The organism is Sphingobacterium sp. xlx-130 (genome assembly GCF_011007405.1).
Taxonomy (GTDB): Bacteria; Bacteroidota; Bacteroidia; order Sphingobacteriales; family Sphingobacteriaceae; genus Sphingobacterium; species Sphingobacterium luzhongxinii.
In genome coordinates, this window is sequence record NZ_WFKN01000008.1 from 173,015 (window position 1) to 230,685 (window position 57,671).

A 57,671-nucleotide genomic window follows, 5' to 3' on the forward strand; every position below is an offset into this window, starting at 1 on the left:
TTCCGATAACAACTACAGGTGTTTACAGAAGATTTTTTTGGTGTCTCTGTTGCCGTTGAAAAACAACGGAAATGAGCTTGTATTTGGGGGAGAGGGATTTGTGGGACTCAAAGAGGTCAAAGATGTCTTTAATAGTTTGTATTCGCGTAGTCAATTATGGTTCGTTGATAATAGCTCAAAAGAATATTTTGAACTAAAGGATCTTTTAACCTTAATCAAGTATGTGTCTTTTAGAGGGGACGAGGTGGATCGCGAAGTAGAAAAGGAATGGTCTAGAAAGTTGAAGTTTGAAGGGGACTATGATCCGAGTCATATGGTGACCCGATACGAATTTGCAGTGCTGGTGGATAGGTATGCAGATCCTTATGTTAAAGCAGTTAATGCAGAGGGTAAGATATTGCGATAGGTTCGATTGATGCCTATCGCAATATCTTGCTGTCTACTCCGTAATTTCTAAAAGACGATCGCGCAATAATAAACACGCGCCAATTGCTGCAAATTTCTGGTCATTGCTGGACATGACTATTTTGGTGTCTTTATTGACGATAGATAAGGAGTATTTATTGATAGCATTTTTTAAGGGAAGACTTAGGTATTCATCCGAAGCGGCTAGGACACCTCCAATTATAATTAATTCGGGGTTGAATATGTTAATTAAAGCAGCTAGGCCTCGACCTAGCTTTTCGCCAATCTCATTAATGGCTTCGATGCATAAGGTGTCGTCCTTTTTTGCTGCTTGAATAATGTCATGTAGACGAATATCCTCTACCTCATGGAATTTTTTTGTTAGGGTACTGGTTGCGCCCTTTTTTAATTGGGCGATTATGCTGCGACGTAAAGCATGTCCGGATGCTTCAGTCTCTAAGCAGCCCTTTTTGCCACATTTACAGATAATATCGTTGTCAAAGATAGGGATATGTCCGAATTCTCCCGAAAAACCAGATTTTCCATAGTAGAGTTGGTTATTTATGAGAATGCCTAAGCCAATCCCATTGTCCACATTGATAAATAAGGCGTCTTTTTCGTTCGTTAGGATACCGCTGGAGAATTCACCATAAGCAAGTGCCTTGGTGTCGTTTTCTAAAAAGGTGTGAATGCCCAGCTCTTGTTCAAAGAAATTTGATAAAGGATCTTCGTAAAAATTAAAGTAACTGTATGAATAACCTGTTCTGTAGTTGATACGGCCTGATAGATTGACTCCAATTCCTAAAATTTTTTCTTTTTTAATGTTTAGTTTGGCAATAAAGTCTTTTATTTCTTTGCAGATATCCAGTAAAGACTGTTCGTTGTTCTCTAGTGTGTAGGGGATGTCGTGTTTGCTGGCAACGAGCCCTTTTTTCATATTTATCATGGCAATGCTCAGGAAATCATGACCTACCTGCACGCCTATAAAAAAGGCCGAGTTGGCTTCTAGACCGTAATTGTTGGGCTTTCTACCAACGTTTGAGGTTTGCTTACCGTAATCTTTAACAAGTTTTTCATCGATAAGTTCAGTGATACACTCGTTTATTTTTGGGATACTTATATTGAATTCTTTGCTGAGTTCAGCTATTGTAGCGAGGTCATGGGAGGCGAAGTAGGCTAGAATTTTTTTTTTAAGTTTTATATTCTTAAAAGCGACACCACTTATATTGGCATTATGTAAATCTGTTAAAAAGTTTGATCCCATCTTAAAAATGATTACCCAATTAATAGTTGGGATAAATATAATAAAAAAAGTTACGGAATTTAAATGTCAGTTCCAATATAGGGTGTGCTGAACGTATTATTATTAAAATATTTTAATAATAAATTGGTTGTTAGTTTTTTTTTTGATAAAATTGAACTTTCTTAATAATCATTTTAAAACCGCATATCACTATTAAATTGGAAAATAAAAAGGCTTTACATCCAATGTATTGGATACCTACTACTTGGTTTGCTATGGGGCTGCCCTTTGTTGCAGTGTCTGGTGCTAGTTCTATTATGTATAAAAATATGGGCGTATCTGATACACAGATTGCATTTTGGACTTCGCTTATTATGATACCCTGGACATTAAAACCACTTTGGGGGCCGTTTTTGGAACTATATAAGACGAAAAAATTCTTCGTTTATATTACACAGATATTTACTGGTATATTGTTCGGTTTGGTGGGGTTGACGTTGCAATTGGATCATTTTTTTAGTTTTTCGATTGCGATATTGACGATTATAGCTTTGAGTGGGGCTACCCATGATACGGCCGCAGATGGTGTTTATCTCAACGAGTTGTCTGCTAAGGAGCAAGCTAAGTATGTTGGTTGGCAGGGTGCATTTTATAACGTGGCTAAAGTTTTCTCGGGTGGTGCACTGGTTTATTTGGCTGGACAGTTGGAGCGTGAAGTCGGTATTCATAATGCATGGATGATCGTTATGTTTGCTTATGGAGGAATAATGTTGCTATTGGGATTCTATAATATGCGTATGTTGCCGTCCACCGAATCGGCTGTGAAATCGTCTACTTTTAAAGAAGGTATGACCACATTGAAAGATGTCATTATAACTTTTTTTCAGAAGAAGCACATCTGGTTTAGTTTAGCATTCATTGTTTTCTATCGCTTCGCTGAAGGGCAGGCCATTAAAATAATCCCTCTTTTCTTCAAGTCTTCGCGTGCGGATGGGGGATTGGAACTGAGTACATCGCAGATTGGTCTATTGTATGGTGTTTTTGGAGCGGTCGCCTTTGTTTTGGGATCTATTGTCGCAGGTAATTTTATTGCGAAGAGTGGGTTGAATAGAAAATCGCTTTTGATTCTCTGTACTGCATTTAATATTCCTTTTGCTGCTTATGCGTTTTTGGCTGTAGCTCAGCCAGAAAACCTCTATATTATAGGGAGCGCTGTTGTTGTAGAATATTTTGGGTATGGATTTGGTTTTGTTGGACTGATCTTGTTCATTATGCAGAATATTGCGCCAGGAAAATATAAAATGGCACATTATGCTTTTGGGAGCGGCCTGGTGAACCTGGGATTTATGATTCCATCGATGATCAGTGGCTGGTTGAGTGATATGATGGGGTATAGGGAGTTCTTTATTTGGGTAATGATTGCGACGATACCGGCTTTTATAGTGACTTGGCTGGTACCGTTGAAGAAGCCTGAGGAATTGGAAGAAGTGAAAGAGAGTTAAATAGTTTTTTGTGTCAGGAAGATCTCATTGTTATAAAAAGCAATGAGATTTTTTTTGTTTATATAGTATTTTATTTGCTTAAATACTGTTTTGTTTATGTTTATTATTTGAGTTACAAACTTATATATTAAAAAAAATTATAAATAAGTTGATTGTTTGATATTTTATTTCTTATTTTAGCTAAAGAATTATAGAACTAAATAGTATGATGTAAGAACGGTTAACCGAAAACTTGAATTTTTGAACCCTCTTATAAACTTTGGCAAACTCCTATCAATTGAAATGGGGATGATGCTAACGTTTTCCAGTGCTAACTCTTATATAAACTTAAAATAATGGATGTAAATTTACTGTCTAAGACAACACAAATGTGGGGTAGATATGTACTGTTCCTAGTACTGATATTCTCTACCCATTTAGCGTTTTCTCAAACAAGAATCAGTGGAAAGGTGGTGGATGAAAAAGGTAAGCCCATTCCAGGGGTGTCAATTACCTTTGGAAAGGGGGGCGTGAAATCTATCTCTGATGCGGAAGGCGGATTTTCTGTTACTTCTGATGTAATGCCTACTGAGCTAAGCGTTTCTTCTTTAGGTTATATCACGCACAAAACGTTGGTTGAACGAGCGCAAAGTAATATCATGATTACTTTAGAGTCTGAGGATAAGTACTTGGATGAAGTGGTTGTGGTAGCTTATGGGACGCAAAAACGTAAGGATCTAGTTGGTTCCGTTGCACAGATTAAAGGCGACGAATTGCGGAAGACTTCGACCATGAACTTGAATAACACCTTGGCTGGAAGGGTGCCCGGAGTGGTTGCATTGCAACAATCAGGACGTCCTGGAGCTGATGGTGCTGGTTTGAGAATTAGGGGATACCAAAGTTCAGGAGGTTCTTCTCCTGTGGTAATTGTGGATGGTATTCAACGTGAGTCGTTTGGGTATCTTGATGCGGACGAAATCGAAAGTATTTCTTTTCTTAAAGACGCTGTTTCAGCAGCTGCTTATGGTATTCAAGGACAAGCTGGTGTTATCATCGTGAAAACTCGTCAAGGCGTTAAGGGAAAGGCACAGGTAACTTATAATGGCTCGTATGAGGTTGGGCAGAATACGCGGTTTCCAAAGTTCTTGAATGGACCGGATTATATGGAGTGGTATAATACAGCCACAGAGGTGGATAATGATTATCTGAGCAATACTGGGGGAACACCTGTTCCCTTGTTGTATTCTAGAGAACTAATAGATGCTGTCAGAGATGGAAGTAATACAAATCCTCTTTTTGGCAACACAGATTGGTTGGGTATGTTGGTCGGAAGAAATAGTCGATCCCAACATCATTCTGTAACTGCTTCAGGAGGCGGGGAGAATACAAGATATTTTACGTCTTTATCACATTTTGATCAAGATGGTGTAATAAAAAAGACAGATTTTAAGCGTTATAATGTACGCTCCAATCTGGATTTTGAGGCGAATGAGTATCTTTCATTTGGGTTAAATCTTGGACTGAGACAGCAAATTACCAAATTGCCAGGATATGCTCCTGACAATATAGCGTATATGAATCCTTTTTATCAGGCGGTGCGGATGTTGCCAAATCTCCCTACCCATGCGCCAAACGGATTGCCTGTTAGTTATAATTCAAATGCTGGTTGGGTAAATCCTGTTTCCGCAGTTGAGGAGTCTGGTTACCAGAATTATTGGGCTAATATTTTTCAAGGTACTTCGCATGTATTATTTAAAGTTCCAGGGGTGAAAGGACTAGAAGCTAAGGTGGTCGTGGCCTATGATTACAATAATCAGGAAGCTAAGTCATTTACTGGGCCTTATTCTACCATGGGGAGAGCTCGTGAACAGGTAACGGGGGATTTTACTTTAATTGAGACAGCTCCGGGAATGAATAAGACAACATTGAGACAATCGTTTAGTAAAACGACAAGGTTGGCTTTTAATCCAAGTTTGTCCTATAATACGACTATAAATGATGACCACAGTGTAGGGGCGTTGTTACTTTATGAATGGTCTCAGAAGAAAGGTAATGTTTTTTCGGCGGGAGCGTCAAATTTTCCCATTGATTTGATTCATGAAATTAATTTCGGTAGCACGGATGTAAATGACATTATCAATCCAACAGGAAGTGCAAGCGTCGATGATTCTAGAGCAGGGTATGTGGCTCGGGTAAATTATGCCTATAAGGGCAAGTATTTGTTTGAAGGAACATCACGATGGGATGCATCCATTAATTTTGCGGAAAAGGACAGATGGCGGGCATTTCCAGGAGCTGGTGTGGCCTGGGTAGTTAGTGAGGAATCATTTTTTAAGGATAAGTTTACTTTTATTGACTTTTTTAAATTAAAATCCTCATATGGAAAATTAGGTAATGATAGGGAGCGATATGGAAGCTATGCCTATAAATACACCTTTTCTAATGTCAGAGCAGTAAACGTGATTGGTGGCGAGGTTGTTTCAGCAGTATATACCAATGGGTTTCCCAATCCAGATTTACAGTGGGAAGTTACGGAAAAGACAAATGTTGGGTTGGAATCTACCTTCTTGAATGGGAAGTTTGGATTTAATTTTGAATGGTTTTACGAGTATACAAGTGGAATTTTAGGATCGATAGGAAACCTATATCCTCCTACTATAGGGGGATATCACCCTTCCCTATACAATATCGGAGAGTTTGATAATCGCGGTTTTGATGCACAGCTACGCTATAACCAAAAATTTGGCGGTCTTGATGTTCGCTTGGTAGGTAATGTCACTTTTGCTAAAAATAGGTACTTGAAGTTGAACCAAGCTGCGAATACGCCGGAGTGGCAAAATTTGATTGGGAAACCAAGGGGAACCAAAATAGGTTTTGTAACTGATGGTTTTATTGACACATGGGAGGAAGCCGCTAATACTTCTTCGCCATCTGGGGGGATCGTTGCACCTGGTTTTTTCCGGTACAAAGATTTGAATGGTGATGGTAGAATAACCAGAACAGATGATATGACTTATATCGGACGTTCTAATATGCCTGAACTGTTATACGGTTTGAATATTGATTTGGCGTACAAAGGATTTGATTTCTCAGCATTATTGCAAGGAGCTGGGCGTTCAAGTGTCAGCTTAGCAGGTACATACGAAGGCTCGTCAGGTACATCAGGGATTGACGATAATACACCTTTTACCCGTACATTCTATGGCTACGGTAATTCCCCTTATTTTTTAGTTGAAAACGCTTGGCGTCCAGATAATACCGATGCTGAATTCCCGAGAATGACAGCCTATAAAGCACAACTGTCTTCACATAATGCCCATATCAATTCGGGCTGGATTCGGAAAGGGGATTATTTGCGAGTGAAATCATTACAGTTGGGCTATACTTTACCTCAGGATTGGACCAAGCAAGCTAAGATTCAAAAAGTACGTTTAGTCGCTACAGGTTCCAATCTGTTTACGTTCGACTACTTAAAGTATTTGGATCCGGAGATGCCCAACGTAAATAATGGATTTTACCCGCAACAGCGTGTTTTTTCTTTTGGTGTAAATGTGACCTTTTAAAAGACTATTTAGCATGAAAAATATATTTAATAAGAGAATAGTAAATCGTTTTGGACTAGGTGCTGCTTTTATAAGCTTACTTACAGTTCAAAGCTGTAAAATAGATGTCGAACTTCCAGATCTCTTTACGGAAGATGCGATATTATCTGAAGCAAAAACTACAGAAATGTATCTTAATGGGATGTACAATGAGATTAAGTCATTTCAATTTGGCGTATTCCCTAACTTGGGCTATGATAATGCGACTGATGGACTGACGGATATCATGAAGTATACCTCTACAACCGCCGGTAATGGTACAGTCAATGTTTTAGCTTATAACGCCCAAAACTTTTCACCTGCGAGTGTTGGGCTTAATTATTGGGAGAAAGGCTACGAACGTATCAGAAGGTTAAATGAGCTAATTCATCTTGTTAAGACAAAATCGGTGTTAGATGATGCCAAAAAGCTCCAGTTCGAGGCGGAGGCCCGGTTTTTAAGAGGATATGTTTATTTCTGGTTGGCTAAGATCCATGGTAGTATCGTGCTATTAGATGATATTAGTCAGTATACGGAGAGTAAAGATCATCCACGGTCTAGCGAGGAGGCTGTTTATCGGTTTATCTCAAATGACTTTGAGTTTGCTGCAAAGAATTTGGATAAGACTAATTTGTCTGGACGTGCTACGAAAGGGGCTGCTTATCTGATGATGGCAAGAACGAATCTGTATGCGGCATCGATTGCTAAATTCGATAAAAAACAGTTTAATCCAGATGAGTTGACTGGGATACCAGAAGCAAAAGCTAGCGAATTTTATGAAATAGCAGCGACTGCGGCAAATGAGATCTTGAAACTAGGCGATGAAGGGATTTATGCTCTTGAAGATGATTTTAAGGCGATATTTAATAAGAAGAATTATAAGGAGCTGACAAAAGAGGCTGTATTTCGCATTGATTTTGCCGCTCCTCAGGTAACCCATCAATATGATTTAGGCTTTGCGCCTCCAGGTGATTTACCAGGACAAACCTTGGTATATGGTGTGCCTACAGCAGAGTTGGTCAATGAGTTTGAAATGGCAGACGGTTCTAAGTTTTCTTGGGCAAACACCGTGCATGCAGCAAATCCTTATACCAATCGTGAACCACGCTTTTATGCCACTATTCTCTATAACGGCTCCGTCTGGAAAGGTCGTACGTTAACAACTGTTTCTACTAATTCGGTCGAAGGATTTACACCTTATGGGGCGGCAGGTGATCCCAAGAGAACAGTTACCGGTTATTATAGCAAGAAATTTTTGGATGAGACAAATAGGGACTTTTTGGTGAATAAAAGCACACAGAGTTGGATTGAATTGCGTTACGCTGAAGCTTTCTTGATTTATGCGGAGGCGAAAGGTATGTTGAATCAGGTGGGGGATGGTCTTGTTAAATTAAATGTGTTAAGGAACAAAAGAGGGCTTCCGAGCAGGAATGCCGCCAGTTCGCAGGTGTTGTTGGATTTGGTTGAGCATGAGCGGGTTGTGGAGCTGGCTTTCGAAGGACATCGTTTTTGGGATTTGAGAAGGTGGAGAAAAGCTCACTTAGCATTGAATAATGTGAAGTTTACCGGTCATAAGCCTGAGGCAATCACCGGAGGAGGTTATAGGTATACTGTTGAATCTGCCGATAATGCCTTGAGAACGTTTACAGGTTCACTTTATTATTTGCCTATACCCGAGGCAGAAGTTCAGCGGAATGATGAATTGACACAGATTAAAGGTTGGTAAATTACACGAGTTATGAAAAGGCAATTATTTAGATTAAATATATTTTTCTTCCTGATGATAGGACTATGGGCTTGTAAGCAAGAAGATCCATTGATAAGAAACTCAAAGAATAATGTAGCTGATTTTTATGCTACGCTTGATGGCATGGGCAGGAATCGTTTGTTTTCCTCTACAATCAGTAATGATACCATTTATTTAAATATAAACTATTACTACCCGGAAGATAGTGACAATGAGGTCTCCTTATCAAAGATTTTGTTGCGGGCATCAGTTCCTTCAGATTCAAAAATTTCACCATCTTTAGATGGGTTTTGGGATTTGACTCAGCCGAGGCAACTTACCGTAACTTCTGGAACTGGGGAAGTTAATAAATATGTCGTAGTCGCAAAAAAAGAAGGCAATACTACGGTAACTAATGCTGTTTTGACTTTTGAGGATGGCACAGGAACGCAGCAAAATGTGCAAGCTATTATTAATGGTGGTAAAATAAACTTTTCGGTGGTGCCTGGTACTGTTGTCAATAATGCAACAATTACCTATACAATAAATCGGCATTCAACTGGATCTATCTCCAATGGTGGGGGGGTAGATCTTACCACGCCAAAACCTTTTATTGTTTCCTCTGCAGGAAATGCAAAACGAAGTTATACACTTCAAATGGTTGAGGCTAAGCGTCTTCCTAAGGGGATTCGCGAGGGTAGTGCGAGGGTTATGTTTGCAAAGAGGATGAAAGCAGATCTGGGGATTGACGCCGATAATATGACTGGTGGAATGGCTGTTACGGATAAGTATATTGTTCTGAATACAAGAGGACAAAATAGTGTTTACCTGGATGCTATGACTGGACAAAAGTTAGGTGCAGTAGATCTGGGAGCTATTAAAGGGAACCTCAAGAACTTTTATTCTACATCAGATGACGCGGGAAATATCTTTGTATGTAATCTCGTTCCGAATGATGGTAATACGTTTACGGTATGGAAAATGTCATCCATTACAGCTACTCCACAGCCTTATATTCAATGGAACTCAGGTGCTATTCCTTTGGGAAGAAAATTATCAGTTATTGGAAATGTAAATACAAACGCTATCATTACGGTGCCTCTGAATGCAAATGCATCGAGTGGCTTCGCAAGATGGAAAGTTGTTAATGGTGTTCTATCTTCCACAGCTCCTGAGATTGTCAATATTGCTGGGTATTCATGGAGCAATAATAATGCGGATGTTATCCATACATCTCCTACTTCTGTCACAAGTGACTATTTTGCGATAGGATATTCGAATAATAAATTAGTGAAGGTAAGTGGAGCTACGAATTCAATCGTAAGTTCATTGGATGCCTTAGGGAGTAATTTTATAGCAAATGCAGTTGATTACATTGAGTTTAATAACAGTAGGTACGTGGCTTATAATCACGTTAATACTTTTACTTGGGGGGCGGCAGATCAGGTTTTTTTAATAGATACTGATGGCGGATTCTCTGGGGATCCGTCGCTGAGCTCAGGAGCAACTCCGGGATTAATCTGGGCTGCACCAAAAGGAGAATATGGAGCAAACGGAGCACAAGGTCCTGTAAATGCAAATGGTACAGGAGATGTCATTATGCGCCTGTCGGATAATGGGTACTATCTATATATGTATTTTATGTTTACAAATGGTTATGTAGTTGGCGTTCAGTTTGACTGCGTGGATTTGTAAGTGTTAAATGTCGGGTGCAATAAGAGTATTGCACCCCTCTAAATAAATTAATAGCAGATAAAAGTCAAACCGATTTGTCAACTGACAGATCAAGAAATAATTATTTACATATGAAATATCCATGTAGTACAGACTGCACAAACACGAATGAATATAGTTTGGATATTCCATATGACAGATAAAAATCAAATTACATACATATGAAAGTAAAAACGTTGATTTTCTTGTTATTTGGATTGCTCCTGATTGGATGCAAGAAAGGGAGTGATAATGCCCCTCCTAAAAAGGAACCTGAGGTGGAAGAACCAAAGCCTGGAGAGAAAAAAAGGGAAGTATTGGTTTGGGTGGACGCAAGATCGAATGTATTTGGTACTTATGGCAAGTTTAGTGATAAAGAACAGATCAAAGGTATATTGGATAAGCTAAAGGATGCAGGGACAACTGGGTTGGTTATTGATGTGAAACCTAGCTCAGGGTATTTGATGTACGTGAGTCAATATGCGCCTGAGTTTAAGGTATTAGACGGCAAGAAAAAACCTGCGGACTATGTGGAGTTTGTTCTTTCTGAAGCAAAGAAGAGAGGGTTTAAGGCTTATCTTTCTATTGTTACTTTTGTAGAGGCTGACGGGTTCAGGAAATTTGGGTACGGTTTTGATAACCCGAGGTTCCGCGAGAAGTATGAGTCGGTAGTTGTAAAAGATGTTAACGGAACTTTAGGAAAGATTACCGAGACGGGTAAAAATATGTTCGTAAACCCAGCTGCAACTGAAGTACAGGACCGGGTGCTAAATATTATTAAAGAGATTGTCGGGAAGTTTGAATTAGACGGATTGATCTTAGATTACGGCAGGTATACGGATGTTACCGCCGATTTTTCTGAATTAAGTAAAATTCAATTTGTCGATTTTATGAAAAGAAAATATAATCAGGATATACAATCCTCCCTCAAATTCCCATCTGATATTGTTACAAGTTGGAAAACGAGTGGTGAACAACTATTGCCGAATGTTCAGGGGAAATATTATAAGCAATGGTTGGTTTATCGGGCCTCTGTTATTCAGGATTTTGTTAAAAAGGCTAGGGACGCTGTTAAATCTATAAAGCCAAATGTTGATTTTGGTGTATATGTAGGTGCTTGGTACACTACTTATTATCAGGTTGGAGTCAATTGGGCTAGTAAAGATTACGATCCATTTCAGGATTTCGAGGTGCGCTTTGATTGGGCATACCCAGGATATGGTGAAACGGGCTATGCCGAAGAACTAGATCTCCTGATGACGGGTAACTATTTCACGCAGATCATGTTGAAGGACAATTCTGCAACGGCTAGCTTGAAGTATCATTGGTGGAGCATTGAAGGTTCTTTGAATGGGATAGAATACATCACTAAAAATAGGAAGCCGTTGTATGGAAGTATTGATGTGGGGAATGTTGCCTACGCTAATAAATCAGAGATTTCGAAGGCTATAAAGTATATTTTATCGCGGACCTCCGGTGGGGTGATGTTATTTGATGTGGTACATATGTACGCTCCTGAATATAATAAACTGAAAGTTGAACTTTTTGATGCGGTTAAGGAAGGAGTTAAGAATTGATGTATAAACTGATTTTAGTATTTATTTGTGCGATTTGTATTTCTTGTGGTTTCTCTAAAGAAGGCGTTCAGGAGGATAAAGACTTCTCTGCAAGGAATATTTTATGGTTTGATGCTACCGCCAATTTCGATCGTTTCTGTGTTAAAGATTCTATCGTTTATTACCTTAAAAAATCAAAGGATGCTGGGGTAACAGATATCGTTGTCGATGTAAAGCCGATTACCGGTGAGGTCTTGTACCCGAGTAAGATCGCTCCTGTAATGACTTCTTGGGGGGAGAGTAAGGTTCAGAAAGATCTGTCATGGGATATGTTAACGGTATTTATTGAGGAGGGACAGAAATTAGGCTTAAAGGTTCATGCTTCTACCAATGTATTTGTGGCAGGGAATAATTATTTTGATCGCGGGGTGGTGTACAGTGATACCGCAAAAGCTGCTTGGCAGACACTGTCCTATTTGCCGGAAGGATTTAAGTTGATAACGGAACAAAAGACCAAGTATTCAGCCATGATTAACCCGGCTTTACCGGAAGTACAAGCCTATGAACTTTCTATTTTGAAAGAGCTGGTCGGATTGTATCCGAAATTGGATGGTATTATCTTGGATCGTGTCCGATTTGATAACTTGAACGCAGATTTTTCACCGAAAAGCAAAACTTTGTTTGAGAAGTACTTAGGGAATAAAGTGGCAAATTTTCCTGTCGATATCTTTAGTTTTAAAGGTAAGGAACGGATTGATGGTCCTTTGTTTAAAGATTGGTTAGCTTGGCGAGCTACAATCATTCATGATTTTATTTTAGAAGCCCGTAATGAAATCAAGGGAATCAATCCAAACATCGTTTTCGGGGACTATACAGGATCTTGGTATCCGCTTTACTACGATGTTGGGGTTAATTTTGCAAGTAAGGATTATGACCCTAGTCTAGATTTTCCTTGGGCAAACAAAGCTTATAAAAATACTGGTTACGCGGAATATCTAGATTTGTTTACTACCGGTAACTATTATTTTGAAGTAGAGAAGTCTGAATTGTTGCAACAGTCCGATACGACAGAAAAAACCTTGGAGTCTGGTTTGGTTGTTGAGAAAGAGGATTGGTATACGGTAGAAGGATCTGCCGAATTGGTGAATAAGGTGACGATGGGAAAGATACCTGTGTATGCAGGGCTTTACGTGGAGCAATATAAGGAACATCCAGAGCAATTTATAAAGGCTCTTAAGATGTGCCGTTCAAAATCGCAAGGTGTAATGGTGTTTGATATTGTGCATATTATTAATTACGGTTGGTGGAATCAGCTCCAAGAAGGTCTTAAGTAATATGCGTTGTTTGTTTAATGAATGGCGGGACTTTTCCCGCCTTTTTTATGAATTAACAGATGAGTCGCTTGAAACACCAGATTTCTTAAGATTTATATTATGAATAAAAAGCGTAATGTTAACTCTATTTTTAAAATAAATTAAAAATAAATTGATGTTTCAATATTTTTTTTCTTATTTAGTGTCGTAGATACCTAATTATAGATGTTATGATACAAAAATTTTTATGGAGTAGTGTTTTTTTTGCGGTTTTGCTGTTTCAGTTTTCTTGTGATAAGAAAGAAGAACCTGGTTTGTATTCTATTTATCAGTTGGATAAGTACAATCCTAATAAACCTATTATCTCATTAGATAAAGAATGGGTTCGGCAAGAATTAGAAAGCTTTCCTCAGGGTATTGAATTGTATAAGACGGAAAAGAAAGTTGGCTCAAAGTCTACTCGAATGAGTCTCCTTGTGTTTAGACCCAATAAAGGTATAGAATTGAAGCCAGTAGTATCTACAACCGCCAAAACACCAAGTACTTTTTTTGAGGAAGAAACGGGCACAGTATATGCCGCGATGAATGCAGGTTTTTTCTCGGGTAATACTAGTTTGAGTCTCGTCATGCATAATAGTGTAGTTGGTTCTGTTAATGTTAAAAGCTTAACACGACCTTTTAATGAGGTTAATACAACGTATTATCCAACAAGGGCTGCCTTGGGTCTGACAGGTCAACTGGTTCCTTCCGTTTCATGGGTTTACAGTGTTGGAACGGGTAACGGGGTTCTTTACTCGTACCCTCAACCTAGTGGTAATGAAGTTGGAAAGCCTCCTTTGGTGGTACCTTCTGCTTTATTCCCTTTAGGCGGCGAAGTTTGGGATGTAGCTACGGCAATTGGTGGCTCTCCGATGTTGATTAAAGATTCAAAAATAAATATTACCGATGTAAATGAGCTGATAGCTGTGGACAACACCTCTTCAAGAGCGCGTTCTGCAATTGGTTATTTACAGAATGGTAATATCATATTACTTGCCGTAGAGGGAGGTAATCTAGAGACTTCGCCAGGATTAACCTTAGCAGAAGTAGCAGACGAAATGTTGGCTATTGGCTGTGTTGGAGCATTAAATCTAGATGGAGGAGGCTCATCATCGTTGGTGGTAAATGGCGAACAGACGATAAAGCCTTCTGATACAGCTGGTGAGAGAAAGGTAGTAAGCGCTTTAATAATAAAAAAGAAATAGTGTAATGCAGAGATGTTATTTAGTTATTTTATCGATTTTCCTCGTTAATGCGTTGTTCGCACAGACCAAAACGGATGTCATTATTATAGGTGGTGGTGCTAGCGGTACCATGGCGGCTATTCAAGTATCAAGACTTGGTGTCAATGTCGTCGTTGTAGAGGAAACAGTATGGTTAGGGGGAATGCTAACTTCGGCCGGCGTGTCTGCTATTGACGGAAACCACCGTTTACCATCGGGGCTTTGGGGTGAATTTCGCCAAAAGTTGTATGATTATTATGGAGGACCAGAAGCTGTTGAGACAGGGTGGGTGAGTAATACCCTGTTTGAACCATCTGTAGGTAATAGTATTCTCCAAGAAATGGTAAAAAGGGAAAAGAATATACAGGTTCTCTTTGAGACAACTTGGTCTAAAGCCAATAAGACTACTCAGGGATGGACGGTAACCGCAAAGGATAAAAAAGGCAAACAAGTAAGCGTTGAGGGAAAGGTATTGATTGATGCAACCGAATTGGGGGATGTAATGGCATCGCTGAAAGTCCCTTATTATCTCGGAATGGATAGTAAGTCGCTCACTAATGAGCCTTTTGCGCTAGCAGAGGCAAATGATATTGTACAGGATCTTACCTATGTCATTACTTTGAAAGACTTTGGAAAAGGGACGGATAAGACCATAAAAAAACCAAAAAATTATTCGAAGGAAGAGTTTGCAGGCTGTTGTGATGTTTCGGATCCGGCTACTCTCCTTAAAGATAATAACGATTGTTTTAAGATGTTGACTTATGGGCGGCTTCCTAATAATAAGTTTATGATCAATTGGCCTAAAAAAGGGAATGACATCTATTTAAATATTGTGGAAAAAACGCCTTCTGAAAGAGCAAGATTATTGGAAGAAGCTAAGCAAATGACTTTACGATTTGTCTATTATATCCAAGCAGAATTAGGTTTTAGACATTTAGGGATTGATTTTAGCGAATACCCGACCAAAGACGGTTTTCCTATGATTCCCTATCACAGAGAATCCCGGAGACTTCAAGCCAAGTCGTTGTTTTCGTTGCAACATGTCATGACTCCTTTTGAGACTCCTGAAGCGTATTATCGTACAGGAGTGGTGGTAGGAGACTATACCATTGACCACCATCACTACAAGTATGGTAATGCTCCTGAAATCGATTTTGTTAAGATTCGGGTCCCCTCTTACAATGTACCTATGGGATCACTAATTCCGAAAGATTACGAAGGCCTTATCGTGGCAGAAAAGAGTATAGGTGTTAGCAATATTGTCAATGGTGCTACGCGGCTACAGCCTGTAGTGTTGGGAATAGGTCAGGCCTCTGGTGTACTGGCCGCATTGGCCGCACAAAAAGATATTAGACCTTCTCAAGTAAGTATTAGAGAGGTTCAGTCTACGTTGTTGGCACAAGGGGCTTATATTATGCCTTATATAGATGTTCCGGTTAACGATCGTCACTTTGCAATTCTCCAAAAAATTGGTGCAACCGGCGTGTTGAGAGGGATGGGGATACCGTATAAATGGGCAAATCAAACTTGGTTTTATCCGGAAAGGGAGATTAGTGAGTATGAATTAATGCTTGGATTGAGAACGTACTACCCTCAGTTAAATAACGATTGGACAGCCGGAGGGGACGCGTTGACGGTGAAAGGTCTACAAGCAATGTTTAAGTCTTTGGGCAAGGAATTATCTACTGAGGAGTTGAAATTGATACTAAAAGAAGCTGGAAATACGTCGCAAGTAAACGAAACAACACTTTTAAATCGACGATGGACGGCTATAATTTTGGAGCGTCATTTAGGTCTGTTTGAAAGACCTATAGACTTTAAAGGTAATATACTTTAGATGATACACAAGTTAATGGATAGCGCAATACCTGTGGAAAATTTAAGTGTTCCCTGTTCAAGGGAAAGTAGAAATAAGAATGTGAATTTAATTTAACCATTTTATGATTGGATTTAGTATACATATGTTTATAAAAAGATCTCTTTGGGGATTGTTGATGTTTTTTGTCTGCATAGGGGGCACTTTTGCGCAGACAAGACAGTTGAAAGGGGTCGTGATGGATACAAAAGAAATTCCTTTAGAAAGCGTTTCTATCACCGTATCTGGCACGAAGACTGCAGCGAGTTCTAACGCAAAAGGAGAGTTTGCGATTGCTATAACAGGAGACAACAGGATCTTAACCTTTTCTAGAATAGGTTTTCAGTCAAAAGCGATTACTGTAGGTTCGCAATCAAATATTATGGTTGTTTTAGAAGACATTGCCAAAGAAGTTGAGGAAGTTGTTGTGATTGGATATGGTACTGTGGATCGCAAGGACTTGACAGGCTCAGTAGGTAGTGTCAATATAAAAGATCTGCAGAAGGCACCTGTAAAGACTTTTGACGAGGCACTTGCAGGACGGGTAGCAGGAGTTCAAGTTACATCGGCCGAAGGACAGCCCGGATCAAATATTAATATTGTCATCAGAGGTAATAATTCCATAACGCAGAGTAATTATCCGCTTTTCGTGGTAGATGGCTTTCCTTTAGAATCACCAGCTGATATGGCTATCAACCCGATAAATACACTGGATCCAAATGATATCGTTTCGATAGATGTGTTAAAAGATGCCTCCGCTACGGCTATATATGGAGCAAGGGGTGCGAATGGCGTTATTATAGTGACGACTAAGAGAGGACGGATTGGAAAGCCTACAATTACATATAATGGTTATCAGGGATGGCAACAAAACCCTAATCGATTGGCCTCGCTAAATCCCTATGAGTTCGTAAAACTCCAAAAAGAAATTGACCCTATAAGGACAAATTCTCTGTACCTAGATGGTGGGCTCATTGATATGGAGGATTATAAACTAATAAAAGGAATCAATTGGGAGGATCAGGTCACAAGAATTGCCCCTATGAGTAACCACTATCTTAATATGGCTGGTGGTACTGATAAGACCAAGTATTCGGCGACGATGTCGTACACGGGGCAGGATGGGGTATTGATCAATTCAGGCTTTAAGAGGATGTTGGGTAAGTTGGTCCTGGATCAGGATGTAAATGATAAATTGAAAGTCGGTATGAATGCTTCGTATTCGTTTGTTAAAAATTTTGGAAGTCCGACCTCAACAAGTGGTTACAGTAACGAAACCAATATGTTATTCAGTGTTTGGTCATTCCGTCCGTTGGTAACCAACCCCGACATAGACCTGATCAATGAACCCGTCGATCCGGAGGTTGAACAGGGGTCAAACAATACATTCAATCCGGTGCTGACCGCTCAGAATGAATTGAGGGAAAACTATGGTGGTAATATTAACGCAAATGGTTATTTGGAATATAGTATTTTAAAGAATCTCAAACTAAGAATCACGGGTGGTTATAATACAGGGACAAGGGAGTACGATGTGTTTAATGGTAAATTCTCGCGCGCTGGATTTATTTCAAATTATGCAGTAAGTGGAGGTAAAACATTTTATCAAAGCTCGGGTTGGCAGAATGCAAATACATTGACCTACAATAAGAGATTTAATAAAAATCACTATGTTGACGTAATGGTGGGGGTCTCCGCTGAGTCTGGTAAATCAAGGGCTTTTGGAGGTAGCTCTATTTTACTTCCTAATGAAGGTTTGGGACTGAATGGTTTGGATGAAGGTATCCCTAATATCATTACATCTTATTCGTCAGAATGGACATTAGCTTCTTTTTTAAGTCGTGTGAACTATAAATTATTTGATAGATTTTTATTTACAGCAACATTGCGTGCAGATGGTTCCTCAAGATTTCAAGGAAATAATCGTTGGGCTTATTTCCCTTCTGGTGCGGCTGCTTGGCAAATGGATAAAGAAGAATTTATTAAAAATATACCTTTTATTTCGAGCTCCAAGCTTCGCGTTTCTTATGGTGTAACAGGAAATAATGCAATTAGTAATTTCGCTTCCTACCGGGCTATGGCAACAGCGAATCCGGATGTGGCTAACTATTATAACAATTATCCAGGTTATACATTTGGCGATGGATATCAGGTTGGTTTAGCGAATGTTGCAATAGGAAATCCTAACTTGAGATGGGAGTCTACTCAGCAAATTGATTTGGGATATAACTTAGGGCTTTTTGAAGATAAGTTAAAATTTGAAGTTGATGTTTATGAAAAGAAAACTTCTGATTTGTTGTTGAATGCTGATATGTCTCCAAACACAGGGTATTTTAGGTCAATAAAGAATATTGGTAAGGTATCTAACCATGGTCTGGAGATTTCCGTTTCGTATACCCCAATTGAAACCAAGAATTTTTCATGGAATTCCTCTTTTAATATCGCCTTTAATAGAAATAAAGTCGTAGCGCTAGCAGATAATCAAAATTATATTTTGACAAGTCAGAGCTGGGGTGATGATTGGAAGAATATTCCTGGATATGCAGCTATAATTGATGGTCCTATTGCCCAATTTTATGGATTGATATACGATGGTGTATATCAATATGAAGATTTTAACAAAGTGGGCGAAGCTTGGATTTTGAAAAGTGATGTAACGGCGAATAATGCGTCAGGAACAAATGTACAGCCAGGAGACGTTAAGTATCGTGATTTAAATGGTGACTATATCATAGACGAAAATGACAAAACTATTATCGGTAGTCCAGTTCCAAAACATATTGGTGGCTTTGCTAATACTTTTAACTATAAAAATTTCGATTTCCATGTGTTTTTGCAATGGAGTTATGGTAATGACGTACTGAATGCCAATCGCATCATGTTTGAATCTGCATATAAATATGGGTATAACCAATGGGCTTCTTATGCAGATCGTTGGAGTCCTGAAAATCAAGGTTCAGATATACCAGGTGTTCAGGCTATAAAAGGAGGAGCGATGAAAGCATATTCGACGAGAGTGGTTGAGGATGGTTCTTTTTTAAGATTGAAAACGGTGTCATTAGGCTATACGCTACCTAAACCATGGTTGAAAAAAGCAAAGATTGAAGGGATAAGGATTTATGGAGCTGCTCAGAATCTATTCACCTTTACAAAATACAGCGGATATGATCCAGAAGTCTCCGTAAGGAATTCGGCTTTGACACCGGGCTTTGACTTTTCCGCATATCCGAGGACACGTACAATTACTTTCGGATTATCAGCAACATTCTAAATAATAGTAGTATGAAAAAGATATGTTTATTTATCATAGCCTTTGTTTTTACATTGAGCTCTTGCAATAAGTTTTTAGATATAACTCCTTCAGACACTTTGTCTCCTGAAGGATATTTTCGGAATGAAGCTGAAGTAGAGGTTGCCTTAGCTGGAGTATATGATATTTTAGGGAAATCAGGTACATATGGAAGGTCGTTGTTTTTCGAATTGGATATTGCCGATGACAGTTTTGTTGCTTTGTCTAGCTGGACTCAGGATATCTCATTGTTCAACTATAATACCTCTGATCTTAAGCTAACTGATCTATGGATTTATTTGCATAACGGGGTAAATCGTGCCAATACACTATTGGCCAATTTGGATAAAGCTGATATGGCTGAGGATAAAAGAAAAGCAGTAGAAGGGCAAGCGCTTTTCTTAAGAGCTTATTATTTTTTTTTATTGACGAACTATTGGGGGGATATTCCAATGCGTTTGCAGCCAACAACTTCTGTTTCAGATAATGATTTGAAATTTACTCCTGTAAAGGATGTTTACGCTCAGATTGTATCCGATATGGAAAGAGCGGCTGAGCTTGTTAATCCGGTCACATCTTATCCACATGCCGGACGTGTTACCAAATCGGTGGTATGGGGTGTGTTGGCTCGTGTTAATTTGAAGATGGCTGGTCATCCACTACAGGATAAATCGAGATATATTGAAGCTAAGAAATGGGCCGAGAAAGTGATTATGAGTGGTAGCCATAATCTTAATATCGATTATAGAGAGGTATTCATTAAAATGTGCAAAGGCGAATATGATACCAAAGAGTCGATTTGGGAAGTAGAGTTTAACCGATATAATGATGGTCAAATGGAAGAGGGATCTCTTGGTTCAATCAATGGTATCGCAGCCGCTGCGGAACCTTGGGGATTTAGTTATGGAGCAAAGCACCCGACTCAGTATTATTTTGAAATGTTTGAAAACTATACTAAAACGGTTAACGGAGTAGGACAGACATATTCTCCAGATATGAGGAGAGATTGGAGTATGAGTTCGTATTATTATCAAGGAGCTTTAAAGAATAATTACAATGCGACTCAGATCTATAATAGAATGGATGCCAAATGGAGAAGAGAATTTGAACCGACGCAACCTAAGTTTAACGGAACGACGACAATCAACTTTCCGTTGTTACGGTATTCGGATGTTCTGTTGATGTTTGCCGAAGCAGATAATGAGATAAATGGACCGACTGACCAGTCTATAGCATATGTGAATTTAGTTCGAAGGAGGGCTTACGGGAAGTCATTGGGGTCTGGTCTTCGCTTTATAAGTATCAGCAATGGAGGGGCAGGATATACGGAAGAACCACAAGTGAATATAGTAGGTGGAGGTGGATACGGCGCTGAAGCTAGGGCGCTCGTTTCTGGAGGTAAGATCACCAATATAGTGGTGATAAATCCCGGTGTGGGTTATACGTCCAGTCCAACGATAGTTTTTTCGGGAACAGGCTCCGGGGCTGTTGTAACGGTAGAAATGGAGCCTCGCGCTTCTGCTAATGCTGACCTGGCGAAGGATGACACAGATACGGATGTTTCGTTTCGGGATGCTATACGCAAAGAAAGAGCTTTGGAACTTGGGTTTGAAGGACTAAGAAGATTTGATTTGGTGCGCTGGGGTAATTATATCTCAACTATGCGTATCGTAGCAGGACACATAGAAGGTACCGCGGCCCAGGCCTATATATATGCTGCAAGGCATGGTAATAATATTTCTTCTAAAGATACATTGTTGGCTATCCCATCTCGTGAAATGCAATTAAATAGGGCTGCTATTCAGAATAAAGGATGGTAAAATTAATTTCTATGATTATGAAAAAAATACGAGGTATATACGCTTTGATTTGTTGTATAGCGTTGACCGCTTGTCAAAAAGACGAACCAAATGATATTAACTTTGATGTTAATGCAGATAAACTAGAGGTTGCTATGGGTGATTCGGTGTCTTTTAACTTTAATGGAAGTGCAGATATCATTTCTTTTTATTCTGGCGAGAAGGGACAGGAATATGTGAATCGCGCACGGACGGAAGCTGAAGGGCTGGGGATACAATTAACAATTGCGTCACGGGTATTGTATGCCGTTCAAAATAATTTAAAGCTTTTGGTCTCCACTAAGTTTTCAGGTATTTATAATGCTGAAAATATCCATGAAGAGGATTGGATTGATATAACGGATAAGTTTGAGTGGTCCACAGCTACCCCGGGTGGTATAGCGGCTGGAAATACCAATTCTGGACCTATCAACCTTACTGAATATATCGTTCCAGGCAAGCCTATTTATTTTGGATATCGCTATGAAAGTCAGGCGGCAGCAACGGCAGCAACGGCGGGACGGACATGGAGATTGCCTATTTTTAAACTAGAATCTGTTACAGAGCAAGGTGAGGCCAATGAAATCGCTAATGTATTAACTGCAGGTTGGAAGCCTGTGCCAATTATCAGTGCTGTTTTAAAGCCTGAAAACACAAGCTATTGGACGATTAGGACGTCGGATCCTTATCTGTTTTTTACACCTAATAGTACCCTTGAGCCTCATTTACATTGGATAATTACGGCACCTTTTAGTCCAACAGCCATTAAACCAGATAAACCGCAGACAATTAAAGCCGCAATTGACAAGATGGGGAGAAGATTCCGATATGCTTTTAAAGAGTCAGGTAGTTATACGGTGACTTTTGTAGCCAAGAATGTAAACAGCCACGGCGAGAAAGAAATCGTAAAAGAATTGGTAATAGTAGTAAAATAGACATTAAAATTATATATGATGAAGAGACTTTTGTTGACCGTATTGGGTGTATCATTTCTGTCGTGTACACTCTTGGGACAAACATTTGAAGCGACTGTTAAACAGCAGCGCGATATTAAAGCAGGAAAAGTTGGCAGTATTTTAAAGCTAGATGGTTTTCTAAGAACTGATTTTCCTAAGATTGAGTTTAACAAAACGGTTATGCCAGGTCCTCAGTTTATTATATCTGATGATCCTGAGTATATCCGAGTGCCAGAAGCTATTGCATTACAGGAAAATGTCGTGCCTGGAGCTGTACGTTTATATGTGTATAATGTTAATGGAGTAAAAGAACCTCAAAAAATTAAAAGAAAAATTACTGCTGTTATCAAGAATACGGGGACAGAAGTAATGTCTCTGCGTATGCTGAAATATTCCTCTCAAAAACCAAGTACAAATTATTTTCAGGTGGGTAAACAGGGCTTAGAAGACTATTTCGCCTCTAATGTCACTAAGAACGTGCGGCAGGTTAAACCTGGTGAGGTGATCGCTATAGATGAACAATTAGAGAAAAATATTGTAGCGTATGATGAGTTGGTACATGGCTTTTATGAATTTGTAGTGGATCAGCCAGCTCAGATTTCTGTGCTGCAGACTGCTCCAGAGATCAGCGGACCTAAGGCATTTGCTCGAATCAAAAATGTTATACCACATAGTCATGGTAATGCTGGGCGAGGACTTTTCGGTACATCTAACTATGCTGTCGCGAGTAAGGATACTTTGGACACGAAATCTGGTATTACTCAACTTATTATAGCGGATGGAAAAGATGACCCTTGGATAGAAGGAACAATAGGCGAAGCTAAAGCATATGCACGGAATGCGGGTAATTATGGCGTTTTGTACAACACGAAGATAAAGTGGAAAAGTACAGACGGCAAAGCATTAGCATTGGTCACTTGGAATTCACGTTCAGCAGATAATAAATGGTGTGGAGGAATGGGATTGGCGATGGAACTGTTTGATAATAATGGTAAAAAAGTTATTAGACAGCTACCTAGCGATGCTTTAATTACAAAAGCGGCACCTGAGCTTATCTTAGTGGAAATATATAAGGCAGACCCGTCAAAAGAGGTTCAGGAGATTAATTTTACCTATTCGCCTCCTGGGGCTTCCTGTTTACCAACGCCATTGATTTTGGTCCCAATAGATCTATAGTTCGGAATATGAAGAATCTCTTATTTGCCGTAACGATTGGTTTGTGTATCTCCTGTGCGCCTGCAAAGAAGATGGAAGTTGTAAAGCCTGAGTTGCCACAAGAATTGTCTAAGTATTTTCCAAATGAGGTTAAACCTGTAGCGAGCAAACCTTGTTTTCAGGGGGCTTATTACCGTAAGTTGGTCTCTAGTGTAGATCATTGGGTTGGGATTAGTGGGACGGTGGTATTGCCACAGATTACTTTTGACCAGACCCGAAAAAATCCAAAGAAAGAGCAACAGTTTCTTGATAATCCATCCATTTATCTGGGTGGACATGTGGATGGGCAGGAGACGGATATTGGTTTGAGTTGGGAGGTCATAAAGGATGAAAAAGGCAATATATCTGACGCACGGGTTGCATTTCGTCCTTTTTTAAGGAGAGCCTCTCACAAATCAGGTCAACAAGCCGTATTCTTAAACGGTCCGGCTACAAAAGATTATTATTGGTACCCAGGAGAAGAGGTTTTTATGTCAATCGAAACGGTTGGGAAAGGACTGGTGAAATTTGTCATTGAAGGTGCAGGAAAGAAGTATGAGACGACTTTTGAATGTGCCGGTTACACGTTAGACGGCCTTGGTGAGTTTAAACGGGTAAATGCGATTGATCAAATGGGAAATGAAGGTAAACCTGTCCAGCCTACTACAACTAAAGTAAGTATGGGAAAATGGCTCCATACCGATCTTTTGCGTTATGAAAAAGGTAAAGTTGTAAAAACTCCTTTTCACGATGGTAGGTATACAGAAATGAACTGTCCACAACAGCAGTTCTTCAAGGTTGACGCTTCTGTAGATGAAAAATCAAAAGGGGCGGAGGTTGTACATATTAGTGGATCGTAGTTTTAATATAATACGATGAAAAGGAACTATAGCATAGATTTATTGCGTGGTGTTGCCATAATCGGTATGGTATTGGCCGCAGTAATACCATGGACAAACGATTTTCCTGCTTGGATGTATCATGCGCAGGTCGGTCCTCCAGATTTTAAATTTAATCCCAATAATCCAGGTATAACTTGGGTAGATTTAGTGTTCCCATTTTTCTTGTTTGCTATGGGGGCTGCGTTTCCTTTGGCGCTGCGCGGAAAATTGGAGTCAAAACAGTACGCTGTAATTGTGGTAGGGTTACTTAGGAGGGGGCTGTTATTAGTATTCTTTGCGCTTATGTTGGCCTATCTTACACCTGATAACTTGAAGGCCGAGAAATGGGTGAATTATGTCAGTGCTTTGGTCGCTTTTGGTGCTTTCTTTCTTGTCTTTCTGCGCTTTGGAGGTTCAAGACTGAAAAAGAACGGAATACAGTTACTTGGGTTTCTAATTTTCGCGGGTTTGATTTATTATCACAGCGAAGTTCTTGGTAATGCCTTTGATAAGTCCAAAAACAATATTATCATTTTGGTCTTGGCAAATATGGCTGTATTTGGTTCCTTGTTTTGGTTGTTGACAGCTAACAGTTTTCTAATGCGTATCGCTATCCTTGTCGCATTTATGGGTATTTGGTTCACGAAGGATATTGCGGGGAGCTGGACTTCCTATGTGTGGAACTTTCATCCTGATTTAAAGTGGTTTTATAACTTTTCTTTTCTGAAGTACCTCTGTATTGTTCTTCCAGGATCTATACTGGGTGATTTGTTGATTAGCTATAAAGATATCACCAATCAGATATTTACCAATGATGAACGCTCTAAGGCCCGTTTATTGGCTGTACTTAGCTTTGCATTTGTGGTATTCCATGTGGTGACATTATACATGCGACTACTACATGTCAATTTATTAGGACATGTGGTATTTGCCGTATTGTTTTATCTATTCTTTAGAAAGAACAAAGAAAGTCAATTTGCTTTCTATAAAATATTAGTAGGTTGGGGCTTGGCTTTTTCCAGCATAGCCTTATTTTTTGAGCCTTTAGATGGTGGTATAAAAAAAGATCCTTCTTCTTTCAGTTATTGGTTTTTGACTAGTGGTCTGGCATTTTTATTCTATATAGTCTGTGACTACTTGACAAAATGCTACCCTAAAAACATGATAGTCTCATCTGTAGTCAAGAATGGACAGAATCCAATGATCGCTTATTGTGTATCTGCTTTTTTTATAACCCCGGTATTAGGGTTGTTTCAGGTTTTACCGCTGTTTGATTCACTGACAGAGATAAATCCTTATCTGGCCTTGGTAAGGACTTTCGTTTATATATTTTTAATGGTGGTAGTGACTAACTACGCTACGAATAAGAAATGGTTTTGGAGATCGTAAAGAAGAATCGGAGAGTAATCTAATGAGTATAAAAAGTGTATTAGTAATTGTGTTTTTGCTGATTAACATGCTGGCAAAAGCGCAGGTAGCGACAAGTATTGATAGTAATTATGTCTTTAGTGGGTATACCGAAAGATTAGAGCAATATCGGAAAATGCCAACATTAAGAGGGGCAATTATTTTCTTGGGAAACAGTTTAACTGATGCAGGGAAATGGAATGATATTGCGCCGGAGTTACCGATATTGAATCGAGGTATTAGCGGAGATATTTCCTATGGAGTATTAGCAAGATTGGATGAGGTATTAAGACATCAGCCGCGAAAGTTGTTTTTGATGATTGGTGTAAATGATTTAAAAAGAGGAATACCTACTAGTAATATCATTCAGAATTATGAGCGTATAGTTCGCCGTGTACAAAAGGAATCTCCCAAAACAAGAATTTATTTGAACAGTATTCTTCCGATTCATCCTGAAAAACTGATTGAATCTTTTAAGTCGGTTACTAATGCTGATGTTTCAAAATTGAATGATGGTTTGAAGCTTTTGGCGAAGTCTGACAAGAACATTCAGTTTGTTGATCTACATAAAGTGGTCGCCGATAAACAAGGGAATCTGAAACCAGAAATCACACCCGATGGTATTCATCTCGAGGTGGCAGCGTATGTTGATCTTGTAAATTATTTGAAAGATATAAAAGCGTTATAAATAGGTATGAAGAAGATTGTAATGGCCGTATTGGGAGTATTAGGTAGTTTGTCTGTTTTTGCTCAAGATAAATCGCAAGATAGTACGTATAATAACTGGTATTATGAAAGTCGTGAAAAGTTGTATCAAGAACTGAAAGCTGTAAAGTATGATGTGGTTTTCTTTGGTAACAGTATAACAGAAAGAGGGCCTTGGCAGGAATTGGTTGGTCGTAAATATAGCGTTGGAAACAGAGGGATCGGTGGCGATAATACCTTTGGGATGAAGGCCCGCATCAAAGGAGCGATTGCTTCAAAACCTAAGAAAATTTTTCTTATGATGGGGATCAATGATGTAGGCCGTGGGCTGCCGACAACCTGGAGCTTAGAGAACTATGAAGAGATTATTCGTATCATTCAGAAAGAAAGCCCTAAAACGAAAATATATGTTCAAAGTACATTACCACTGAACGAGACTGTACTTAAATACGATTATCTTTTGAACAAGGAGCAACTGGTAAGAGATCTCAATAGAGGGATTTTAGAACTTGTGAATAAGTATAGTTTGGTATATGTAGATGTCAAATCTGTACTAGCAAAAGACTATGTATTGATGAAGGAGTTTACAATGGATGGTATCCACATCAATACAGACGCTTATATTAAATGGGTGGATTATTTAAAAGCAAATAAATATTTATAGATGAAGATAACAGGAACTTTTTTGGATGAAATCAGCCATGATATCCCACATCAAAATTGGGGAAGGGAAGAATGGGATCGCGATTTTGGTTATATGAAGGCGGTAGGTATTGATACTGTTATTTTAATTCGCAGTGGTTACCGGAGGTTTATTACATACCCTTCACCGTTATTGATCGATAAAATGGGCTGTTATGAACCGCCTGTCGACCTGGTTGAAATGTTTCTTCAGTTAGCCGATAAACATGATATGAAATTTTTCTTCGGCCTATATGATAGTGGAAAATATTGGGATACGGGAGATATGCAGCATGAGATTGATGCCAATCGTTTTGTAATCGATGAAGTGTGGGCAAAGTACGGTAAGTACAAAAGCTTTGGAGGCTGGTATTTAAGTATGGAGATAAGTCGTCAAACCAAAGGAGCTGCAAGTGCTTTTCGTATTCTAGGAGAGCAGTGTAAAGCTGTTAGTCGAGGTCTGCCGACATTCATTTCACCGTGGATAGACGGTAAAAAAGCAGTGATGGCTGCATCTTCCTCATTAACAAAAACGGATGTAGTATCACTCCAGGAACATGAACGGGAATGGAACGAAATTTTTGATGAAATACATACATCGGTAGATGCGGTTGCATTTCAGGATGGGCATATAGATTATCATGAGCTGGAAGATTTTTTTAGTATCAATAAAAAGCTTGCCGATAAATACGGGATGGAATGTTGGACAAATGCTGAATCTTTTGATAGGGACATGCCCATTAAGTTTTTACCCATTAAGTTTGAAAAATTAAGACTTAAACTGGAAGCAGCTAGAAGGGCTGGGTATGATAAGGCTATTACATTTGAATTTTCTCATTTTATGAGCCCGCAATCTGCATACCTGCAAGCAGGACATTTGTACAATAGATATAAAGAATATATAGGAGCACTGAGCAAATAAAGGAATGGAAAGATTTGTTGAAAAATATAAACGTGAACTACTTGAGAACGTAATGCCTTTTTGGGTAAAATACTCTAATGATGAGCAGTATGGTGGATTTTTGACCTGTTTGGATAGAGAAGGTTCTGTATTTGACACAGATAAGTTTATGTGGTTACAGGGACGGCAGATTTGGACATTATCTACGCTCTATAATCAGGTGGAGCAAAAAGAGGTCTGGAAGGATATGGCTATTCAAGGTGCTAGATTCATTTTAGATAATGGTAGGGATGAAAAAGGTGATTGGTATTTTTCTTTAGATAGAGTCGGGCGACCTCTTGTACAACCCTATAATATTTTTTCGGACTGTTTTGCGACGATGGGATTAGCATCATTATACAAAACAACAGGTGTAGATGAATACGGTCAGGTAGCTCACGATACCTTCAAGAGAATTCTCGAACGCCAGGATAATCCTAAAGGTAAATATGATAAAGGATATCCAGGTACGAGATCACTTAAGGGATTCGCGCTACCTATGATATTAAGTAATTTATCCTTAGAGCTTGAGCATATAGTCGGGAACAAAATTGTAGATGAGTTGATTGATAAGGTTATTCATGAAGTTATGGATGTGTTTTATCAAGAGGAATCAGGCCTTATCATGGAAAGTGTTCATTTGGACGGGAGCTTTTCCGATAGTTTCGAAGGCCGGTTAGTTAATCCGGGGCACATCATCGAAGCGATGTGGTTTATGATGGATCTGGCCTCCCGTAAAGATGATGCGTTGCTGATGCAAAAATGTGTTGATATTGGTTTACGTGCTCTAGAATATGGTTGGGATGAGAAGCATGATGGAATATTGTACTTTAAAGATATTTTAAATAGACCATTACAGCAATTGGAGTGGGATCAGAAATTGTGGTGGGTGCATCTTGAGGCATTAGTGTGTATGGCTAAAGGATATGCATATACAGGAAATCTTAAATGTAAAGAATGGTTCGAGCGTCTGGATCAATATTCATTTGACAAATTTTCAGATCCACAATACGGCGAGTGGTACGGATACCTTAATCGTCAAGGAGAGCCATTACTTTCGCTTAAAGGAGGGAAATGGAAAGGCTGTTTTCATGTGCCTAGGGCTTTGTTTAAGGTGTACACTACGCTGCAAAAGACTGGGGTTGAGGTTAAGCAGGAAATCGTTTGATAAAAAATCAGTTCAAAATAAAAGGCGATGAATATTTTTCCATCGCCTTTTTTAAGACGGCTTCTTATTTATAAGAGAAAATATCACCTAGTTCATCGTTACTTGTAAAGGTACAGCCTAAATCTGTTAATTCACCGGTACCTATATTAATAACCATGCCGTGTATGGCAAGATCATCTCGTTCTTTCCACGCATTCTGTATGATAGAAGTGGTGCATAGATTGAATACCTGTTCTTTTACATTTAATTCAATCAAGCGATCTACTTTCTTGTCATGATCTGTGATCGCATCGATTTCTGTTGCATGGATACGGTAAACATCTTTGATGTGGCATAACCAGTTGTCTATGATACCAAATTGTTTACGGCTTAAAGATGCAGCAACCCCCCCACAACCGTAATGTCCCGCAATAATAACTTGCTTTACTTTTAATACATTTACCGCATAATCGAGTACAGATAACATGCTCATATCCGAATGAATTACCATATTTGCGATGTTACGGTGTACGAAAACCTCTCCAGGTTTTGTTCCTGTAATTTCGTTGGCAGGAACCCGGCTATCTGCACAGCCAATCCATAAAATTTCGGGATTTTGTCCTTTTGCAAGTTGTTGAAAACGACCTGTTTGGTCTTTGCTGACAAAGTTTACCCAGTCTTTGTTACCCTCTAATATTTTTTGAAATCCTAATTCTAATTCTTTATTTTCCATTTTATTATTATTGTTTATGGACCGCTTAAACGGAACCAAGGTACAGCATTTATCCTTAAATTGTGTTAATCTTAAACCACTTTCTGCAGTTTTTGTTTTTTTGAATATATCTTCTTTTTGTAAGTAATATCCTTAAGATTAATTTTTAATCCTTTACTTAGTGCATTTTGCTCAAAATCTTTGATCACCTCTATTACATCCTTATCAATAAATTTACTTTTTGTTCCATCAATGACGATAGATTGGACCGTCTTAGGAAGACCATAAAGCTGCTTTTGAATAGCGGCTTTATTGAGAAAAGTAACTTCCTCTGCTAAGGTTATAACAGCTTTCTCATTATTCATTTCATCCGAACCAGAATCTTTTGAAATATTAGAAATGAATGCGTTTTGAATATTTGCTCTGAATATGTAAAATGTAGATACCAAAATTCCAATACCTACTCCTTTTAGTAAATCCGTTGCTACGATAGCTATTACAGTAACTATAAATGGGATGAATTGATCCAAACCTTTGTTGTACATTTGTTTAAATAACGTCGGTTTAGCAAGTTTATATCCTGTATGTAAGAGAATCGCCGCCAGACAGGCTAAAGGAATAAGATTAATAATCATAGGGATGGCCAATAAAGCGAGTAATAGCCATATTCCATGAAGTATCGCCGATTGACGAGTGCGTCCTCCAGAATTAGCATTTGCAGATGAACGTACAATTACAGATGTCATAGGGATACCTCCCAACAAACCAGAAGTCATATTACCAACACCTTGTGCCACAAGTTCTCGGTTGGTGGGTGAATTTCTTTTGAATGGATCTAGTTTGTCTACTGCCTCAAGACTCAGCAGAGTTTCTAAACTAGCGACTATGGCGATTGTTACAGCTACCATCCAAACGTCTCCATTCAATATCTGTGTGAAGTCAGGAAATACGAACAAGCCTGTAAACTCTTGAAAGGAAGATACTGTGGGAATGGATACGAAATGTGTAGATCCAGTAAGAAGCGATAGGGATGTACCTTGGAAAGCAAAACCGAGACCAACTCCTAGAATAACGACAACAAGTGGAGCAGGTAATTTATTGAGCCCCTTGAAAGTAGGCCAGTAAATTAATATAGCAAGCGATAACAAACAGATAATAGTAGCGCCCCAATTAATAGCGGCAAATACGGTGTCTGTAAACACAGCTATCCCACCTCCATTTTCCATTTCAAAAGCATGTGCTTCAGTCATACCAAAAGCGAGTGGTAGTTGTTTTAATATGATTGTAATACCGATTGCTGTCAACATCCCTAAAATAACGGAGGAAGGGAAGAAATTTCCAATCATTCCGGCCTTGATGATTCCTAACATCAACTGTACAATACCAGCTATAACGACGGCCAATAAGAAGGTCTCATAAGCCCCTAATTGTTGAATAGCACCATAGACAATTGTAGTCAAGCCCGCTGCTGGGCCACTTACACTGAGTTGAGATCCAGAAATAGAAGCTACTACAATACCACCAATCACCCCTGTTAATACCCCAGCAAAGAGAGGTGCTCCTGACGCCATTGCAATACCGAGACATAACGGTAAGGCCACCAAGAATACCACAATACTTGCAGGGAAATCATATTTTAAGTCCCTTTTCGATAATTTGAGAAAAGCGGACATACGTGTTCCTAACATAATTTTTTAAACTAAATTTTAAATTATTTTCGATAAATTCTAAACGTAGAACACATGAAATTTTTACCCTATATCAAAGAGATACAGAATAACAGTGTTGCTAAACGTTACTTGGTATTGAATTTAACAGTTAGGAGGCGGCGTTGGAACAGAAGGGTGGTAGCTGCAGATATCTTTTTCATTGCGCAGATAATTGCGCTGTTTCCCATTGTTTTCAATAGAAGGATTGAATGATAGATAATCTATCGCATCAGGTTTGAAGACCTTAACACTATGTTCGTGTAAATCTTCATTATTGCTATTAGATCCTTTTGCAGTGAGTTCGACTTCAAGTTGCATGACAACTTGTAAAATTGTACCCTTGTCTAAAATATCGATAAACATAGGGCTAGCAGAGATCAGCATCTTCGTAAAGAAGACAAAAAAACAAATCTTGGCAGATATTATTCTTTTTGCTTTACTAAACATGTCTATGTTCTCTTTCAATTTCACTTTGACAAAAGTAGAATAAAAATTTGCAAACACATTGTTCCTTGTAATTTTTTTATAAAAAAATTACAAAACTTGTTAATAGTAGCCGTTTTGTTAACATTGTGATAATTACGAAGGTTTTGAAATGTATTTTTATTCAATTTATTGATCGATTATTTATAAATTCGATCGTACAAATTCAAATTTGTTGACAACATGAAACAACAGTTTATAGATAAAGTCGTATCCTCTTATAATCCTAAAGGGGCTTTTATCCAATTAGGATCTGGCATATTAGATGGAGAGATAGTAACCGATGCTAAAGTGAATCTGGCGTTGAAGATGATGAATCGTCATGGCCTGATAGCGGGGGCGACAGGTACAGGTAAGACGCGGACACTGCAATTGATGGCAGAGCAACTTTCTGATGCAGGAGTTCCTGTTTTTATGTTGGATGTAAAAGGGGATCTTTCAGGCTTAGCAGAAGCAGGGAAGACTAACGACGCGTTGGTGGAGCGGGGTGCAGTTGTAGGTATACCTTTTGAGCCGGCAGAGTTTCCTGTAGAATTATTTTCGTTGAGTGGCAAGCTGGGGGCACCAATGCGCGTCACTGTCGAGGATTTTGGTCCAGTACTTTTGTCTCGAATTTTGGATTTAAATGATACACAATCGGGGGTGTTGAGTGCTATTTTTAAATATGCAGAAGATACGCAACTGCCAGTGGTAGACTTTACGGACTTAAAGCGCCTGCTGAGCTATCTCTCTGATGGACCAGGCGCAGATGAAATTAAGGCGGATTATGGGCGTATCAGTACAGCCAGTTCAGGTGCAATATTGCGAAAAATAGTAGCCATAGAGCAACAGGGGGTATCGCATATTTTTGGAGAAAAGGAGTTTGATATTAATGATCTATTTGGTAAAGTCGATGGAAAAGGTGTTATTTCACTTTTGAATATTTCTGATATTCAAGACCAACCCCAACTTTTCTCTACATTTTTATTAAGCTTATTGGCGCAATTGTTTAAGAAATTGCCCGAAGTTGGGGATTTGGATAAACCCAAGTTAGTTTTCTTTTTTGATGAAGCCCATTTGTTGTTTAATGGCGCATCAAAGGCATTCTTAACGCAAATCGAACAAATTGTTCGTTTGATACGCTCAAAGGGCGTTGGGGTGTTCTTTTGTACTCAGGCAGCAACGGATATTCCGGAGAGTGTTTTAGGCCAATTGGGTAATCGCATACAACATGCACTAAGAGCATTTACACCGAATGATGCTGAGAATTTGCGTAAGACGGTAAAGACTTATCCAACTTCGACGTTCTATCAAATAGACAAAGTGTTGACATCCTTAGGTACTGGACAAGCGTTGGTCACGGTACTCAATGATAAAGGAATTCCTACTGAAGTTGTGGCAACTCACTTGGTGCCCGCAAGGGCCGTTATGGGGCCATGTGCAGCAACGCATTACGAGGAGCTCGTCAAGGCGTCGTCCTTTTTTGCAAAATATCAGGAACGGATAGAAAGACGTACGGCTTCTGAGGTATTAGAGGAGAGGTTATTGACCGCCAATCGGGCCAAGGAGGAGGAGCAGGCCCGTCAACAAGCACAGAAGGAGGCTAGTAGGTCCGCCACGACAAGTTCTAGAAGACAAACACCTCTTGAAGCAGCACAGACTCAAGCGAGTCGTACATTGGCGAGAGAGGGAGTTAAGTTGATCGGAAAGTTGGCATCTGGTTTGCTAAATGCCTTCTTTAAAAGGAAGTAATACAATTTCCTTTTAGAGAAAGTTCCAAATGGTTTGGGAGCTACATAAATTCATTTATATGAGACAATTATATTGCACATAAAAGTGAATTTATGTAGGTTTGTGGCAATTTTAAAAAAGCAATTACTATATTACATATTATGGGAAAACCTACTTTGTTAGTTTTAGCAGCTGGTATGGCTAGTCGTTATGGATCGTTGAAACAGGTGGATAGTTTTGGCCCTCATGGTGAGACTATTATCGATTATTCTATATATGACGCTATACACGCTGGATTTGGGAAAGTAATCTTTATTATTCGTAAGGAGTTTGAAGATATCATGCGGGAGAAATTTGATGCTAAGTTTAAAGGGCTGATTGATGTCGATTATGCTTTCCAGGATTTTGATCTGACAAAATTTGGTGTTGATCGAGTTATCGAGCGCACAAAGCCATGGGGTACGGCACACGCCGTGCTTAGTGCAAAAGACCTTATCAATGAGCCTTTTTGTGTAATTAATGCAGACGATTTTTATGGTACGGATGCCTTTGTAAAGATGGCATACTTCCTGAATAAGGAAGTGTCTGATACTCATATGTCGTTGATGGGATTTGAAGTTGGGAATACGATGTCTGATTATGGTTATGTTTCTAGAGGTGTTTGTGAAGTGTCTGCCGACGGAAATATGGACAGCGTCACCGAACGTACAAATATATATTATAAGGCGGATGCTGAAGGAAATAAGAAAATAGTATACGAAGAGGGTGGGGTCGAAACAGAACTTGCTCCTGATACGCGAGTATCTATGAATTTTTGGGGATTTACGCCTAAAGTGTTTGAAGTAGCGTTATCTATGTTTCCTAAATTTGTAGACGAGAATGCCGAGAATCTAAAAGCTGAATTTTTCATTCCATCAGTACCGGATTATATGGTTAGACATGGTATCGCAGACTTTAAGGTAATTCCAACATCGTCCAAATGGTTTGGGGTTACTTATTCAGAAGACAAACCTATTGTGCAGGAGAGTATTTCTAAACTTATAGCTGCGGGGGCTTACCCAGAAAAACTTTTTTAGTAAATAGTAATTTGATTCTTCCCAAAGGGGCTGTCTTTTTGAGGTAGCTCCTTTTTTTATTTGTCTATTGTTGGTATACGGTGTAGTGTTAAATTGTATATCATTTTTTTCTTTTAAATTTCTTATATTTAGGGTAGTATCAGGATTTAAAAATAGGAACATGATGTCATTAAAAGAAACTATTAAGAATCGAATTTTAGAGAATGAGCTAGTGGATTTGGAAGCTTTGAAAGGGATGCATGCAATTTACATGGGGGCGACAGATTTGGATGAAGAATCTTCGTTGGGGTATGAGGACTTCGCTAAGCAGGATGAAAGTAGAGAGTCCGCAAGAAGCTTGGAAGCGCGTATCGCCCGAGCAGAGGATCTTTTGAATGCTTTTTTAAAAGTTGACTTTGGCACTAAATCTAAAGTTGAGCCAGGCGCTTTGGTCGTCACAGATTCGTTGAGCTTTTTGATCGGAATTGCATCAGCAGCATTTGAACATGACGAAAAAAGTTATATAGGTCTGAATACAGATGCTCCTATATACACTGCTTTGGAAGGTGCTAAATCGGGAGACGAGGTTGTTTTTAATCAAAAGAAATATAAAATATTAGATGTTCTCTAGTTATAATTTCAAAAATTTGTTTTTCTCGTTTAACCGTTACTTATCTGGCTTTTTTTGTTGAACTGACTGGTGTGTAGCTTGTTGTGTAACAAACGTTTTAAGATAGCATTGTTTTAAATTATTTACATTTGTGATACAATTATAATCTAGTCAATCATGGATAGATTTAAGTACCTCAATCGGATAGTTTATTACGTCTTAGCTGTATTGACCTTACTTTACATATCGGTCTCACTTGACTAGTTTTTCTTTGATTGACGGGGTATGGAGCTTATTTCCATAGTCGAATCTACTATTGAAATTCAGTATGAAGATTCTATATTGCATTTAGAGACTTCTATCAGTTGTTTGAGGACTGATTCTACACAATTTTCTATGCATTTGAAATGGAAATTTAGCTTGTTTAATAGAAAAGCCCGAAGTGATCACTTCGGGCTTTTCTATTAAACAAGATGTTGAATTATTTTACTTCTTCAAAATCTACATCTTGCACATCGTCTGCACCGCCTTGGTTTGATCCAGCTTGATTCGCTTGATCACCTTGTGGCTGTCCACTTTGTTGAGATGCTGCATACATCTCTTCAGATGCCGCATTCCATGCATTTTGAAGTTCAGCAGAAGCTGTATCGATATCTGCAAAATTACGTGCTTCGTAAGCTGCTTTTAATTTTCCTAAACCAGCTTCGATAGGGGCTTTTTTCTCTGCTGATATTTTGTCACCATATTCTTTTAGTTGTTTTTCAGTAGAGAAGACTAAAGCGTCCGCAGCGTTGATTTTGTCAGCTTCTTCTTTCAATTTTTTATCCGCTTCTGCATTAGCTTCTGCTTCTTGTTTCATCTTTTGGATTTCTTCGTCCGAAAGACCTGAAGATGCTTCTATACGAATATTTTGCTCTTTTCCTGTAGCTTTATCCTTAGCGGATACTTTGATGATACCATTTGCATCGATGTCAAATATAACTTCGATTTGAGGGATACCACGAGGAGCAGCAGGGATGTCAGCTAGTTGGAAACGTCCTAATGTACGGTTTTGCGATGCCATAGGGCGTTCACCTTGTAATACGTGGATTTCTACAGAAGGCTGGTTATCAGATGCTGTAGAGAATACTTCAGATTTCTTCGTAGGAATAGTTGTATTCGCTTCGATCAATTTCGTCATTACCCCACCCATTGTCTCGATACCTAGAGATAGTGGTGTTACGTCCAATAATAAAACGTCTTTTACTTCACCTGTCAATACACCACCTTGAATTGCAGCACCTAAAGCTACTACTTCGTCAGGGTTTACACCTTTAGAAGGTTCTTTTCCAAAGAAGTCTTTAACAGCATCAACAATTGCAGGGATACGAGTAGAACCACCTACTAGGATTATTTCGTCAATGTCGGATGTGTTGAACCCAGCATTTTTTAATGCAGTACGACAAGGCTCTATAGTACGTTTTACTAAGTCTGCTACTAAACTTTCAAATTTAGCACGTGATAACGTACGTACTAAGTGTTTAGGGCCAGTTGCATCAGCAGTAATGTATGGTAAGTTGATTTCTGTAGAAGTAGTGCTCGAAAGCTCAATCTTAGCTTTTTCTGCTGCTTCTTTCAAACGTTGTAAAGCCATAGCATCTTTTTTCAAGTCGAAGCCATTGTTTTCCGCTTTAAACTCGTCGTTCAACCAGTTGATGATTGCATTATCAAAGTCATCTCCACCTAAGTGAGTGTCACCATCTGTAGATTTTACTTCGAATACACCATCTCCTAGCTCAAGGACAGAAACGTCGTGTGTACCACCACCACAGTCGAATACGATAATTTTCATATCTTTATTCGCTTTGTCTAGACCGTAAGCTAAAGCTGCAGCCGTAGGTTCGTTAATGATACGTTCTACTTTTAAGCCTGCGATTTCACCGGCCTCTTTTGTAGCTTGACGCTGTGCATCATTAAAATAAGCAGGAACAGTAATAACTGCGCGGCTTACTTCTTGACCTAAATAATCCTCGGCTGTTTTCTTCATCTTTTGAAGAATCATAGCGGAGATTTCTTGAGGCGTGTATTTACGGTCATCTATCTCTACACGTGGCGTGTTGTTATCTCCCTTTACAACTTTGTAAGGTACGTGAGCTAGCTCTTTAGAAGCTTCATCAAAAGAAGTTCCCATAAAGCGTTTGATAGAATAAATAGTTTTATGTGGGTTTGTGATAGCTTGACGTTTCGCAGGATCTCCTACTTTGCGTTCTCCTCCATCTACAAATGCTACAATAGAAGGCGTAGTGCGTTTACCTTCATTATTTGCAATGATTACGGGCTCATTACCTTCCATTACGGCAACACATGAGTTCGTAGTTCCTAAGTCGATTCCTATAATTTTAGACATATCTTATGTAATTGTTTTACGAATTATTGTTTTTTCTATGTTATACAACAACCCTTATGCCAACAAAATGTTTGCCTAAAAAAAAGAAAAAACTGCATCAAATTGTCTGTAATATGACACAGTACTGTGACAAAATGTCTTTTTTAATAGATTAATTGTTCTAAAATATTCTTTTTTGCCGAACCACTGTCACGTCCTCGTTGAAAGAATCTGCCAACAGCATTGGAGAATTCATCTAACGTCATAGACTTAGATTTTTTATCCTTCCAGTCTGTGGGGATAAGTTCATTGTGATAAGAAACATCTGTCGCCCAGTACTGGATGTGCATTTCAGGTATAGCGAGTCCAAGGATCATACCTGGAAGACCATGACTTAAGGCGGGACCTCCGGATACAGGAATCTGGTCGGTATAGAAGGCAACGAGGTATAACGAGTCTGGTGTAGCACCATTCACTCTGCGACATTCAAAACCCGCAATATTTCGATATTCATCTGTGAAGCGCCAGGTTACTTCGGAAAGCGAATCTTTTAGGATATACTTGTCATCTAGTTCAATCTGTACCTCTGCAGTGTTTGACTTTAAGTTTTGATATAGGACTTTGGCGCTATTTCGCCGGGATGCGCCTGCTCCACGCATTACGACGGCTCCGCCACCACCCTGAGCGCTGATTGTCCCCATAGCACCGCCTCTGTTTCCTCTACCTCCTCCAACATTGGCACGTTGCCCCCGGCCGCTATTTTTAGCCTCTTCTTCTTCGATAGGGGCTAAAAGACTACCGTTTTCATCAAATTGCATAGTCATTTTCTCGGTTCTAGAATCAGGCATGTTGTTTATATCTCCGCCCCAAAAGTGCATCCCACCCATACGCCCAGGAGCAGCCTGTTCAAATTTTTTCATCATCTCACGTGTTTGGGCACGTGTATAAGTTACTTTATCGAAGGATATCGTTCCTCTCGTTCCAAAATAGGCATATTGTGCATGAGCTACGGTGCTAATTAGTAGTATGCTTGTCAGTATTAATAACTGACTTATATTTGATTCGTTTTTCTTCATGTTCGTTGGTGTTTTACAATTAACCTTCACTTTTTTTGCCCAAATTTTTATTAAAATCCCATTTTAAGCCCAATAGTATGTAACGAGTCAACATCTGTTGGCTTGATTGACTAAAGCTAGACTCCGAAGAAGATCTATTGACGTTGTTGAAAGTGTTGAAAATATCGTATCCTTTGATACTTGCAACCAGACTTTCATTTTTTAGTAATTTTTTACTGATTTCGGCATTGACATAAAACTGGTGTAGACTCTTGTTGTAAAACTTCGTTGGTCCGTCTAATGAATAGTTAATGTTGCTGCTAATATTAAACTTTTTGGGAAGGAAATACTTGAAAAAACCAGAGGCACTGGTGTTGAAGCTGGTATAATTAAATTCCTTTTGTAGACTGTTTCGTTGGTTGTCTGCACTGATTCTCCAATTGAAGTCGTAGTCTAGACCCTTGGAATCTTGTTCATTGATGCCGATTCCAGTAAATAAGCTGGTCATTTGTTCATTGTTCAGTTCATATTGTTGGTTCTTTATGTCGTCGCCATATTTTATAAAGCTGAAACCATTGTTGTAGTTCAGTCCACCAAAGATGTTAAGCTGTGCTTTCCTATCAAATATAGGCTTATTGAAATTACTGTTCATTCCTGCGCGCCAGCTCGATTTTCCGATCACATTAATATAAGAGCTAGTCGTTACTCCCGTAGCTGTGTCTATTATTCGTTGGTTTACAATTGGATCTGTAGTAAATGATACGTCGGCATTCATGTTCCAACTCGTTCCTTTTAACAAGCTCATCGTATGGTAGTTTAACCTGAAGGAATTGTTATTTGATCGCTTCAAGTCCGGATTACCCTTTTGGATAAATAGTGGATTTGTTTGTGGTTGTAGCTCTTGTAACTGTCCGAATGAAGGGATATTGAAATTGTTTTGATAAGATACCCCTACGTTTTTTCTGTTTGAAACCCTGTAATTTAGGTTCATGTTAATATCATTGTCCCAAAAGGTGCGATCCAGGTCAATATTTCTATAAACGTCTGTCAAGGACTGATCTCTAAAACTTGTACGGTTAGAAAGATTCACTGAGATTTTTTCTGTGAAATAATTGATGTTAACCACCATTCCATGGCTGGTATTCCCTGTTTTTTGATCCTGAGAATATTCAGGGTTCAGAACAGGAGTATCGTTATTTCTCTGATTAAAAGCTTTCAGCAAGGTGTTATTTGTGGAATTGCTGATATTGTAACCCAAGGAGTAATTTATTAAATTGGAGATACGATCTGAATATTGAATCTGTCCCGAAATATTGTTGCCATAGCTATTGTTAATCCTATTTTGGTTGATATAAGTAGTATCATCCTTCAGGTAATATATAGCGGTTTGGTCGACGATGCTTTCCGAATAGTTTTTGTTATAGCTGTTGTTAAAATGTAAGTTTATTGAACTTCCTCTTTTGTTCAGACGTTTCCTATAATTGATCCGCAAATCGTTTGACCGAGTTTGTCCATTTGTATTGGTTGTGTCCCCGATCCTGCTAAATGGATTTCCGTTTTGGGTGGTGTAGTTTTGGGATTCACTACTGCTGTAGTTGTTAGCGAAGTTAGCGCCTAGATTAATTTCCATATTAGACGTAGAGTCAATTTTATATCGAATCTCAGATCGTACTCCATGAGCATCGGAAGAATTTGCGGTCTTAGATCTACTTTCCGATACCTGAATTACATCGCCGGACAATAGCTGTTTGTTGAAAGATTCTCTTTCATTGTTGTTGCTATTTGTGTTAAAATTATAACTGCCATTGAAGTTGACTTTCTTTTGAAAGAACTGATTTTCATAATTAGCCCCAACTGAAGTACTGAGGGGATTACCCGTGATTTGGCTATTCATCCGAAGTCCGCCCTCACGCCCCATACCGCCGCCCATGTTGTTGGTGTTTGCGGTGATACCGATTCGTTCGGTTCGATTGAATTTGGCGGCGAACAAACTTCCTGTATAAAGATCTTTGCTGCCAGCTAGAACCTCCATGTTACCAAATATTCCTTTGCGGGCTTCTTCTTTAAGTACGGCATTCACTGTGACCTCACGCACACCATCGTCAATTCCTGTAAGTTCGGCCTCTTTTGATTTTTTTTCGTATACCTGTACCTTATCTACGGCATCTGCACGGATGTTTCGAATAGCAATCTTTGGATCATAGCCAAAAAACTCTTCGCCATCGATAAGTACTTTTGATACCGATTTACCATTTGCGGTTATTTTACCATCCCCAGATACCGAAAGTCCGGGTAGGCGACGCAGTAAATCTTCTAGTTTCGCATTTTTTTCAGTCTCGAAGCTTCCTGCATCATACTCTAAGGTATCTCCCTTAATTCGTATGGGCAGACGTTGTTGGATGACTACCTCTTCAATAAGATTTTCCTGTGAGCTTAAAGCTATAGGAGGTAGATTGGAGATTTGATTGTCTAATTTGATTTTTCTGGAAACCAACTCAAATTTAGGGTAGGACACGATAAATATGTATGTGGAGTCTGCTAATGTCTTAAACAAGAATTTACCATCTTCATCTGCTCGAGTGAAGTGTCTCATAATGGAATCTTGGTCGAGGAGGACGATGGAAGCATTTGTTAGCGGTTTGTTGTCTGATTTATCGATAATTTTACCTGATAAGGTATGTTGACCATAAACTATGTTTGTGGTGGTTAGGATAAATAGACTTAATAGAATTCTTTTCATTTAATTGGCTTGAATACTGCTCAAAGATAGATCGAACAATTATTAAATAATGTTAAATGTAATGCAACATTTTGATGACTGTTTTGTTGGTGGATTATGCGTATTTTTGTCATTCATAAAAAATGTTTTATGAAAATATTTATGTAATACGACTACTAGGTCGAAATAATACTACTGAAAGCAAGTAAGGTAATTAATTATAAAAAATGTATTTATGAAATTTGAAACGTATTTGATTTATTTTGAGCAAGTTTTAGCCAATCCGTCTGCCTATCCAACTTATACCGATCCAGAATACTTTAATTATACAAAACTTAATTGGTCTCGGACGAATCGTTGGCTAAAACGGTTTAAGGCCGAAGAAGAGACGAAGGCCTTTTTTGGGGGGGTGAGTGAGAAGCAAACTTGGGTTTTAATTACTGAGCCTTGGTGCGGGGATGCGGCACATTCCGTACCTCAGATTTATGAATTAGTTAAAGATAATCCAAATATCGTTTTAGATATACAATTAAGAGACGCTGAGCCGTTTTTGATTGATCAATATCTTACAGACGGAGGAAAATCTATTCCAAAATTAATTATTCGCAATGAATCCGGTGTAGACATCGCGACTTGGGGACCTCGTCCTGCTGTATTGCAGGAGCTTTTTGTTAAAATGAAAGAAGAGGAAAGGCCGTTTGAGGAAATAAAGGAGTATTTCCAAAAGTGGTATAATGAAGACAAAGGAATTGAACTCCAAAAAGAGTTGATTGAATTGTTGACGGTTCAGGCGTAAGTTCTAACGTTTCTATTATGAATATCGAAGAATTACGCGAGTATTGTATAAGCCAAAAATCTGTTTCAGAAGAATTACCTTTTGGCCCAGATACGTTGGTATTCAAGGTTGCGGGTAAAGTGTTTTTATTGGTAGGACTGGATCAGGTCGACCAGTTGTGTTTTAATGTAAAATGTGATCCCCAATATGCGGTCGAACTTCGTGAAAAATATGAACAAACCGTCCTGCCTGGATATCATATGAATAAGAAGCACTGGAATACGGTTTTTGCAAATAGGGAGTTGTCTGATGACACCCTATTTGAATTGATAGATCACAGTTATCAGCTCGTATTCCAGAGTTTGCCAAAAAAAATAAAAGAGGAGATTGATCCCGCTGCAATTTAGCCGGGTTTCCTATCTAGAGAATGTAAAGTTTTTACACCATAAAGACTGTGTTTGTACTTGCGGGTATAAAATTATTATAACTTTGCGCCACTTCAACCTCTGAGGAATGGAGTGTTTAGATTTTAAAAGTATAATTTTTATGCAATACCGTAATTTATTTTTGTTGTTTTCGGGGATAACTCTCTTTTTTTTATCTTGTATAAAGGATGAGGCCTTAAATATGGAAGCTGATATAGTTTCAGTTCATACTAATGAAGATGTCTTTTTGCTAGATCCAATTATTTCAAATACTAGTGTTACATTATATCTGAAGCCTGATCATGAGAATATAAATAATCTGAAGATAGATTTTAAACTGACGCCAGGCGCCAGTATCGCATTGTCTAAGGAGGATTTTGAAATGCCTGATGGTCAAACAGATACAAACAGGGTGATTGTAGATAATATGCAAACAGATGGGGTTTTTTACAAAGTGACGGCTCAAGATGGACAACATATCAAGAAGTATCTAGTTAAAATTGTAAATACTAATGGAGGATTTGTACCTACTGACTATGGGTTTGAAGAATTTGAGATAGAGAAAATAAATAAATATACTGTTTTTTATAATCTTATTGATGGACATAAGTTTTATAATTGGGCCTCCGGAAACCCGAGCTTTTCATTAACATTGATGATTAGCGGTGGCGATTACGAGCCTAATAAATACCCTACTAAGACGACCGATGAATCCTCTTCTGGGAAAAAGGGGCTCTTGCTAGAGACAATGAGTACAGGGAGTTTTGGGCTGATGTTTAAGAAGCCGATTGCAGCAGGTAATTTATTTATTGGCAGTTTTGATTCCGGTCCTGTCCTTACAGATCCTTTGTCGGCAACACAATTTGGTTTACCTTTTAGTCAGGTCCCAATTGCTTTAGAAGGAAGTTATAAATATAAAGCAGGCTCAACAGTAACAGATAAAGATATGAAGGTCCTAGATCAGAATGACGAATGTGACATTTATGCGGTATTCTATAACAGAAAGAAATTGATGGACGCTGAGAAAGATCCCTTAAAGAAAAAGTCTTACTTGACTGGACATAATGTTTTTACAGATCCTAGTGTTGTTGCTATAGCACGTCTCGAAAACGGAAATACTACCCAAGGTGAAGAGTTTGTGAAATTTAATTTGCCATTTATATACAAACAACCGGTGTTAGACACAGAAGTGGCAGGATTGGACTATAATATTGTTATTGTTATGACTTCCAGTAAATATGGCGACAAATTTGTCGGAGCTGTAGGAAGTCTGTTAACTGTTGACGACTTAAAAATTATAACGAAATAATAAGATGCGAGTATATAAATGTGTGATAGTTGCGATAACTATGTTTTTTTTAGTCACGACGGTAAAGGGGCAAAAAGGTAATTTTGATAGCGATAAATTAGATTTGACATTTTCTGTTGGGGGTAAAATTGGAGGAGCAACTCCTTTATCTTTACCTCGAGAAATTAGAAAAATTAATAGTTATGCGCCCAATGTTCCTTTTTTTATTGGGGCTAAAGGAACTTATCAGGTGAATTCTAAATGGGGTGTTGTTTTAGGTTTGACATTTGAAGGTAAAGGAATGGATGCTGAAGCTACCGTAAAAGCATATAAAACGACCTTTAGTGCTACCAATAATTCGAACGAGGAATTGAGAGGGTATTATACAGGAGAAATTACAACCAAAGTTCACAACTTATATCTATCAATTCCAATCCAAGCAACATATCAATTGTCTGAAAAATGGAATATACAAGCAGGCCCTTATGTCGCGTTTGCCATCCGAAAGAAGTTCTATGGGGAGGCGTTTGATGGATATTTAAGACGTGAAATACCCACCGGAGATAAGATAATTATTGATAAGGCTGATTATGACTTTTCCAAAAGTGTTCGTGCTGTCGATGTAGGGATGAGCTTAGGTGGGCAATATGCTTTTACCCCAAAATGTTTTGCTTTGGTCCAATTGGATTATGGTATTAACACTATCATGAAAACCGGATTTGAGAGTATCAGTTTTGGTATGCACAATATTTTTATGAATGTAGGAGTCGGTTATAGATTGAAATAGGTTTTATATTAACTATCAAAAGCGGTCTGTTAATTTTCTTAACAGACCGCTTTTGATATAAAACAATAAATTACATTTTTAAACCGATCTCTCTAAGGCGTTCGTCCAGGTACTGTCCAGCCGTGTAATCTTCATATACTTTCGGATGTTCTTTATCAATGCATGAGTCTAGGCTAGCTAAGCTCATTTGAGATTTCGGATGGAGAAAGAAAGGAACCGAATAGCGCGAAGTCTTCATCAATTCTATAGGAGGGTTGACCACGCGATGGGTTGTAGATTTAAGTTTATTATTTGTCAATCTTTGCAACATATCACCTACATTGACAACGATATCTTCTCCTTTAGCTTTAATAGGGAACCAGTTGCCATCTTTTGTTAAAACTTCCAATCCATCAGCAGAAGCGCCTATAAGTAACGTGATTAAGTTAATGTCTTCGTGTGCGCCAGCCCGCACAGCATCAGGTGATAAGCTCTCCGGATTGTTGATCGGAAAATAATGAATAGCTCTTAATATTGAGTTTCCATTAATAACGTGTTGTTCAAAGTAATTTTCATCCAGTTCCAAATAGGTTGCTATTGCTTTCAGTAGATTACGACCAGTATTCTCCAATTTTTGATAAATTTCTCCAGTAACAGTGTCGAAACGAGGAAGTTCCTGCACTGTTGGATTATCTGGAAAATCTATTTTAGAGTAATCCTCTCCAATGATAGTCTGTCCACGCTGCCAAAACTCCTTCAGATCGGGGGTTTTGGAGTCTTTTGCTTTTTCCTTTCCTTTTGTGGTATACCCACGTTGCCCTGCAAGTTCGGGAAATTCATATTTGTCTTTGGTCTCTTGCGGCAATTCAAAAAAGGCCTTTACCGTTTCATACAACTCGGATATTAATTCATCGCTCAATCCATGATTTGCGATAGTAACAAATCCAGTCTCATTGAATGCCTTACCAATATCCTTTACAAACTGTTTACGTTGTTCGGTGCTGCCATCTGTGTAGTGGAGTAGATTCAGTCGAGGTATGTTTACTAATGCCATATTGATGTGTTATTAAAACTGATACAAACCTAAATAAAACTTTCAGGATTCCATTCAACCACCCACAAAAATGAAAGCTCTTTATGAGCTTTTAGAATGGTAGTTTTTGAGAAAATAGATTGTGATTGCGGAGGCATAATGGGGACAAGGTGGCTTTGCGTACCGAATAGCAGATTGTTTGTTGTTGATTGTCCGTATTTTAGTTTTTGAAGAGGTGGCGAAGAGAAAATTTGTATAAGTATTTGGATTATACAACTTAATCTGTTAAATTTGATATGCTTGCATAATAAACTATAGTAGTAAGCATGATCAACAATGAGCCAAAATAATACAATTGACTATTTTTTAAAAGCAGCTTGGCAGACTGTTGCGAACAAATATAATAATATTGCTTCGCAACACGGGTTTACGCAGGCTGCTGGATATATTTTAATTAATATCCATAAGGACGGCACGGCTGTCTCGCAGATTGCAAATTCGACAGGAGTAAAAACTACTTCGTTGTCTCGGGTGTTAAATAACTTAGAGGCTCTTGGTTTTATCTATAGAGAGGCTAGTACAACAGATAAGCGGTCTGTCAAAGTTTATTTGACAGCGTTGGGGGTACAGAAGCGTAGGGTTGCAAAGAATGTGGTGCGTGGTTTTAATGAGTATTTAGAATCACAGCTTTCTGAAAAGGAACGTCTACAGTTGATTAAAATGTTGGCTAAGGTAAATGATCTGGCAAACGATTACGAGCCGGAGTCTATCGCGCTGATGGAGACAGAATAGGATATACGCTCTTGTGTTTCAGGGGGGTATACTTTAATTATATGATTACAGAAGGAAAAAAGTATTTACAGATGAAATATCCATGTAGTAAAGGCTGAACAAATATCGATGAAAATAATTACTTCGTTAGCTCGTTACACTCGGTTTGGATATTTCACATGGCGATTAAAAGATAAATTATTCACATATGAAATATTCATCCAGCAGAAAGACACAAACACGGATGACTGCGAAGCAGAATGCTATCCAATTACAACAATCCGTGCATAATATACTCTGGATATTCCATATGACAGATAAAAAACAGATTATACACATATGAATAGAAATATTAAAAAGGTAGCCGTATTAGGCTCAGGCGTGATGGGTTCTCGTATCGCTTGTCACTTTGCCAATATTGGTGTGGAGGTACTGCTGTTGGACATTGTACCCAAAGAACTACTTCGTGGGGAGGAGTTAAAAGGGTTGACGCTTGATCATCATGCCGTACGCAATCGTATTGTAAACACTTCGCTCGAAACGGCGATTAAGTCTAATCCTGCTCCTCTGTTTAGTAAATCTTTTGCTAAACGAATAAGTACGGGGAATTTTGATGACGATATGGGCAAGGTTGCTCAGGCCGACTGGATTATAGAAGTTGTGGTAGAACGGTTGGATATAAAGAAATCTGTTTTCGAAAAGATAGAACAGTTTCGCAAGCCAGGAACGTTAATCACCTCAAATACGTCTGGAATTCCTATTCATCTAATGACCGAAGGTCGTTCGGAAGATTTTATTGCCCACTTTTGTGGTACACACTTTTTCAATCCTCCTCGGTACCTGCAACTATTAGAGATCATTCCTACGGCACGGACAAACGAAGAAGTTGTCGATTTCTTGGTAGGATATGGTGATAAGATGTTGGGCAAGACAGTGGTGTTGTGTAAAGATACTCCGGCTTTCATTGGTAATCGAATAGGTGTATATTCCATGTTGGCACTGACTCACCTTGTCGACCAGATGGGATTAACAGTTGAAGAGGTGGATAAATATACGGGTCCGGCCATGGGTCACCCTAAATCAGCAACATTCCGTACCGCCGATGTTGTCGGGTTAGATACCTTGGTCAATGTTGCCAACGGATTGGATCAAAATGCTCCTGATGATGAGGCTAAGGGAGTTTTTGCTCTACCTGGGTTCATCACGCAGATGGTTGCTAATAAGTGGTTGGGAGAGAAGACAAAAAAAGGCTTCTATGAAAAAGTCAAAGGTGCTGACGGAAATTCTGAGATATTATCGTTAAACCTTAAGACATTAGAATATGGTCCCCAATCAAAGGTGAAGTCGGCGACGTTGGAAGCAACTAAGCAGGTGGAAGATATTCGTAAGCGGATGAAAGTATATGAGCAGGGGACTGATAAGGCTGGAGAATTGTTCCGTGCGATGCATTATCCTTTATTCGAGTATGTCTCGAATAGAGTGCCAGAAATCACGGATGATTTTTTCCGTATAGATGATGCGATGCGAGCAGGGTTTGGTTGGGAAATCGGTCCGTTTGAAGTTTGGGATGCCTTAGGAGTGCGAGAGACATTAGAAAAGATTAAAATGGAAGAGAGGCGGCTCCCCGGACAGCGTGGTGAGGTAGCGCGGTGGGTACATGATATGTTGGCTGCAGGATGTGAATCATTTTATAAAGTAGAAAATGGTGTTCGGCAGTATTATGACATACGTTCGAAATCTTACAAAGCAATACCGGGTACTGAAGAATTAATTGTATTAGATCACATTCGTAGCACAAACACACTCTGGAAAAATTCAGGGGTGTCAATTATAGATCTTGGTGATGGTATTATCAATTGTGAATTTCATACGAAGATGAATACGATCGGTGGCGATGTCATCCAGGGCATCAATAAAGCTATTGACATCGCTGAAAAGGACTATCGCGGTTTAGTTATTTCCAATGATGGGAAAAATTTCTCTGCTGGAGCGAATATCGGTATGATTTTCATGATGGCTGTAGAGCAGGATTACGATGAGTTAAATATGGCGGTGCGTATGTTTCAGAATACATCTATGCGTATCCGCTATTCTACAATCCCCGTAGTACTAGCTCCTTTCCAGTTAACGTTGGGTGGTGGCTGTGAGTTTTCCATGCATGCTGATTTTGTTCAATTGCATGCGGAGACTTATATGGGGTTGGTGGAGTTTGGCGTAGGAGTTATCCCTGGAGGTGGAGGTTCCAAAGAATTTGCCTTACGCGCTTCAGATGAGTTTAGAGATGATCAAATTACACAAAACATACTGAAAGATAAATTCCTTACCATAGGTCAAGCTAAAGTTTCTACATCAGCCGTAGAAGCCTTTGAATTAGGTTACCTACAGAAAGGTAAGTATGCTATCACCATGAATCGAGCACGTTTATTGGCAGATGCGAAAGCCAAAGCAATAGAACTGGCAGAAGGAGGCTATACACAACCAGCGCCACGAAACGACATCAAGGTGCTAGGCAATCAAGGGTTAGGAATCGTCTATGTAGGAGCTTCGTCTATGCGAGCAGGAAATTATATTTCTGACCATGATAAGAAAATCTCTGAAAAATTAGGCTGGGTCATGTGTGGAGGTAATCTTTCTGCCCCTACTGAAGTATCCGAACAATACCTTTTGGACTTAGAGCGAAAGGCTTTCTTAGAGCTATGTGCCGAGCGTAAGACGCTTGAACGGATTCAGTATATGCTGACAAAAGGGAAGGCGTTACGAAATTAGACGACAAGTATTTAGTGCTTAGTATTTAGATGTATGCTTTTTTACCAATATAAGGAATTGAAACTATGGCAAAAGGCAATTGAGCTGGTCTCTGATATTTATCGGATTACAGGTTTTTTGTCTGATAAAGAGCGATTCGGTTTAATAAGCCAAATTAATCGTGCAGCTATTTCAATTTCTTCAAATATAGCGGAAGGATCAGGAAGGAACTCTAATAAGGAGTTTGTTCACTTTCTTGCCATAGCGTATGCATCTACATACGAAGTCGAAACACAATTAATCATATCAAGGAACTTGGGTTATTTATTAGATGGTGATTTGAAAGAAGTTATAGAAAAAATTATCGAATTACAGAAGATGAATTACGTTTTTTAGCAAAAATTGAAATCTAAATACTAATATCTAACTACTTAATACTAATAACATGGAAGCTTACATTGTAGCAGGATATCGTACCGCCGTAGGGAAGGCACCAAGAGGTGGCTTTCGTTTTATGCGTGCTGATGATTTGGCAGCTGAGGTTATCAAACATTTGGTGTCTTCGATCCCGAATTTAAATAAAGAAGAAATTGATGATGTCATCGTAGGCAATGCGATGCCAGAAGCAGAGCAAGGTATGAATATGGGCCGTTTTATTTCCCTTATGGGATTGGATACGGATAAAGTTCCCGGCGTCACTGTGAATCGCTATTGTGCATCTGGCTTGGAGACCATTGCGACAGCTACGGCCAAGATTAAGGCAGGCATGGCAGATGTCATCATTGCCGGAGGAGCAGAAGTTATGTCGGGAATGCCGTTTGGGGGATGGAAGATAGTACCTAATCCAAAAGTATCCAGAGAACATTCGGATTGGTATTGGGGAATGGGGCTTACAGCCGAAGCGGTGGCACAGGATTATAAGGTTTCGCGTGCAGACCAGGATGCATTCGCACTCAAATCACATCAAAAGGCAATTGAAGCCATCCAGAACGGTCATCTCAAAGATGGCGTGGTACCTATTACCGTAACGGAAAATTACCTTAAAGATGGTAAGATGGCCACGCGAGAATATATTGTCGACACCGATGAAGGCCCCCGAGCGGATACCAACTTAGAGGCACTGTCCAAATTGAGACCGGTCTTTGCTGCAGATGGAGTTGTGACGGCAGGAAACTCTTCTCAGACCTCCGACGGAGCGGCCTTTGTAATGGTGATGTCCGAGCGTAAGATGAACGAATTGGGGGTAAAGCCTATTGCTAAGTTAATTTCTTATGCCGTAGCAGGTGTCCCGCCACGTATTATGGGGATTGGTCCTATTTTCGCTATTCCAAAGGCGTTGGAACAGGCGGGACTGAAGAAAGAAGATATTGACTTAATCGAATTGAACGAAGCCTTTGCCTCTCAGTCTTTGGCTGTGATCCGCGAGTTAGGGTTGGATGAAGAGCGTGTGAATGTCAATGGAGGGGCTATAGCATTGGGACATCCACTGGGTTGTACAGGGGCAAAGCTCACCGTTCAGATTCTGAATGAGTTGAAACGAAGGGATAAGAAATATGGAATGGTGACAATGTGTGTTGGAACAGGACAGGGAGCTGCCGGTATATTTGAAATGTTAGATTAGAAATCAGATGTGAGGTTAAAGATATGAGATAATAGGATTACAGGTCTCAAATTTCTTGTCTCACACCTTAAATCTAAGTGTTAAATAGTTGAAAATTAATATGTGAGAAAAATGGTGGAGACTATTGGTCTCAAATCTCTTTTCTCATAGCTCAAATCTAAAAAATATGAAAGAAGCAATTAAAGGTGGTGAGTTTGTAATTAAAGAAACACCATATAGCGAAGTTTTTATTCCAGAAGAGTTTGATGAAGAAGCGAAAATGATTCGGCAGACATGTTTGGATTTTTTGGATACCGAGGTCTTAAATAAATTAGATCGTATTGATGCACAGGAAGAAGGGTTGATGCAACAGTTGATGGATAAGGCGGGTGAGTTGGGCATGTTGGGTGTATCCATTCCTGAAGAATACGGTGGATTTGGAAAGAATTTCAACACTTCTATGTTAGTCGCCGACGCGGTAGGGGGAGGTTTTTCCTTTGCTGTAGCGCTCTCGGCACATACAGGGATCGGTACATTACCTATTTTATACTATGGTAATGCCGAGCAAAAAGTGAAATATATACCAAAGTTGGCAACAGGAGAGTGGAAAGCTGCCTACTGTCTTACCGAGCCAAACTCTGGTTCGGACGCCAATTCGGGGCGTACGTCGGCCAAATTGAATGCAGAAGGAACCCATTATTTGATTAATGGACAAAAGATGTGGATAACTAATGGTGGATTTGCAGATGTTTTTATTGTATTTGCAAAGATTGATGACGATAAAAATTTAACAGCCTTTATTGTAGAGAAGGATTTTGGCGGTATCACAATGAATCCTGAAGAACATAAGCTCGGTATCAAGGGGTCTTCTACAAGACAGATCTTCTTTAATGATTGTGCTGTACCAGTGGCGAATATGTTGTCAGAAAGGGAAAACGGATTTAAGATTGCGGTCAATATATTGAATATCGGACGTATTAAATTGGGGGCAGCAACTATTGGTTCAGCGAGAGCTGTAATCTCTACAGCAGTTAACTATGCTAATGAAAGAGTTCAGTTTAATTTGCCGATATCCAAGTTCGGGGCTGTTCGTTATAAAATAGCGGAGTCAGCGATTCGTCTCTTCGCTAATGAATCGGCAGCCTATCGTGCTGGACAGAATATTGATGATGCTTATGAAGCTTTGATCGCAGGAGGAATGGATGAGGCAAAAGCCAAGTTAAAGTCAGTCGAACAGTTTGCAATAGAATGTGCTATTATCAAAGTGTGGTGCTCGGAGATGCTGGATTATGTAGTCGATGAAGGTGTTCAAATCTATGGTGGTATGGGATATTCGGCAGAAGCTCCCATGGAACGTGCGTATCGAGACTCGAGAATCAATCGGATATTCGAAGGGACAAACGAGGTGAACCGTCTATTGGTGGTCGACATGTTATTGAAGCGCGCGATGAAAGGAGAGTTGGACTTGATGGGGCCTGCGCAAGCTGTGGTCGGAGAGTTGATGGATATTCCTGATTTTGCTGATGAAGACACAGCACCATTTGCCGCAGAAAAAAAAATTATTAATAATCTTAAGAAGGCAGGATTACTTATAGCTGGAGCGGCTGTTCAAAAATTAATGATGTCGCTTTCTAAAGAACAAGAAATTTTAATGAACATTGCTGATATCATAGGGTATGTATATGTCGCTGAGTCGGTATTATTGAGAGCCGAAAAGCTATACCATAGTCAAGGGGAAGAGGCTACTAGCTTGCAAGCTGATATGGCTAAAGTATATTTGTACTCAGCAATCGAAAAGGTTGGTACAGCGGGTAAAGAAGCTTTGTACTCTTTCGGCGAAGGGGATGAATTGAACATGATGTTGGTAGGATTACGCCGTTTCACGAAAGCGCAACCTTTCAATGTAAAAGACGCTCGTCAACGTATTGCACGTAAGTTGATCGAGGAGAATAAGTATTGTTTTTAAAAAATTTCACTTTGGTTGGTGATAGAAGCCTGTACGATCCGTGCAGGCTTTTTTGATTAAACAGCTTCCTATTAAAAATAAAATTTCTCTCCCTATATATTTAAATAAGTCGGGGAAGCATTGATTCCCCTTATCTACTAATGAAACAAGTTTTCAATTGGCGTTGGCACTTGTGTCACTTCACTACCAAACAATTTAGACATATGAAAAAAATAGGGTTTCCCCCAATTTACTTTATGCTTTTGACAATTGCTCTATTTTGTACAAGCGTATATGCTCAGATAGAAACCAAACCTATTATAACACTTCGCTTATCAGGACCGTTATAGACGCGTCGACCAAAGAGCCTGTTTCAGGTGTTACAGTTCAGTTAGAGGCTGTAACACATCAGGTCAAGACCGATAGAGACGGTAATTTTCAGTTTGTAACAGGGCAGCGATTACCTTTTACGATTATTCTATCTTATATTGGTTATCAACCCCAAAAAATAGTTGTTACGCATTCTCCAACTGTAATTGAATTGCCCCCTAGTCAAAATGAACTGGAACAAGTTTTAGTAACGTCACGTAGACGTACCGAACGGATGCAGGATATTCCACTGCCTATTTCTATCGTCCGCTCGGGTATAGTGGAAGACGTAGGCAGATTTAATGTTAATAGAATCAAAGAAATTATTTCTACCGTACAATTATATTCCTTATAATGAAGTCTCCGATAGGAAGATCAATGATCAAAATAATTTAGATCTTCGGGGACAATTGCTGTTCCTTCCAAATAAGGATTTAAAGATAAAACTCGCGGGAGATATAACCAGACAGCGTCCAGATGGATATGGTTGGGAAGTGGCTGGAATTGTTGAAAATAAGCTTTCGAAATACCGACAATTCAATGAGATTATAAAAGACCTAGGTTATGAAATTCCCTATAAAAGCGCGTTTGAGCGAAAAGTTGATTTAGACACTAGATCCCGTGCCGACAACGAGTTAGGAGGGATTTCTTTAAATCTGGGTTATAAAATCGGCAAAGGTACCCTTACATCGACATCGGCTTGGAGGTATTGGGGATTGGGTCCCGTTGAATGATAGGGATTATTTGGGGATTCCGGTTTACACCATTTCGTTTGATAATTCAAAACATGACCAATGGTCTCAGGAATTTAGGTATACTGGGCAGATTAATGAACGTGTAAGTGGTGTTATTGGGGTGTTTGGTTTATGGTAGGAATTACGCAATGACCCTGTACATACTGAAGAAGCAGGAGACGCATTGTGGCGGTTTCAAAAAGTAATGAAACACAGACACAGTGGAGATCTGGTTTAATTGATAGAGTTGGGATACGTACCAAGTATGGAATTAAAAGTACTAGTTTGGCCATTTTTTCTCAGGTAGATTGGGCGTTAACCTCAAAACTACATCTATTGCCGGGACTTCGATATAACTATGACAGGAAGCTTGCGGTTTATGATCGGAAAAAATATGTTGAAAATGCGATTGCGTACACTGCCCAGCAATTAGCTGCCATAAATAGTATCTATTCAGATCAGCAGTTTGGGATAAACGCTGATGCAGGCAACCTTTTTGGTCAATTGTCTTTGCAGTACAAGTTTAACCGTGATTATAATGCTTACGCTATCTATTCCAAAAGTTATAAACCTATTGGTATCAATGTCTGTGGTTTGCCTGTTGTCGATGGAAAAGTAGCTGTGGAGTTGGCTGAAGTAAAACCCGAGTCGGTAAATCATATGGAGGTTGGTGTAAAAATAGGTCCTTTCAGAAATTCATTCTTTAATATCACATTTTATCAGACTCATAAAAGGGATTATCAAACTTTAGTTCAAACGCCAGATCCTGGCGTGAATAGAGGTTATTTGGCTAATGCTGAAAAGGTTCTTGTGTAAGGAATCGAGTTAGATGGCAGCATTAAGCCTTGGGATTTCCTACGGTTGAATGGAGCTTTGGCCTATACGGATGCAAAATATCTTTCCTTCACAAATGCACCTGTACCGCTTGAAGAATTGGGTGGGGCTGAGGCTTTTAAAGATATCTCTGGAGGAGTGTTGCCAGGAGTGTCAAAATGGGCAGGGGCTTTGGCGCTGGAGTTAATAGGGAAAGGCGATCTCTTAGACTTGCAGGGACACTATTTCTTCGGGACAGAGCTTTTCTATCGTTCTCGATTTTCATCTAGCCCCTCACCTTCTGCTTATTTGAATATTGATGCGTATACATTGTCTAATGCACGTGTTGGATTTAAGGCCATCAATGGTTTATCCGTAATTGTTTGGAGCCGAAACATAATGAATTAAGATTACTATGAGCAATTACTAGCTGCACCGGGCAATTTTGGACATTACGGAGGGCTTGTGGTCGATCCGTTGACTTATGGTGTTACCTTGCATTATAATTTAAAGTAACTGACCACCTTAATATAGAGTCGCTCGGGAGAGCTAATTATCTCTCGAGAGCTCGTTTTTTTGGGAGAAGTGTACATCCGGAAGAAAATGAAGATCGAATCCTATATGAAGGATTTATTGGAATTGTCTTTAAGTTGATTTAAAGTGAGTAACTTAGTTATACTTTATGTTTTCGGATGGATAGATATGATGCGATAATTATAGGCTCGGGACCGAATGGTTTTGCTGCTGCCATTACACTTCAAAAGCAAGGTTTGAACACACTTATCGTTGAGGGGGGAGGGACTATTGGTGGTGGTATGCGCACGAAAGAGCTGACTTTGCCAGGATTTAAACACGATGTCTGTTCAGCCATCCATCCAATGGCTCTGGCTTCTCCTTTTTTTAAAACTTTGCCGCTCGAACAATTCGGGTTAGATTTTATTCATGCTAAATATGCAACCGCGCACCCACTGGATAATGGGGAGGTGGGGATACTTTATAAGAATATTGAACAGACAGCTAATGGATTAGGCCGTGATGGCAAAGCTTACTTAAATTTGCTCAAACCTGTCGTTGATAAATTGGATCATATTTTACAAGATACAATGGGGCCTTTACGGTTGCCTAAGTACCCACTAGATTTAGTCGAATTCGGTTTAAGTGCATTAATTCCAGCGACTTGGAGTGCCCATCGTTTTAAAACCGAGAAGGCGAAAGCACTATGGGCTGGCATGGTGGCTCATGGTATACAGCCACTGTCCAATTGTGCAACATCAGCAATCGGCCTTCTGTTGATGGCTGTGGGTAATAAATACGGGTGGCCTATTCCTAAGGGAGGATCTCAGTCTATCGCTAATGCGCTCGAACAGTATTACCTGTCTCTCGGAGGAAAGATCCAAACGGGACAGTGGATTAGTGATATCGGGGAATTACCGCCTCACAAAATCTTAGTTTTGGATTTAACACCTAGACAACTTTTGGATTTGAAAGGGGTAGCCTGGGCTGATGGTTATAAGAAGCAGTTGCAAAAATATAGATATGGCATGGGAGTTTTTAAAATTGACTGGGCGCTTTCTGATCCGACCCCTTTTAAAGATGGGTATAGCCAATATGCTTCTACGGTACATTTGGGGAATTCAATTCATGAAATATCACAAGCGGAATGGCGCTCTCATCGAGGCGAAAATGTGGATAAACCTTTTGTTTTATTTGCACAGCCCAGCCAGTTTGACAAAAGCAGGGCGCCATACGAAAAGCATACAGGATGGGCATATTGTCATGTACCCCATGGATCTATAGCAGATCGCACGGAGGCAATCGAAATGCAGATTGAGCGATTTGCGCCAGGATTTAAGGATACTATTATCGCGCGTTCTACCATGAATGGGAGAGAAATGGAAGCATATAATCCAAATTATTTTGGGGGAGACATCAATGGCGGATTAATGGATATCCGTCAACTGTATACACGGCCTATTCGCTCGTTAACACCATACAGAACTTCAAATCCATCCATTTACATCTGCTCATCTTCAACTCCGCCAGGAGGAGGGGTACACGGTATGTGTGGGGCTGCTGCAGCAAAGGTGGTTTTGGAGGATCATTATGGGCTAGAGCGTGCTTGATAATAGGTTGAAAGTTGGTAATATTAAAGAGAGAACAATTTTATGGAGATGAAAATAGTATTAGCAGGAGGTAGTGGACATCTTGGAAGGTTGTTGACTAGTGCATTTTTGACATGTGGAATGGACGTGTTTATTTTGACCAGAGATAAGGAATCTGTTGGAAGCATTGATGGGGTGACAACCGTCTACTGGGACGGCGAGACAATAGGTGAATGGGTGGAGCAATTAGAAGGTGTAGATACGGTAATTAATCTGACAGGAAAAAGTATTCAATGTCGTTTTACGGCACGAAATCGAAAGTTATTGCGTGACTCTCGTGTTGGTCCGACCAAGCTTCTTGCTCAAGCGATACAGGGGTTGAAATCGCCGCCTCGATTATGGATTAATTTTTCCGGAATTTCTATTTTTGGAGGACAAGCGGGGCTTCACTCCGAAGAGAGTATGACTTATGGAACGGATTTTTTGGCGCTATTGGCTCATGAATGGGAGAAAACATTTAACGAAGTAGATTTGGTAGAGACCAAGAAGGTCATTTTGCGGATCAGTCCCGTTTTGACAAAGGATTCAGGTATGTTTTCAGAATTATTTCCCTTAGTAAAGATAGGACTGGGAGGCGCAGTAGGAGATGGAGGACAAATGGTCAGTTGGATTCATGAAGCAGACCTGGTAGAAATGGTTTTATGGATAATAGGA

Annotated in this window: 43 protein-coding genes and 1 pseudogene (2 of these 44 running past the window's edge); 36 read left to right on the forward strand and 8 right to left on the reverse strand. The window is 39.3% G+C overall.

What is annotated here, in order from left to right:
* On the forward strand, positions 1-406 hold the 3' portion of the coding sequence (locus tag G7B18_RS14645; protein WP_164111149.1) for an FAD-dependent oxidoreductase. It extends 878 nt beyond the left edge of the window; only the last 406 of its 1,284 coding nucleotides appear in the window; its start codon lies off the left edge, out of view; the stop codon is at positions 404-406.
* 33 nt (positions 407-439) lie between these two features.
* On the opposite strand, the gene G7B18_RS14650 is transcribed toward G7B18_RS14645, so the two are convergent.
* Complete coding sequence (locus G7B18_RS14650; protein WP_164111151.1) at positions 440-1,669, reverse strand: ROK family protein; 1,230 nt, start codon at positions 1,667-1,669, stop codon at positions 440-442.
* A 224-nt stretch (positions 1,670-1,893) separates the two neighbouring features.
* Here G7B18_RS14650 and G7B18_RS14655 point away from each other — a divergent pair, with 224 nt between their 5' ends.
* From G7B18_RS14655 to G7B18_RS14740, 18 genes are all read left to right on the forward strand, one after another.
* A complete protein-coding gene (locus G7B18_RS14655; protein WP_164111153.1) occupies positions 1,894-3,150 on the forward strand; it encodes an MFS transporter in 1,257 nt (418 codons plus the stop codon).
* A 335-nt stretch (positions 3,151-3,485) separates the two neighbouring features.
* Positions 3,486-6,692 carry a SusC/RagA family TonB-linked outer membrane protein gene (locus G7B18_RS14660; protein ID WP_164111155.1) on the forward strand — a complete coding sequence of 1,069 codons (3,207 nt, stop codon included), beginning with the start codon at positions 3,486-3,488 and terminating at the stop codon, positions 6,690-6,692.
* 13 nt (positions 6,693-6,705) lie between these two features.
* On the forward strand, positions 6,706-8,436 hold the full coding sequence (locus G7B18_RS14665; protein ID WP_164111157.1) for a RagB/SusD family nutrient uptake outer membrane protein: 1,731 nt from the start codon (positions 6,706-6,708) through the stop codon (positions 8,434-8,436).
* 12 nt (positions 8,437-8,448) lie between these two features.
* Entirely contained in the window at positions 8,449-10,131 is a 1,683-nt protein-coding gene (locus G7B18_RS14670; RefSeq protein WP_164111159.1) for a DUF5018 domain-containing protein, read from the forward strand.
* A gap of 200 nt (positions 10,132-10,331) precedes the next feature.
* The gene (locus G7B18_RS14675; protein ID WP_164123291.1) at positions 10,332-11,726 is read left to right on the forward strand and encodes an alpha amylase family protein; all 1,395 of its coding nucleotides are present in this window, start codon (positions 10,332-10,334) and stop codon (positions 11,724-11,726) included.
* Complete coding sequence (locus tag G7B18_RS14680) at positions 11,726-13,039, forward strand: alpha amylase family protein (protein ID WP_164123293.1); 1,314 nt, start codon at positions 11,726-11,728, stop codon at positions 13,037-13,039. The genes G7B18_RS14675 and G7B18_RS14680 overlap by 1 nt, the downstream gene beginning before the upstream one ends.
* A gap of 209 nt (positions 13,040-13,248) precedes the next feature.
* Positions 13,249-14,262, forward strand: coding sequence for a phosphodiester glycosidase family protein (locus tag G7B18_RS14685; protein WP_164111165.1), 1,014 nt, complete (start codon positions 13,249-13,251; stop codon positions 14,260-14,262).
* A gap of 4 nt (positions 14,263-14,266) precedes the next feature.
* Positions 14,267-16,117 carry an FAD-dependent oxidoreductase gene (locus tag G7B18_RS14690; protein WP_164123295.1) on the forward strand — a complete coding sequence of 617 codons (1,851 nt, stop codon included), beginning with the start codon at positions 14,267-14,269 and terminating at the stop codon, positions 16,115-16,117.
* 124 nt (positions 16,118-16,241) lie between these two features.
* The gene (locus tag G7B18_RS14695) at positions 16,242-19,406 is read left to right on the forward strand and encodes a SusC/RagA family TonB-linked outer membrane protein (protein ID WP_240452868.1); all 3,165 of its coding nucleotides are present in this window, start codon (positions 16,242-16,244) and stop codon (positions 19,404-19,406) included.
* A gap of 11 nt (positions 19,407-19,417) precedes the next feature.
* The gene (locus G7B18_RS14700; protein ID WP_164111171.1) at positions 19,418-21,244 is read left to right on the forward strand and encodes a RagB/SusD family nutrient uptake outer membrane protein; all 1,827 of its coding nucleotides are present in this window, start codon (positions 19,418-19,420) and stop codon (positions 21,242-21,244) included.
* 17 nt (positions 21,245-21,261) lie between these two features.
* A complete protein-coding gene (locus G7B18_RS14705) occupies positions 21,262-22,197 on the forward strand; it encodes a DUF5017 domain-containing protein (RefSeq protein ID WP_164111173.1) in 936 nt (311 codons plus the stop codon).
* Between the two features lie 15 nt (positions 22,198-22,212).
* Positions 22,213-23,394 (forward strand): copper amine oxidase, encoded by a 1,182-nt coding sequence (locus G7B18_RS14710; protein WP_164111174.1) that lies wholly within the window; start codon positions 22,213-22,215, stop codon positions 23,392-23,394.
* Positions 23,395-23,402: 8 nt separating this feature from the next.
* Complete coding sequence (locus G7B18_RS14715) at positions 23,403-24,272, forward strand: hypothetical protein (protein ID WP_164111176.1); 870 nt, start codon at positions 23,403-23,405, stop codon at positions 24,270-24,272.
* Between the two features lie 15 nt (positions 24,273-24,287).
* The gene (locus G7B18_RS14720; RefSeq protein ID WP_164111178.1) at positions 24,288-25,682 is read left to right on the forward strand and encodes a DUF5009 domain-containing protein; all 1,395 of its coding nucleotides are present in this window, start codon (positions 24,288-24,290) and stop codon (positions 25,680-25,682) included.
* Between the two features lie 22 nt (positions 25,683-25,704).
* Positions 25,705-26,388 carry a GDSL-type esterase/lipase family protein gene (locus tag G7B18_RS14725; RefSeq protein WP_164111180.1) on the forward strand — a complete coding sequence of 228 codons (684 nt, stop codon included), beginning with the start codon at positions 25,705-25,707 and terminating at the stop codon, positions 26,386-26,388.
* Positions 26,389-26,394: 6 nt separating this feature from the next.
* Positions 26,395-27,069, forward strand: a complete 675-nt coding sequence (locus tag G7B18_RS14730) for a GDSL-type esterase/lipase family protein (protein WP_164111183.1) — start codon at positions 26,395-26,397, stop codon at positions 27,067-27,069.
* Positions 27,070-28,008, forward strand: coding sequence for a DUF4434 domain-containing protein (locus G7B18_RS14735; RefSeq protein WP_164111186.1), 939 nt, complete (start codon positions 27,070-27,072; stop codon positions 28,006-28,008).
* A gap of 4 nt (positions 28,009-28,012) precedes the next feature.
* Positions 28,013-29,194 carry an AGE family epimerase/isomerase gene (locus tag G7B18_RS14740; protein WP_164111188.1) on the forward strand — a complete coding sequence of 394 codons (1,182 nt, stop codon included), beginning with the start codon at positions 28,013-28,015 and terminating at the stop codon, positions 29,192-29,194.
* Between the two features lie 64 nt (positions 29,195-29,258).
* On the opposite strand, the gene G7B18_RS14745 is transcribed toward G7B18_RS14740, so the two are convergent.
* The 3 genes from G7B18_RS14745 to G7B18_RS14755 form a co-directional block, all read right to left on the reverse strand.
* The gene (locus tag G7B18_RS14745; protein ID WP_164111190.1) at positions 29,259-29,906 is read right to left on the reverse strand and encodes a carbonic anhydrase; all 648 of its coding nucleotides are present in this window, start codon (positions 29,904-29,906) and stop codon (positions 29,259-29,261) included.
* Positions 29,907-29,977: 71 nt separating this feature from the next.
* Complete coding sequence (locus G7B18_RS14750) at positions 29,978-31,573, reverse strand: SulP family inorganic anion transporter (protein ID WP_164111192.1); 1,596 nt, start codon at positions 31,571-31,573, stop codon at positions 29,978-29,980.
* A 123-nt stretch (positions 31,574-31,696) separates the two neighbouring features.
* Complete coding sequence (locus G7B18_RS14755; protein WP_164123299.1) at positions 31,697-32,041, reverse strand: hypothetical protein; 345 nt, start codon at positions 32,039-32,041, stop codon at positions 31,697-31,699.
* 219 nt (positions 32,042-32,260) lie between these two features.
* Here G7B18_RS14755 and G7B18_RS14760 point away from each other — a divergent pair, with 219 nt between their 5' ends.
* The 3 genes from G7B18_RS14760 to G7B18_RS14770 all read left to right on the forward strand — a co-directional run bounded on the left by G7B18_RS14760 (position 32,261) and on the right by G7B18_RS14770 (position 35,473).
* Entirely contained in the window at positions 32,261-33,808 is a 1,548-nt protein-coding gene (locus G7B18_RS14760; protein WP_164123301.1) for a helicase HerA-like domain-containing protein, read from the forward strand.
* Positions 33,809-33,948: 140 nt separating this feature from the next.
* The gene (locus G7B18_RS14765; RefSeq protein WP_164123302.1) at positions 33,949-34,863 is read left to right on the forward strand and encodes a sugar phosphate nucleotidyltransferase; all 915 of its coding nucleotides are present in this window, start codon (positions 33,949-33,951) and stop codon (positions 34,861-34,863) included.
* A 160-nt stretch (positions 34,864-35,023) separates the two neighbouring features.
* The gene (locus G7B18_RS14770) at positions 35,024-35,473 is read left to right on the forward strand and encodes a hypothetical protein (RefSeq protein WP_164111200.1); all 450 of its coding nucleotides are present in this window, start codon (positions 35,024-35,026) and stop codon (positions 35,471-35,473) included.
* Between the two features lie 460 nt (positions 35,474-35,933).
* Here G7B18_RS14770 and dnaK read toward each other — a convergent pair whose 3' ends face one another.
* The 3 genes from dnaK to G7B18_RS14785 form a co-directional block, all read right to left on the reverse strand.
* Entirely contained in the window at positions 35,934-37,838 is a 1,905-nt protein-coding gene (dnaK, locus tag G7B18_RS14775) for a molecular chaperone DnaK (protein WP_164111202.1), read from the reverse strand.
* A gap of 143 nt (positions 37,839-37,981) precedes the next feature.
* The gene (locus G7B18_RS14780; protein ID WP_240452869.1) at positions 37,982-38,893 is read right to left on the reverse strand and encodes a GLPGLI family protein; all 912 of its coding nucleotides are present in this window, start codon (positions 38,891-38,893) and stop codon (positions 37,982-37,984) included.
* A gap of 19 nt (positions 38,894-38,912) precedes the next feature.
* A complete protein-coding gene (locus G7B18_RS14785) occupies positions 38,913-41,612 on the reverse strand; it encodes an outer membrane beta-barrel protein (RefSeq protein ID WP_164111204.1) in 2,700 nt (899 codons plus the stop codon).
* Positions 41,613-41,826: 214 nt separating this feature from the next.
* Between G7B18_RS14785 and G7B18_RS14790 the strand changes: the two genes are divergently transcribed.
* From G7B18_RS14790 to G7B18_RS14805, 4 genes are all read left to right on the forward strand, one after another.
* Positions 41,827-42,387, forward strand: coding sequence for a thioredoxin family protein (locus G7B18_RS14790; RefSeq protein ID WP_164111206.1), 561 nt, complete (start codon positions 41,827-41,829; stop codon positions 42,385-42,387).
* 17 nt (positions 42,388-42,404) lie between these two features.
* Positions 42,405-42,773, forward strand: coding sequence for an MmcQ/YjbR family DNA-binding protein (locus tag G7B18_RS14795; RefSeq protein ID WP_164123304.1), 369 nt, complete (start codon positions 42,405-42,407; stop codon positions 42,771-42,773).
* 220 nt (positions 42,774-42,993) lie between these two features.
* Positions 42,994-44,100 (forward strand): PCMD domain-containing protein, encoded by a 1,107-nt coding sequence (locus G7B18_RS14800; RefSeq protein WP_240452870.1) that lies wholly within the window; start codon positions 42,994-42,996, stop codon positions 44,098-44,100.
* A gap of 40 nt (positions 44,101-44,140) precedes the next feature.
* Positions 44,141-44,866, forward strand: coding sequence for a porin family protein (locus G7B18_RS14805; protein ID WP_240452871.1), 726 nt, complete (start codon positions 44,141-44,143; stop codon positions 44,864-44,866).
* Positions 44,867-44,936: 70 nt separating this feature from the next.
* Here the strand turns inward: G7B18_RS14805 and G7B18_RS14810 are convergent, their stop codons facing one another.
* The gene (locus tag G7B18_RS14810; RefSeq protein WP_164111214.1) at positions 44,937-45,899 is read right to left on the reverse strand and encodes an isopenicillin N synthase family dioxygenase; all 963 of its coding nucleotides are present in this window, start codon (positions 45,897-45,899) and stop codon (positions 44,937-44,939) included.
* A gap of 315 nt (positions 45,900-46,214) precedes the next feature.
* Between G7B18_RS14810 and G7B18_RS14815 the strand changes: the two genes are divergently transcribed.
* The 10 genes and pseudogenes from G7B18_RS14815 to G7B18_RS14850 all read left to right on the forward strand — a co-directional run.
* Positions 46,215-46,670 (forward strand): MarR family winged helix-turn-helix transcriptional regulator, encoded by a 456-nt coding sequence (locus G7B18_RS14815; RefSeq protein ID WP_164123307.1) that lies wholly within the window; start codon positions 46,215-46,217, stop codon positions 46,668-46,670.
* Positions 46,671-46,988: 318 nt separating this feature from the next.
* Positions 46,989-49,415 (forward strand): 3-hydroxyacyl-CoA dehydrogenase/enoyl-CoA hydratase family protein, encoded by a 2,427-nt coding sequence (locus G7B18_RS14820; RefSeq protein ID WP_164111218.1) that lies wholly within the window; start codon positions 46,989-46,991, stop codon positions 49,413-49,415.
* A gap of 33 nt (positions 49,416-49,448) precedes the next feature.
* Entirely contained in the window at positions 49,449-49,790 is a 342-nt protein-coding gene (locus tag G7B18_RS14825; RefSeq protein WP_164111220.1) for a four helix bundle protein, read from the forward strand.
* A 49-nt stretch (positions 49,791-49,839) separates the two neighbouring features.
* Positions 49,840-51,015, forward strand: coding sequence for an acetyl-CoA C-acyltransferase (locus G7B18_RS14830; RefSeq protein WP_164111222.1), 1,176 nt, complete (start codon positions 49,840-49,842; stop codon positions 51,013-51,015).
* Between the two features lie 166 nt (positions 51,016-51,181).
* Positions 51,182-52,960 (forward strand): acyl-CoA dehydrogenase family protein, encoded by a 1,779-nt coding sequence (locus G7B18_RS14835; protein ID WP_164111224.1) that lies wholly within the window; start codon positions 51,182-51,184, stop codon positions 52,958-52,960.
* A 259-nt stretch (positions 52,961-53,219) separates the two neighbouring features.
* Positions 53,220-53,663 (forward strand): carboxypeptidase-like regulatory domain-containing protein, encoded by a 444-nt coding sequence (locus tag G7B18_RS18970; protein WP_205600210.1) that lies wholly within the window; start codon positions 53,220-53,222, stop codon positions 53,661-53,663.
* Positions 53,611-54,042, forward strand: coding sequence for a hypothetical protein (locus G7B18_RS18975; protein ID WP_205600335.1), 432 nt, complete (start codon positions 53,611-53,613; stop codon positions 54,040-54,042). The genes G7B18_RS18970 and G7B18_RS18975 overlap by 53 nt, the downstream gene beginning before the upstream one ends.
* 186 nt (positions 54,043-54,228) lie before the next feature.
* Positions 54,229-55,263: pseudogene (locus G7B18_RS19150) on the forward strand (TonB-dependent receptor).
* 284 nt (positions 55,264-55,547) lie between these two features.
* Positions 55,548-56,978, forward strand: a complete 1,431-nt coding sequence (locus G7B18_RS14845; RefSeq protein WP_164123309.1) for a phytoene desaturase family protein — start codon at positions 55,548-55,550, stop codon at positions 56,976-56,978.
* A 48-nt stretch (positions 56,979-57,026) separates the two neighbouring features.
* Positions 57,027-57,671, forward strand: the 5' portion of a protein-coding gene (locus G7B18_RS14850) for a TIGR01777 family oxidoreductase (RefSeq protein ID WP_164111229.1). It continues 273 nt past the right edge of the window; the window shows 645 of its 918 coding nt (coding positions 1-645); it begins with the start codon at positions 57,027-57,029; its stop codon lies off the right edge, out of view.

Coding starts and splice junctions, on each gene's coding strand:
- G7B18_RS14665 (WP_164111157.1), top strand. CDS start 6,706: ATGAAAAATATATTTAATAAGAGAATAGTAAATCGTTTTGGACTAGGT.
- G7B18_RS14810 (WP_164111214.1), bottom strand. CDS start 45,899: ATGGCATTAGTAAACATACCTCGACTGAATCTACTCCACTACACAGAT.
- G7B18_RS14675 (WP_164123291.1), top strand. CDS start 10,332: ATGAAAGTAAAAACGTTGATTTTCTTGTTATTTGGATTGCTCCTGATT.
- G7B18_RS18975 (WP_205600335.1), top strand. CDS start 53,611: ATGTTAATAGAATCAAAGAAATTATTTCTACCGTACAATTATATTCCT.
- G7B18_RS14760 (WP_164123301.1), top strand. CDS start 32,261: ATGAAACAACAGTTTATAGATAAAGTCGTATCCTCTTATAATCCTAAA.
- G7B18_RS14720 (WP_164111178.1), top strand. CDS start 24,288: ATGAAAAGGAACTATAGCATAGATTTATTGCGTGGTGTTGCCATAATC.
- G7B18_RS14800 (WP_240452870.1), top strand. CDS start 42,994: ATGGAAGCTGATATAGTTTCAGTTCATACTAATGAAGATGTCTTTTTG.
- G7B18_RS14755 (WP_164123299.1), bottom strand. CDS start 32,041: ATGTTTAGTAAAGCAAAAAGAATAATATCTGCCAAGATTTGTTTTTTT.
- G7B18_RS14780 (WP_240452869.1), bottom strand. CDS start 38,893: ATGAAGAAAAACGAATCAAATATAAGTCAGTTATTAATACTGACAAGC.
- G7B18_RS14740 (WP_164111188.1), top strand. CDS start 28,013: ATGGAAAGATTTGTTGAAAAATATAAACGTGAACTACTTGAGAACGTA.
- G7B18_RS14825 (WP_164111220.1), top strand. CDS start 49,449: ATGCTTTTTTACCAATATAAGGAATTGAAACTATGGCAAAAGGCAATT.
- G7B18_RS14725 (WP_164111180.1), top strand. CDS start 25,705: ATGAGTATAAAAAGTGTATTAGTAATTGTGTTTTTGCTGATTAACATG.
- G7B18_RS14680 (WP_164123293.1), top strand. CDS start 11,726: ATGTATAAACTGATTTTAGTATTTATTTGTGCGATTTGTATTTCTTGT.
- G7B18_RS14785 (WP_164111204.1), bottom strand. CDS start 41,612: ATGAAAAGAATTCTATTAAGTCTATTTATCCTAACCACCACAAACATA.
- G7B18_RS14695 (WP_240452868.1), top strand. CDS start 16,242: ATGTTTATAAAAAGATCTCTTTGGGGATTGTTGATGTTTTTTGTCTGC.
- G7B18_RS14765 (WP_164123302.1), top strand. CDS start 33,949: ATGGGAAAACCTACTTTGTTAGTTTTAGCAGCTGGTATGGCTAGTCGT.
- G7B18_RS14690 (WP_164123295.1), top strand. CDS start 14,267: ATGCAGAGATGTTATTTAGTTATTTTATCGATTTTCCTCGTTAATGCG.
- G7B18_RS14705 (WP_164111173.1), top strand. CDS start 21,262: ATGAAAAAAATACGAGGTATATACGCTTTGATTTGTTGTATAGCGTTG.
- G7B18_RS14730 (WP_164111183.1), top strand. CDS start 26,395: ATGAAGAAGATTGTAATGGCCGTATTGGGAGTATTAGGTAGTTTGTCT.
- G7B18_RS14715 (WP_164111176.1), top strand. CDS start 23,403: ATGAAGAATCTCTTATTTGCCGTAACGATTGGTTTGTGTATCTCCTGT.
- dnaK (WP_164111202.1), bottom strand. CDS start 37,838: ATGTCTAAAATTATAGGAATCGACTTAGGAACTACGAACTCATGTGTT.
- G7B18_RS14700 (WP_164111171.1), top strand. CDS start 19,418: ATGAAAAAGATATGTTTATTTATCATAGCCTTTGTTTTTACATTGAGC.
- G7B18_RS14815 (WP_164123307.1), top strand. CDS start 46,215: ATGAGCCAAAATAATACAATTGACTATTTTTTAAAAGCAGCTTGGCAG.
- G7B18_RS14710 (WP_164111174.1), top strand. CDS start 22,213: ATGATGAAGAGACTTTTGTTGACCGTATTGGGTGTATCATTTCTGTCG.
- G7B18_RS14845 (WP_164123309.1), top strand. CDS start 55,548: ATGGATAGATATGATGCGATAATTATAGGCTCGGGACCGAATGGTTTT.
- G7B18_RS14735 (WP_164111186.1), top strand. CDS start 27,070: ATGAAGATAACAGGAACTTTTTTGGATGAAATCAGCCATGATATCCCA.
- G7B18_RS14660 (WP_164111155.1), top strand. CDS start 3,486: ATGGATGTAAATTTACTGTCTAAGACAACACAAATGTGGGGTAGATAT.
- G7B18_RS14770 (WP_164111200.1), top strand. CDS start 35,024: ATGATGTCATTAAAAGAAACTATTAAGAATCGAATTTTAGAGAATGAG.
- G7B18_RS14670 (WP_164111159.1), top strand. CDS start 8,449: ATGAAAAGGCAATTATTTAGATTAAATATATTTTTCTTCCTGATGATA.
- G7B18_RS14830 (WP_164111222.1), top strand. CDS start 49,840: ATGGAAGCTTACATTGTAGCAGGATATCGTACCGCCGTAGGGAAGGCA.
- G7B18_RS14790 (WP_164111206.1), top strand. CDS start 41,827: ATGAAATTTGAAACGTATTTGATTTATTTTGAGCAAGTTTTAGCCAAT.
- G7B18_RS14805 (WP_240452871.1), top strand. CDS start 44,141: ATGTTTTTTTTAGTCACGACGGTAAAGGGGCAAAAAGGTAATTTTGAT.
- G7B18_RS14745 (WP_164111190.1), bottom strand. CDS start 29,906: ATGGAAAATAAAGAATTAGAATTAGGATTTCAAAAAATATTAGAGGGT.
- G7B18_RS14835 (WP_164111224.1), top strand. CDS start 51,182: ATGAAAGAAGCAATTAAAGGTGGTGAGTTTGTAATTAAAGAAACACCA.
- G7B18_RS14650 (WP_164111151.1), bottom strand. CDS start 1,669: ATGGGATCAAACTTTTTAACAGATTTACATAATGCCAATATAAGTGGT.
- G7B18_RS14795 (WP_164123304.1), top strand. CDS start 42,405: ATGAATATCGAAGAATTACGCGAGTATTGTATAAGCCAAAAATCTGTT.
- G7B18_RS14655 (WP_164111153.1), top strand. CDS start 1,894: ATGTATTGGATACCTACTACTTGGTTTGCTATGGGGCTGCCCTTTGTT.
- G7B18_RS14750 (WP_164111192.1), bottom strand. CDS start 31,573: ATGTTAGGAACACGTATGTCCGCTTTTCTCAAATTATCGAAAAGGGAC.
- G7B18_RS14820 (WP_164111218.1), top strand. CDS start 46,989: ATGAATAGAAATATTAAAAAGGTAGCCGTATTAGGCTCAGGCGTGATG.
- G7B18_RS14685 (WP_164111165.1), top strand. CDS start 13,249: ATGATACAAAAATTTTTATGGAGTAGTGTTTTTTTTGCGGTTTTGCTG.